General features: G+C 62.5%; 45 protein-coding genes and 2 pseudogenes. 21 read left to right on the forward strand and 26 right to left on the reverse strand.

What is annotated here, in order from left to right; all coding sequences use genetic code 11:
• Positions 1-118 (forward strand): annotated as a pseudogene (locus AC1DGP_RS30540) (IS630 family transposase); the annotation flags it as partial.
• A 782-nt stretch (positions 119-900) separates the two neighbouring features.
• Here AC1DGP_RS30540 and AC1DGP_RS30545 read toward each other — a convergent pair.
• Entirely contained in the window at positions 901-1,809 is a 909-nt protein-coding gene (locus AC1DGP_RS30545) for a LysR family transcriptional regulator (protein WP_441509163.1), read from the reverse strand.
• A 99-nt stretch (positions 1,810-1,908) separates the two neighbouring features.
• Between AC1DGP_RS30545 and AC1DGP_RS30550 the strand changes: the two genes are divergently transcribed.
• From AC1DGP_RS30550 to AC1DGP_RS30570, 5 genes are all read left to right on the forward strand, one after another.
• Positions 1,909-3,135, forward strand: a complete 1,227-nt coding sequence (locus AC1DGP_RS30550; protein WP_476832929.1) for an MFS transporter — start codon at positions 1,909-1,911, stop codon at positions 3,133-3,135.
• A gap of 296 nt (positions 3,136-3,431) precedes the next feature.
• Entirely contained in the window at positions 3,432-3,647 is a 216-nt protein-coding gene (locus AC1DGP_RS30555; protein WP_476769206.1) for a CBS domain-containing protein, read from the forward strand.
• A complete protein-coding gene (locus AC1DGP_RS30560) occupies positions 3,644-3,874 on the forward strand; it encodes a CBS domain-containing protein (protein WP_476832930.1) in 231 nt (76 codons plus the stop codon). The genes AC1DGP_RS30555 and AC1DGP_RS30560 overlap by 4 nt, the downstream gene beginning before the upstream one ends.
• Positions 3,875-4,331: 457 nt before the next feature.
• A complete protein-coding gene (locus tag AC1DGP_RS30565) occupies positions 4,332-4,676 on the forward strand; it encodes a hypothetical protein (RefSeq protein ID WP_476769208.1) in 345 nt (114 codons plus the stop codon).
• A gap of 499 nt (positions 4,677-5,175) precedes the next feature.
• Positions 5,176-5,364: a hypothetical protein gene (locus tag AC1DGP_RS30570; RefSeq protein WP_476769209.1), complete on the forward strand. Its 189-nt coding sequence runs from the start codon at positions 5,176-5,178 to the stop codon at positions 5,362-5,364.
• A 672-nt stretch (positions 5,365-6,036) separates the two neighbouring features.
• Here AC1DGP_RS30570 and AC1DGP_RS30575 read toward each other — a convergent pair.
• The 8 genes from AC1DGP_RS30575 to AC1DGP_RS30610 all read right to left on the reverse strand — a co-directional run bounded on the left by AC1DGP_RS30575 (position 6,037) and on the right by AC1DGP_RS30610 (position 16,625).
• On the reverse strand, positions 6,037-7,077 hold the full coding sequence (locus AC1DGP_RS30575) for a lactonase family protein (RefSeq protein WP_476832931.1): 1,041 nt from the start codon (positions 7,075-7,077) through the stop codon (positions 6,037-6,039).
• A 299-nt stretch (positions 7,078-7,376) separates the two neighbouring features.
• Positions 7,377-8,579 carry a mandelate racemase/muconate lactonizing enzyme family protein gene (locus AC1DGP_RS30580; RefSeq protein WP_476769211.1) on the reverse strand — a complete coding sequence of 401 codons (1,203 nt, stop codon included), beginning with the start codon at positions 8,577-8,579 and terminating at the stop codon, positions 7,377-7,379.
• Between the two features lie 4 nt (positions 8,580-8,583).
• A complete protein-coding gene (locus tag AC1DGP_RS30585; RefSeq protein WP_476832932.1) occupies positions 8,584-9,804 on the reverse strand; it encodes a mandelate racemase/muconate lactonizing enzyme family protein in 1,221 nt (406 codons plus the stop codon).
• A 20-nt stretch (positions 9,805-9,824) separates the two neighbouring features.
• Positions 9,825-11,552, reverse strand: coding sequence for an ABC transporter ATP-binding protein (locus AC1DGP_RS30590; RefSeq protein ID WP_476769213.1), 1,728 nt, complete (start codon positions 11,550-11,552; stop codon positions 9,825-9,827).
• Positions 11,549-12,676 (reverse strand): ABC transporter permease, encoded by a 1,128-nt coding sequence (locus AC1DGP_RS30595; protein WP_476832933.1) that lies wholly within the window; start codon positions 12,674-12,676, stop codon positions 11,549-11,551. Before AC1DGP_RS30595 ends, AC1DGP_RS30590 begins: the two co-directional genes overlap by 4 nt.
• Positions 12,677-12,679: 3 nt before the next feature.
• Complete coding sequence (locus AC1DGP_RS30600; protein WP_441492627.1) at positions 12,680-13,666, reverse strand: ABC transporter permease; 987 nt, start codon at positions 13,664-13,666, stop codon at positions 12,680-12,682.
• 61 nt (positions 13,667-13,727) lie between these two features.
• Positions 13,728-15,686: an ABC transporter substrate-binding protein gene (locus AC1DGP_RS30605; protein WP_476832934.1), complete on the reverse strand. Its 1,959-nt coding sequence runs from the start codon at positions 15,684-15,686 to the stop codon at positions 13,728-13,730.
• 84 nt (positions 15,687-15,770) lie between these two features.
• Positions 15,771-16,625: an aldose 1-epimerase gene (locus tag AC1DGP_RS30610; RefSeq protein WP_476770172.1), complete on the reverse strand. Its 855-nt coding sequence runs from the start codon at positions 16,623-16,625 to the stop codon at positions 15,771-15,773.
• A 322-nt stretch (positions 16,626-16,947) separates the two neighbouring features.
• Between AC1DGP_RS30610 and AC1DGP_RS30615 the strand changes: the two genes are divergently transcribed.
• The 3 genes from AC1DGP_RS30615 to AC1DGP_RS30625 are packed head-to-tail and all read left to right on the forward strand — an operon-like array spanning position 16,948 to position 20,894.
• A complete protein-coding gene (locus AC1DGP_RS30615; RefSeq protein ID WP_476770173.1) occupies positions 16,948-18,675 on the forward strand; it encodes an IclR family transcriptional regulator domain-containing protein in 1,728 nt (575 codons plus the stop codon).
• Between the two features lie 57 nt (positions 18,676-18,732).
• Positions 18,733-19,578: an NAD-dependent epimerase/dehydratase family protein gene (locus AC1DGP_RS30620; RefSeq protein WP_476832935.1), complete on the forward strand. Its 846-nt coding sequence runs from the start codon at positions 18,733-18,735 to the stop codon at positions 19,576-19,578.
• Between the two features lie 59 nt (positions 19,579-19,637).
• Positions 19,638-20,894, forward strand: a complete 1,257-nt coding sequence (locus tag AC1DGP_RS30625; RefSeq protein ID WP_476832936.1) for a glucarate dehydratase family protein — start codon at positions 19,638-19,640, stop codon at positions 20,892-20,894.
• Between the two features lie 83 nt (positions 20,895-20,977).
• On the opposite strand, the pseudogene AC1DGP_RS30630 reads toward AC1DGP_RS30625, so the two are convergent.
• The 5 genes and pseudogenes from AC1DGP_RS30630 to AC1DGP_RS30650 all read right to left on the reverse strand — a co-directional run.
• A pseudogene (locus AC1DGP_RS30630) lies at positions 20,978-21,166 on the reverse strand (cold-shock protein); the annotation flags it as partial.
• 125 nt (positions 21,167-21,291) lie between these two features.
• Positions 21,292-21,618, reverse strand: coding sequence for a hypothetical protein (locus AC1DGP_RS30635; RefSeq protein ID WP_476832937.1), 327 nt, complete (start codon positions 21,616-21,618; stop codon positions 21,292-21,294).
• Positions 21,619-21,734: 116 nt separating this feature from the next.
• On the reverse strand, positions 21,735-22,433 hold the full coding sequence (locus AC1DGP_RS30640) for a response regulator transcription factor (protein WP_476832938.1): 699 nt from the start codon (positions 22,431-22,433) through the stop codon (positions 21,735-21,737).
• Positions 22,434-22,569: 136 nt separating this feature from the next.
• Positions 22,570-23,022 carry a hypothetical protein gene (locus AC1DGP_RS30645; protein WP_476832939.1) on the reverse strand — a complete coding sequence of 151 codons (453 nt, stop codon included), beginning with the start codon at positions 23,020-23,022 and terminating at the stop codon, positions 22,570-22,572.
• A gap of 88 nt (positions 23,023-23,110) precedes the next feature.
• A complete protein-coding gene (locus AC1DGP_RS30650) occupies positions 23,111-23,443 on the reverse strand; it encodes a hypothetical protein (protein WP_476832950.1) in 333 nt (110 codons plus the stop codon).
• Between AC1DGP_RS30650 and AC1DGP_RS30655 the strand changes: the two genes are divergently transcribed.
• On the forward strand, positions 23,354-23,560 hold the full coding sequence (locus AC1DGP_RS30655; RefSeq protein ID WP_441480550.1) for a cold-shock protein: 207 nt from the start codon (positions 23,354-23,356) through the stop codon (positions 23,558-23,560). The genes AC1DGP_RS30650 and AC1DGP_RS30655 overlap by 90 nt on opposite strands.
• Before the next feature lie 812 nt (positions 23,561-24,372).
• Here AC1DGP_RS30655 and AC1DGP_RS30660 read toward each other — a convergent pair.
• The 7 genes from AC1DGP_RS30660 to AC1DGP_RS30690 all read right to left on the reverse strand — a co-directional run bounded on the left by AC1DGP_RS30660 (position 24,373) and on the right by AC1DGP_RS30690 (position 32,249).
• Positions 24,373-25,359, reverse strand: coding sequence for an ABC transporter ATP-binding protein (locus AC1DGP_RS30660; RefSeq protein ID WP_476832940.1), 987 nt, complete (start codon positions 25,357-25,359; stop codon positions 24,373-24,375).
• Positions 25,356-26,375, reverse strand: a complete 1,020-nt coding sequence (locus AC1DGP_RS30665) for an ABC transporter ATP-binding protein (protein WP_476832941.1) — start codon at positions 26,373-26,375, stop codon at positions 25,356-25,358. Before AC1DGP_RS30665 ends, AC1DGP_RS30660 begins: the two co-directional genes overlap by 4 nt.
• The gene (locus tag AC1DGP_RS30670) at positions 26,372-27,187 is read right to left on the reverse strand and encodes an ABC transporter permease (protein ID WP_441480553.1); all 816 of its coding nucleotides are present in this window, start codon (positions 27,185-27,187) and stop codon (positions 26,372-26,374) included. Before AC1DGP_RS30670 ends, AC1DGP_RS30665 begins: the two co-directional genes overlap by 4 nt.
• A 1-nt stretch (position 27,188) precedes the next feature.
• Complete coding sequence (locus tag AC1DGP_RS30675; protein ID WP_441492639.1) at positions 27,189-28,121, reverse strand: ABC transporter permease; 933 nt, start codon at positions 28,119-28,121, stop codon at positions 27,189-27,191.
• Positions 28,122-28,278: 157 nt separating this feature from the next.
• On the reverse strand, positions 28,279-29,892 hold the full coding sequence (locus tag AC1DGP_RS30680) for an ABC transporter substrate-binding protein (protein WP_476832942.1): 1,614 nt from the start codon (positions 29,890-29,892) through the stop codon (positions 28,279-28,281).
• Between the two features lie 40 nt (positions 29,893-29,932).
• Positions 29,933-31,144 carry an enolase C-terminal domain-like protein gene (locus tag AC1DGP_RS30685; protein ID WP_476832943.1) on the reverse strand — a complete coding sequence of 404 codons (1,212 nt, stop codon included), beginning with the start codon at positions 31,142-31,144 and terminating at the stop codon, positions 29,933-29,935.
• A 7-nt stretch (positions 31,145-31,151) separates the two neighbouring features.
• Positions 31,152-32,249 carry an enolase C-terminal domain-like protein gene (locus tag AC1DGP_RS30690; protein ID WP_441480557.1) on the reverse strand — a complete coding sequence of 366 codons (1,098 nt, stop codon included), beginning with the start codon at positions 32,247-32,249 and terminating at the stop codon, positions 31,152-31,154.
• Positions 32,250-32,592: 343 nt separating this feature from the next.
• Here AC1DGP_RS30690 and AC1DGP_RS30695 point away from each other — a divergent pair, with 343 nt between their 5' ends.
• The 7 genes from AC1DGP_RS30695 to AC1DGP_RS30725 all read left to right on the forward strand — a co-directional run bounded on the left by AC1DGP_RS30695 (position 32,593) and on the right by AC1DGP_RS30725 (position 40,256).
• Complete coding sequence (locus AC1DGP_RS30695) at positions 32,593-33,297, forward strand: GntR family transcriptional regulator (protein ID WP_441492642.1); 705 nt, start codon at positions 32,593-32,595, stop codon at positions 33,295-33,297.
• Between the two features lie 411 nt (positions 33,298-33,708).
• Positions 33,709-34,824 carry a mandelate racemase/muconate lactonizing enzyme family protein gene (locus tag AC1DGP_RS30700; RefSeq protein WP_441492643.1) on the forward strand — a complete coding sequence of 372 codons (1,116 nt, stop codon included), beginning with the start codon at positions 33,709-33,711 and terminating at the stop codon, positions 34,822-34,824.
• Between the two features lie 33 nt (positions 34,825-34,857).
• On the forward strand, positions 34,858-36,456 hold the full coding sequence (locus tag AC1DGP_RS30705) for an ABC transporter substrate-binding protein (protein ID WP_476832944.1): 1,599 nt from the start codon (positions 34,858-34,860) through the stop codon (positions 36,454-36,456).
• 11 nt (positions 36,457-36,467) lie between these two features.
• On the forward strand, positions 36,468-37,403 hold the full coding sequence (locus AC1DGP_RS30710; protein ID WP_476832945.1) for an ABC transporter permease: 936 nt from the start codon (positions 36,468-36,470) through the stop codon (positions 37,401-37,403).
• On the forward strand, positions 37,403-38,284 hold the full coding sequence (locus tag AC1DGP_RS30715) for an ABC transporter permease (protein ID WP_476832946.1): 882 nt from the start codon (positions 37,403-37,405) through the stop codon (positions 38,282-38,284). The genes AC1DGP_RS30710 and AC1DGP_RS30715 overlap by 1 nt, the downstream gene beginning before the upstream one ends.
• The gene (locus tag AC1DGP_RS30720; protein WP_476832947.1) at positions 38,281-39,267 is read left to right on the forward strand and encodes an ABC transporter ATP-binding protein; all 987 of its coding nucleotides are present in this window, start codon (positions 38,281-38,283) and stop codon (positions 39,265-39,267) included. Before AC1DGP_RS30715 ends, AC1DGP_RS30720 begins: the two co-directional genes overlap by 4 nt.
• Positions 39,264-40,256 (forward strand): ABC transporter ATP-binding protein, encoded by a 993-nt coding sequence (locus AC1DGP_RS30725; RefSeq protein ID WP_476832948.1) that lies wholly within the window; start codon positions 39,264-39,266, stop codon positions 40,254-40,256. Before AC1DGP_RS30720 ends, AC1DGP_RS30725 begins: the two co-directional genes overlap by 4 nt.
• Before the next feature lie 379 nt (positions 40,257-40,635).
• On the opposite strand, the gene AC1DGP_RS30730 is transcribed toward AC1DGP_RS30725, so the two are convergent.
• Positions 40,636-41,865 (reverse strand): carboxymuconolactone decarboxylase family protein, encoded by a 1,230-nt coding sequence (locus AC1DGP_RS30730; RefSeq protein ID WP_441508542.1) that lies wholly within the window; start codon positions 41,863-41,865, stop codon positions 40,636-40,638.
• A gap of 137 nt (positions 41,866-42,002) precedes the next feature.
• Between AC1DGP_RS30730 and AC1DGP_RS30735 the strand changes: the two genes are divergently transcribed.
• The 3 genes from AC1DGP_RS30735 to AC1DGP_RS30745 all read left to right on the forward strand — a co-directional run bounded on the left by AC1DGP_RS30735 (position 42,003) and on the right by AC1DGP_RS30745 (position 44,428).
• Positions 42,003-42,917, forward strand: coding sequence for a LysR family transcriptional regulator (locus AC1DGP_RS30735; protein WP_441480566.1), 915 nt, complete (start codon positions 42,003-42,005; stop codon positions 42,915-42,917).
• 801 nt (positions 42,918-43,718) lie between these two features.
• Entirely contained in the window at positions 43,719-44,042 is a 324-nt protein-coding gene (locus AC1DGP_RS30740; protein WP_441508547.1) for a calcium-binding protein, read from the forward strand.
• A gap of 50 nt (positions 44,043-44,092) precedes the next feature.
• Positions 44,093-44,428 carry a hypothetical protein gene (locus AC1DGP_RS30745; RefSeq protein WP_476832949.1) on the forward strand — a complete coding sequence of 112 codons (336 nt, stop codon included), beginning with the start codon at positions 44,093-44,095 and terminating at the stop codon, positions 44,426-44,428.
• Between the two features lie 237 nt (positions 44,429-44,665).
• Here AC1DGP_RS30745 and AC1DGP_RS30750 read toward each other — a convergent pair whose 3' ends face one another.
• The 4 genes from AC1DGP_RS30750 to AC1DGP_RS30765 all read right to left on the reverse strand — a co-directional run bounded on the left by AC1DGP_RS30750 (position 44,666) and on the right by AC1DGP_RS30765 (position 48,905).
• Positions 44,666-44,917 (reverse strand): hypothetical protein, encoded by a 252-nt coding sequence (locus tag AC1DGP_RS30750; RefSeq protein WP_441508543.1) that lies wholly within the window; start codon positions 44,915-44,917, stop codon positions 44,666-44,668.
• Between the two features lie 34 nt (positions 44,918-44,951).
• A complete protein-coding gene (locus AC1DGP_RS30755) occupies positions 44,952-45,518 on the reverse strand; it encodes a DinB/UmuC family translesion DNA polymerase (RefSeq protein ID WP_476826645.1) in 567 nt (188 codons plus the stop codon).
• A gap of 865 nt (positions 45,519-46,383) precedes the next feature.
• Positions 46,384-48,300, reverse strand: coding sequence for a diguanylate cyclase (locus AC1DGP_RS30760; RefSeq protein ID WP_476770669.1), 1,917 nt, complete (start codon positions 48,298-48,300; stop codon positions 46,384-46,386).
• 365 nt (positions 48,301-48,665) lie between these two features.
• Positions 48,666-48,905: a hypothetical protein gene (locus AC1DGP_RS30765; protein ID WP_476826644.1), complete on the reverse strand. Its 240-nt coding sequence runs from the start codon at positions 48,903-48,905 to the stop codon at positions 48,666-48,668.
• Positions 48,906-49,076: 171 nt separating this feature from the next.
• Between AC1DGP_RS30765 and AC1DGP_RS30770 the strand changes: the two genes are divergently transcribed.
• Positions 49,077-49,265 (forward strand): SDR family NAD(P)-dependent oxidoreductase, encoded by a 189-nt coding sequence (locus tag AC1DGP_RS30770; protein WP_441508546.1) that lies wholly within the window; start codon positions 49,077-49,079, stop codon positions 49,263-49,265.
• Positions 49,266-49,380 lie beyond the last annotated feature (115 nt).

Here is a 49,380-nt window from a genome sequence, read left to right on the forward strand (position 1 = left end):
AAAAGCAGCCGAGCGAACCGTCGAAGGCCTCTGGCGAACCATCGGAACAATCCTCGACGCCTTCACTCCCGACGAATGCAAAAACTACTTCAGGGCTGCCGGATATGAGCCGGAATAACGTGAAAATGCTCTAGACTGGAACACCGCCTTGCTGGTMAATGGCTCGACCAGTTCGCCCGTGAAACCGTTCATTTGAGGCAAGGTGGAGAGCCTTTCCGACATCGCTCGCCTCCCAAGAATTTTTGGCGGGGGAGCGAGGCTAGGTGAACTACTGATGCCGCGGCGTGATCGGAACCGATGATACGGGCACCAATTGTTTGGGTGACAATCGGTCGAAGGTTCAGTGTCCATCCTGGATCGCTATCGGGGACCATGATCCGTCCGCTCTGAGATCCCCGAGTCGAGGGTTCGCGCGTTTGAGACGAAGATCGTCAACTCATCTTACGAATATCTGGCGGCTTTGGCCGAAGGAACAGCCGCCTATCGTTGCCTAGGACGTCCACCAGCGCGAGCCGACAACTGGCACTAATTATGTCAAATACGGCTCCTCCGTCTAAACGCGTGCTCGGTGCTGCGGTGCCGCTGATCGTAAAGCCGGCGTTGAAGCGGGCTCTTGTCCCCCGCGTGTGCGAAGACAGCCACGACAAACAGGGCCGTAAGCCCGATAAGGGCATAAAGCATGGCGATGACGCTCGTTTCCCCAGACCCAAAGCAACATAAGCCGCGGAGCAATGATCTCGCGAATCAAACCCACTGCCAAGCGGAAATGACCGCATCGATAGAGCCGCGATGGAAAATAAACTGAAGTTTGGAGCCGGCAAGTATACTTATACGGCTTCGATCACAAGGCGCCAATCGGGGACTGATAAGGCCTCGTGAAGCACTGCTCTGAGCACCGTGTTACGATAACAGCGGCATCGGAAGCTGAAGCCCTTCGATCAAGGCATTGCGGAACACTTCAATCGGCCGCGCGAGCCTGCCTGCCGGGGGGCGGTGCAGCAACCAAGCGCGCACTTGCGGCTTGAAGTTTGGGCAGTCGATGACCTCAACTCCCTCGCGCCAGCGGCCGTCGGCGAAGGCGGCCGGGGTGACTATGCCGATGCCGTGGCCGCGCGCCACCAGCGACATTCTGAGATCGACACTGAGAGCCTCCACCCCAACTTGGAAAGGCAGCCGCGCCGCCTCGAAGCTCTGGCGGATATAGGCACGAAAGCCACAGCCATTTTCGTTCATCACCCAGGGAAATTGCGACAGCGTGGCAAGGTCGGCTTCCCGCGGTACACCAAGGTCGGATGACGCAACCAGCAGCACTGTTTGCGCGCCGAGATCGTCGCAGATCAGTTCCTGCGGCGGCGCCAAACCCTCCGCGAGACACACCGCCACTGCGTCGAGCTCGCTGCGCGCCACCTGCTCGACCAGCCTTGGCGACCAGCCGGAGGTGATGCGTAAAGTCAGTTGCGGGAACGCGGCGCGCAGGCCATCGAGCGGCATCGCCAGCGCGGCATCGGAGAGATAGGGCATAATGCCCAGCCGGAACTCGCCCCTGACCTCGCCCTCTGGCGACACGCCGGCCTTCAAATCCTCAAGCGAACGTAGCACGCGCCGGCCATGTTCATAGGCTTCACGGCCGGAGGCTGTCGGCTTCAGCGGCTTCGACTGGCGGTCGAGCAACGCCGTTGCCAGCGCGTCCTCAAGGTTCTGGATGCGGCGGGTTACACCCGGCTGGGTAAGATTAAGTCTCGCTGACGCACCGACGATCGAACCGGTTTCCACCACGGCGATAAAGGCTTCGAGGTCATGAATGTTCATAATAGACCCGCATAATCATTATCGAATTTATTGAATTGTAGCATGGTGACGGTTTCGCATAAAAGCAAAAAACGATATGCGGAATGTTGAGGATCGACCATGCAAGGAACGAAAGACGGACAAATGACGCATTTGCCGGCCGCCACAATTACCGGCCCGCAGACTGTGCTATTTGCCACCGCTGTCGGCATCATCATCACCAATCTGTTCGCGCCGCAGACATTAGTTGGCCTAATCGGGTCATCGTTCGGCGCCGATGCCGCAGGCTTCGGCCTCGTCGCCATGGCCACCCTGCTTGGCTATGCCGCCGGCCTATTCTTCCTCGTGCCGCTCGCCGATCTCGCCGAGAATCGCGCCCTAATCCTGCGTATGTTGATCGCGGCAGCAATGGCCGCTGGTATTGCCACACTCGCGCCTACGGCAAGCGCGCTGCTGATAGTGCTGTTCGTCCTGGGCGCCGCCTGTTCCGCGATTCAGATCCTTGTGCCGATCGCCGCATCCATGGCCCCACCTGGACAGGATGGTCGCGTTATCGGCGACGTCATGAGCGGGTTGATGGTCGGCATCCTGCTGGCGCGTCCGCTGGCCAGCCTGGTCGCCGATGCTTGGGGCTGGCGAGCCTTCTATGGCCTCAGCGCGGCTTCTCTGATTCTGCTCGCCTGCGTCCTCGCTTTCAGCTTGCCGCGACGGCTCCCGGTAGCGAGAACATCCTATGGCGCGCTGATCGCCTCGCTGCTCGGCCTTTTGCGCGACGAACCGATGCTTCGACGGCGCGCCCTGACAGCGGCGCTGGTAATGGCGGCGTTCAGCTTGTTCTGGACGGCGGTGGCATTGCGCCTTGCACAGTCGCCCTTCGACCTCGGCCAGCGCGGCATTGCGCTGTTTGCGTTGGCGGGCGCCGGAGGTGCTGCAGTCACGCCGCTGTTCGGCCGCGCTGGAGATCGTGGTTTGACGCGCTCCGCCACTATCGCCTGCCACCTCGTGCTGATCGGCGCGATGGCGCTGTCGGCGTGGGCAGGCTCCGCCGCAGCCGCGACCGCAACCGGATGGGTTCCGTTGGGGCTAATGGTCGTCAGCGCCGTGCTGCTCGACATCGGCGTAATCGGCGACCAAACGCTCGGCCGCCGCGCCATCAACCTACTACAGCCCAAGGCGCGCGGACGCTTAAATGGGCTGTTCGTGGGCATTTTCTTCATCGGTGGCGCCACCGGATCGATGCTGGCCGGCATCGCTTGGGCCTGGAATGGCTGGCCAGCTGTCTGCTCCGCCGGCGCTGCATTCGGCCTCGCAGCTCTGCTGGTCGACTGGATCGGCGGCCCGGAGTAAGGACTGGTCCGCTGGCCCTGCTGTCGGCCCTGGCTGCGCCGAATTGCCTGGTCACCGCACACTATGCTGGCTCGCCCCCTGATGATCCGTTATCATCCACGAGCATGCCACTCCCTGGGGGCAGGCCTTCGCCAGAGTCCTTTCCCGGACCACGCTGCTTTCGGCGCCCAAGGCAGTTTTCTGAATAGCGCGCTCGGCTGGCGCAGCGCATTCCGGCGCAGCGTGGAGACCACCAGGCAATCCCTTCAGAGAGCGACATGCCTCAGACTCGAAGCCGCGCAGAGCAGGAGGTTATCATGCTCGTTCGTGACGCTATGACCGCACATGCAGAATGGATCTCTCCGGACATCTCGCTGACCGAGGTCGCGCGCAAGATGCGCGACGCGAAAATCGGGTGCCTTCCGGTGGGAGAAAATGATCGCCTTATCGGAATGATCACGGACAGAGACCTTCCTGCCGTGGCTGCGCCGAAGGGGCCGATCCCAACACTACAAAGGCGAGAAAGGTCATGACGGCGGGCATCACCTGGTGCTTCGAGGACGATGACGTCAGGGATGCGACGCGCCGCATGGCGGAGGAGCAAATCCATCATGTTCCGGTGATGAACAGAGAGAAACGGATGATCGGTATCCTCTCCCTGTCGGATTTGGCGCTGAGAGCGCCGATGGACCTGTTCGCTGAGGTATCGCAGCTTGTTGCACGCGACGCATCGCGTCACGCCTCGGCGCCTTCCCACTAGCTTCCATGGGGCCTGATCGCGACGACAGTCAGGGTGAGCAGCGCGAGATCGCGCAAGCGGGCTTTCTCGCGCGAAGGCGAATTGGCGCCTGCGCTCATCCTGATGATGGGGGGCGGCATCCGACTCTGCCGATCGTCGACACAGCCCGGAACGGCCTGTCGGCGCGCTCACGATGCTGCTTCTGTTAATGCTCGTGACGCCCGATATGTGCGAGGAGTTGTTTACTGCGCCGATAAACAGCATGCGCGGAAGCGGCACTTGAGGCTGGCTTCACTGCACGGGACGGCGACCACAAGTTGGATGACGACGAGGAAGACGACGACGACTATTGTCGTTGACTAGCGTCGCGCCTTGAACCGCCAATCGCCATGGGTCGCTGGGCGATGGCATGACCAGTGGGGCAATTCCGAAGGAATCCGGCATTGTCATCTACCTCTCGACTTGAGGACATCCGACCATGGCCCATTGGAACGGGAATATGCCGGAGACTCCGAAGAAGGTGGCCTGGTACGAGACCAGCGTCGATGGCGTCAGCCTTTGGCACACCGACCCGAATGATCAGCCGGACAAGGCTTGGTTTGTAATCAGGCCGAGCCGGTTTTCCGCGGGGAGCTTTATCGGCACCGATCAGGAAAACCGTCGGGCGGTCTGCGCCGAGGACAGCGTCGAGGAGGCCAAGGCCGCCGCGCTGCTCTGGCTTGAGCGGCTATTGAACAAAGACGACATCCCGGACGAGGACGAGGAAGACCCGGCCGAGCGCTACGCCCACCGTCACGAACACGGGCACGACGCCGACGACTGAGCGCCCGTGCCATCTACAGAACCCGTGCTTGCACTGGTAGGCGAGCGGCTGGCGCAGTCTAGGTCAATCACCATGCAGCATCGCGGCGTCGCTGGTCGCGGCCCACTGCACGTACGCCGCCCCGGGGGCCTGCCGTCCGCGTTATCTGCGCACTATAGGTCGAGATCCTGGCGATCCGCAGCATAGCGGCTATGGTTTTCCTATGCTTCGACCGCTTGCTCAGCTGCTTCCGCGGCGAGACCTTGCTTACGCAAATCACGGGCGCCGGTAGCTGGCATCATTCGCACGATGATCGCATAGGTTGCTCGCTGCCCGGATGCAGGACGTTCAGTTCCGTTGGCAGAAATCAGCAAATATTTGGCGCGATATCGCATTCTATATCAGATTGTATCCGCTAATTCGGGCAAGTTGACCGAATGACTTGTTGAGTATAGCCCGAAACGTTTTTGCTGCATCACCTCTGGTAATCGGCGCTAGATACGCACTGAGGAATGAGCCAATGCCTGATAATGTGTCCAAGCAGAATCTTGATAACCAGATTGCGGTCGTCCGAAGAAATATAGCCGATCTGATGGAACGAGCCACCGCAACCACTGGATCTGCTGCGGAAGAAGCAATCGCGAACAGGATCAACCATCAACAAGAGCTGCTGAACCAGCTGCTGAAACAGCGCGAGGCGATGGAATAAGGCGTTCCTTGCGCTGGGGCGAATAGGCCGCCGAAGCCGAAAAATACCGTCTGACCGAAGTCTTCAGGAGAAATCGGCGCTTGCACGGAGGCGGACGAAGAGTTCGTCGGCGCGGGAGAACATTGCCTTTGGCAGGCCCGAGGCATCGGGCCCAGAGATCGAACAAGCGGCTCGCGAAGCGGTCGCCGACGAATTCATCGCCAGACTCGAGTAGGGGCTCGAGGCACAGCTAGGCGAGCGCGGCGTTATGCTGTCCGGCGGCCAGCCGTTCGGGCCAGGAATAAAGCCTTTCAGGCTCAGTTACGTCGGATGATGGCTTGGTTCGTATGACGACGAGTTGCCGGCCGATCGCGTAAATCGCGCTGCCCGAAAGCCACCGCAATCCATGGTGATCGTGAAGTCTGATTCGCAAGTTGGTCTGGGTTTCAGATCGCGAGTTCGTGCAGGAGGGGCAGCTTTGCAAGGTGAGAAAGGTTTCGAGATCACGAATGACGAGGATCGCAGCCTTGCAGTAAAGCGGGCCGCGGCGCTGCTTCGCTATGAGCCGGGCGGCGACGGAGAGCGAGAGCTCCTTGTCCTTACGGACGCAATCGCAGAGTATGACATGAGGGATTTTGAGAAGGCCCCGCGCTCGCGTCCTAGCGATGACCCCGCCTTTTCTCCTGGCTGACCTCAACCCAACTCGACCATCTCTACCCAATCCGGGCTGTTCCCCACCATGGCTCGGTCGGTAACACTGAGCCCGCCGCTCTCGTCGATCACATAAACTGTAGCGTGGTGGGTCGACTGTCCTAATGCCACCAGGTAGCGCCCGGTGGGGTCGATGCCGAAGCCGCGCGGCTGCGTCTCGGTAGGGATGTGCTGCAACAATCGCAATTTGCCATCTACCTCGACCGCGAAGCTCGCCAATATCGAGCTGTTCCGCTCAGAGGCATAGAGAAAGCGGCCGTCCGGCGTAATCTGGATATCAGCGCCCCAGGGCTTTGCTCTGAAGCCGACAGGCAGGATGTTGACGACCTGCTTGGTGTTGAGTGCGCCGTGTTCCGGATCGTAGTCGAAGACCGTGACCGAAGCATCGAGCTCGCCAAGTAGGTACACGGTCTTGCCGGCGGGACCGAAGATGAAATGGCGCGGCCCGGTGCCTTTCGGTAGGGCGGTCGCCCGTGGTTGCGCCAGCGTCCCGGCAACCTGGTCGAAATCGAAGCTGTAGACCACGTCGCCGCCCAGACTTGTCGCCAAAACATGCCGGTCGGATCGGTCGCCCATGATGCCATGGGCGTTCGGCGCAGTTGGAATACGCTGCGCTACCGGCTGCGCGACGCCGTCGGTCGCGATCGGACTTACCGTGACGACATGTCCGTCATAGGAAGCGCCGAACAGGAAGCGTCCGCTGAGATCGGTGCGAATATAGGCGACGCTCTCCGCCATCGCGGCAAAGCCAAGTTCAGACAGCGCACCGGTGGCCCGGTCGATTCGGAAGGTTGCGACGCCGCGTGGCGCCCCACGCATGGCGGCGTAGAGGAACTCTCGACCCGGCGACAGTGCTAACGGCAGCGAGCGGCCGGGTTCGGTCACGCCTGGGAAGGGCATGCGCTGGATCGGGCTCAGCGTACCGCTTTTGCCAGAGAGCCGCAGCACACTGATATCACCGCCCAATCCATTGCCAATATAAACGGCGAGATCGGCCTGTTCTCTGGCATGATGAGGCGACATGCACGGCTCCTATTGCTTCCCGGAGGCCCGACCAAATCAGGACTTACTTGATGATTATGGGGCTGCTCTAACCCTCAGGGCATCCCAGCCCGAGGCAGATCCGACCTTGATCAACTTAGAGCAGGGGACGTCTAGCTGCGAGGCCTCGCAGGAGCGGCCAGCGCCTGCGCCACGGCCGCGAATGGCGCCGTGCTCGGCAAAGACCATCCTCTTATAGGCATGGACATCGCCGAGCCCGACTAGATGCCGGCGGGGGACGGCGTATTCGCCGAGATAGCTGCCGGAATCCGACATTGCCATTAGGCATAAGCCGTCGAGCCATCCGGGCGGCACGGGACCTTCCGCTCCCAATGAACGTAGTCCTCCTTGGCCAGGACATTCATGTCCATCTCGACCCCCCAGCCCGGGCGATCGGGCCGCAATTGCAGATAGCCATCCCTTGGCAGATAGGGGTCCTTGACGTACCAGGCCCCCTGCGAGCGATCGGGCTGGGCAATGGCGTCGCCGCTGCCGTCGCCAAAGGCATAGTTGGGGCCGTGCGGCAGCCGGTATTCCAGAATCCGGAAATTGGGCTGCGCAGCCGAGAAATGCAGGTTCACGGCGGTGGCCAGCGGCCCCATCGGGTTGTGGGGCGCGATGGTCACGTAGTGTGCCTCGGCAATCGCGGCGATCTTGCGCATCTCCAGCAGACCGCCAACGACGCAAATATCGGGTTGGATGATGTCGCAGCCCTTGACCGAGAGCAGCCGCAGGAACTCGAAACGGCTGTACAAAGACTCGCCCGTCGCCAGCGTGCAGGCGAGGCCGCGCTTCAGCTCGCCCCAGGCTTCGAAGTTTTCGGGCCGGAGCGGTTCCTCAAAGAAGAGCGGATCGTAGGGGGCAAGCGCGTTACCGAGCTGCATCGCCTGCCCGACTTCGAAGATCTTGGCATGAGCGTCAAAGGCGATCTCATAGTCCGAACGCACGGTCTCGCGCAGATTGCGAAAATACTCGGCGCTGGTTCGCACGACCTCGCCCCAGCGATGCGCGTGCATGTCGATCCGATAGGGACTGAGCTTGAACGCCGTCAGCCCCCACTGCTCGTTCAGCGCGTTGAGTTCGTCGCGCGCAATGGCCGGGTCTGGGGCGGTGTAGACACCGGCATAGACACGCACCTTGTCGCGCACATTGCCGCCAAGCAGCATGTAGACCGGCACGCCAAGAGCCTTGGCCGAGATGTCCCAAAGGCAATGGTCGATGGCCGATATCGCCGCCAGCCCGAGTGCGCCTGGCGGAAAGCGGCTCTGCTGGAGCAGGTAGAGGATCAGGTACTCGATCCGTCGCGGGTCTTGCCCGCGGATAAACTCGAACAGGTAGTCGAGCAGAGGCAATAGCGCCCGGTCAGGCCCGTGATTGTAGCACTCGCCCCAGCCGGTCAATCCGTCATCGGTGTCGATGGCGACAACTACACGGGGACGATCCTTGTCGCGCGACATATAAGCCCGCAAGCGCTCGATCTTCATAGGCTCAGTCCTTGAAATAGACGCCGCGCTTCCAGCGCGACTGCACGTAGACATGCTCGCGGAAAGTTCCCTCGGCATAGGAGCCGGCCCCCTCCGTCACGGGGATCGAGACATTCATGTCGCTGGGCCATTGCGCGACGAAATCCTCGTCGATCTCGACACCGAGACCGGGGCGGTCGGGGACGTCGAGATAGCCGTCGCGCGAGACTGGGTGCGGGATCACCGTCTTGGCGCGGCCGTCCCAGTCATCCTCGATGCGCTCGAGGATGAGGCCATTTGGGCAGCTTGCGAGGAGATGCAGGGCAGCATATTCCGCGACCGGCCCGAGCGAGCCGGAATGTGGCGCAAGCATGATGTGATGCGCCTCTGCCATTGCCGCGATCTTCTTCATCTGGGTTATCCCGCCGGCTCGGCCGGTGTCCGGCTGGACCACGTCGATCAGGTCGCGCTCGATCAGCTCGCGTTCACCGAAGATGGTCGCCATCCGCTCACCGGCCGCCAGCGTCACCGAGGAATGGTTGCGTATGCGGGCGTAGCCGTCGAGATTATCGGGCGCGATCGGGTCCTCGACCCACATCATCTTGTAGGGCTCAAGCGCCCGGCACACCTGCGTCGCATCGGCCGGTGTCAGCCATGGTGGGCCATGCAGGTCGATGGCGATGTCCATCTCCGCGCCGACCGCCTCACGCAGCGCCGCGACCTTCCTGACGGGATCGGAGACGCCGCCGCATTTCAACGCGGTAACGCCGCGCTGCTTCAGCGACAATGCCGCCTCCGGAGTGTTGGCATGGCCGTAGATACGGATCCTGTCGCGTAGTTTGCCGCCGAGTAGGTTCCAGACCGGCGTATCCAGCGCCTTGCCCTTGATGTCCCACAACGCCATGTCGATACCGGTCATGGCGCCTGCGCCGACCACGCCGGTCATGCCGTGGCCCATGATCGCGATCTGCATCTTCTGCCAGAGCCGCTCGATATGGGTCGGATCCTCGCCGACGAGCAGCGCTTTCAGGTCCTCGACCGCCGTCCTGATGACGCGCGGCCAGCCGGAGCATTCGCCGATGCCGGTGATGCCTTCGTCGGTGACGACCTTGACGAAGAGCCAGTTGCGGCTGCCGGTGAGGTTCTTCGAGAATTGCTGGGATCCGAACGAGCCGTCCGCGGCCCAGTTCTTCAGGCTGGGGGCGCCCGCATGCATCAGGAAGGTCTTGATGTCGACGATCTTCATGGGGCTGATCCGTAGGCTCGTTAACCGGAGTAGCGGTGGCGGCGGTGGATGCTGCGCGCCCGAGGGTCGGGTCGCGGAATGGCGGAGAGCAAGGCCTGGGTATAGGCGTGCGTGGGCGTATTGCAGACTTGCTCGGCCCCACCGGTCTCGACCACCTTGCCGCGGTACATCACAGCCACCCGGTCGCACATGTAGCGGATGACGCCGATGTCGTGGCTGATGAAGACGTAGGATAAGCCGAGCTTGTCCTGCAGGTTCATCATCAGGTCGAGCATTTGCGAGCGCAGCGAGACGTCGAGCGCCGAGGTCGCCTCATCGGCGACGATGACGCGTGGGTTAAGGGAGATGGCACGCGCGATGCCGATGCGCTGGCGCTGGCCGCCGGAGAAGGCATGCGGATAGCGCTCCCGCCAGGAGGGCTCCAGGCCGACCTGGCGCAACAGTTCAGCAACCCGGTCGTCGAGCTCTTTGCCGGAGGCGATCTTGTTGACGAGCAGGGGCTCGCCGATGATCTGGGCCACCGTCATGCGCGGGTTGAGCGAACCCACCGGATCCTGGAAGATCATGCGGATCTCGCGCCGGCAGGCCCTCAGCGTCTCCTTGTCAGCCTTGAGCAGGTCGACGACCTCGCCATCGGCGCGTCGATAGTCGATCGCTCCGGCGTTGGGTTCGTAGACCCGCAGCAGGCAGCGCCCCATCGTGGTTTTGCCCGAACCGGACTCGCCGACAATGCCGAGCGTCTCCCCCGGTCTGACCTCCAGCGAGACGTCGTCGACGGCCCTGAGCGGAGCCTTGGGCGAGCCAAAATGCATTTCCAGATTGCGGACCTGCAGGACGGGCGGAGCCTCTTGCGCGATCGGCGCGCGCCTCAGCCTGATCTCGGCCTTCTGCTCGAGCTTTAGCACGGAGCTGATCAGCATGCGGGTGTAGTCGTCCTGCGGCGCGTGGAATATGGCGTCGACCGGGCCGCTCTCCATCACCTTGCCGTGGTGCATCACCAGCACCTCATCGGCAACCTCGGCGACCACGCCCATATCGTGCGTAATGAACATCACGGCCATGCCGTGCTGCCGCTGCAGCCTCCTGATCAGATCAAGGATCTCGGCCTGCGTTGTGACGTCCAGCGCGGTCGTCGGCTCGTCGGCGATGAGCAGGGAGGGATTGCAGGCGAGCGCCATCGCGATCATTACGCGCTGGCGCATGCCGCCTGAAAACTCGAACGTATAGCGGTCGACGGCGGCTTCGGGTTTGGGAATCTCGACCTGCGCCAGGAGCTCGACGCAGCGCGCGCGAGCCTCCTTCTTGCCCATGTTCAGGTGGAGCTGCAGCACCTCCATGATCTGGTCGCCTACGGTATGGACCGGCGACAGCGACGACATCGGCTCCTGGAAGATCATCGCGATCTCGCGGCCGCGGACCGCGCGGATCTCACGCCCGCGCGGGTTGAGCTTCGCGAGATCGACGGAGGTTCCATCGGGCCGGCGCAAGACCATCGCGCCCGAGACGATACGCCCAGGTGCATCGACGATTTGCAGGATCGAGCGCGCGGTCACGCTCTTGCCCGAGCCGCTCTCGCCGACGATGCAGAGCGTCCTGCCACGCTGGAGCGTGAACGAGACTCCGTCGACAGCTTTGACGACGCCGTTGCGCACCGGGAAGTGCGTCACGAGATCCCTGACTTCGAGGATCGTCGGCGCCGGCGCGGCGGGGCGCAGCTCCTGGCCGATGGCGAGATCGATGACGCTCATTTGTTGTACGGATCGGCGGCATCGCGCAATCCGTCTCCAAGGAAGTTGAGGGCGATCACGGCGATCACCACGGCGACGCCGGGCGCGAACAGCCAGGGCGCGGTCGCGATCGAGCGGATGTTCTGTGCCTCGCGCAGCAATACGCCCCAGGAGATGGTCGGCGGCTGCAGCCCCAGGCCGAGAAAGCTGAGCGCGGTCTCTGCGAGGATCATGGCCGGGATCGCCAGCGAGATCGACGCGATGATGTGGCTGGCGAAGCTCGGCAGCATGTGGCGGAAGATGACCCGTCCTTCAGAGGCACCGTCGAGCCGCGCCGCGGTGACGAATTCTTCGGTACGCAGGCTCAGGAAGCGGCCCCGCACGACCCTGGCGAGCTGGGCCCAGCCGGTCAGCGACAGGATCAGCGTGATCATGAAATAGTTGAGGGTCGCGGGCCAATCCTGCGGCAGGGCTGCCGACAGCGCGAGCCAGATCGGGATGCTAGGTAGCGACAGCACGAACTCGATGACGCGCTGTACCGCAAAGTCGATGCGACCGCCGTAATATCCGGAGATGCCGCCGAGCAGGATGCCGATAGTCAGCGAAAGCAGGACGCCGACCAGGCCGACCGACAGGGAAATCTGGGCGCCCTGGATGATACGGCTGTAAACGCAGCGGCCGAGCCGATCCGTCCCGAGCAGAAAGATCGGCTGGGCCTTGTTTTCCGAGGCGATCAGGTGGGTCGTAGTGCTGAACAGCCCGAACAGCCTGTACTCGAAACCTTGGCCGAAGAACGTAACATAGGTTTTGCGGGCCTTGTCTTCGCTATAGACCGCTGAGAGCGTCTGCGGATCGCGCTTAAACACCGAAGGATGGATAAAGGGCCGGAAAGACCAGCTCCCATCCGCCCCCCTGTCGATGAAATGGATAGCCTGCGGTGGATGGAATGCCGCCCGTGCGTTCTGCTGCGACGGATCATTGATGGCGAAGAAACCCGGGGCAATGGCGATGATGTAAAGAAACACCGTGACGATCAGCCCCGCCATGGCAAGATGGTGGCGCTTGAACGCCCACCAGACGAGCTGCCATTGCGAGGCAACGGCCAGCCGGGTGCTGTCGACGGATGAAAGGGCGGTGTCGGTCATTACCTATTCCAGCCTGATGCGGGGGTCGACGAGGGCGAGCAGGATATCGCTGATGAGAGAGCCGATGAGCGTGAGCGTGCAGATCAGCAGCACGAACGCGCCGGCCAGATACATGTCCTGGCTCATCAGCGACTGGAGCAGGAGAGGCCCCGCCGTCGGCAGGCTCAGCACGATGGCGACGATGATCGAACCGGAGACGAGGTTCGGCAACAGCCAGGAAATCGTCGAGATGAACGGATTGAGGGCCAGGCGAACCGGGTACTTCACCAGCAGATGGAATTCCGAGAGGCCCTTGGCGCGCGCCGTCGTGACATAGGGCTTGTGCAGCTCGTCCAGCATGTTGGCGCGCATGACGCGGATCAGGCTGGCGGTGCCGGAGACAGCGAGAATGATGACGGGAATCCAGAGATGGTGCAGCAGGTCGATGACCTTGCCGATGCTCCAGGGGGCCGTGAGATACTGCTCGGAGAAGAGCCCGCCGACCTCCTGCCCGAATTCGACGGCTGCGACATACATCAGCACGAGCGCGAGCAGGAAGCTCGGAATGGCGAGGCCGAGGAAGCTGAAGAAGGTGACGATATAGTCGCCGATCGAATACTTCTTGACGGCCGAGAACACGCCGATCGGCAGTGCGATGCCCCAGGTCGCGAGTAGCGTCGAGAAAGTCAGCACCAGGGTCAGCGCCATCCGCTCCCAGATCAGGTCACTGACCGGCTGTTGCCATTCGAAGCTGAGGCCAAAATCACCTCTGAGCACGATGCCGCTGATCCATTTGAAATATTGGACGATCATCGGCTGATCGAGCCCGAAGCGGATTCTCAGATCGGCCGCCGTGTTCTGATCGACCACTTCGTTCGAGGCTGCGAGCGTCGCGATATAGGTCGTGACGAAGTCGCCCGGAGGAAGCTGGATCAGCACGAAGGACAGAAAACTGACGACGATCAGCGAGGGCACCATCCAGAGGAGGCGCTTGGCGATGAAGCGGAGCATGGCACTGCCTGTTGGGTGAGACGGCCCGGCCACGCTCGCGGCGCGGCCGGGCTGTCGTCGCTCACGTCGCGAAGAAGAACTGCTGAGGCAGGGCCGGGCCGGGATTGGGCCAGGTCCAGGCGTTGGGATATTTCGCCGGCACGTTCTGTAGGTTGTTCTTGCAGATGCCGAAGGCGTTCACCGCGAGGCAGATGCCGATGGTCTCAAAGGCGTCGGCGGTGATGTCGAAGACCTGCTTCATCAGCGCGGTGCGCTTCTCCAGGTCGGCCGTGGCGCGCGCCTGGTCGAACAGCTTCATGCGCTGCTTCTGGCCCTCCGGCGGTTCCTGGCCGTCCTTGCCGCCCGAGACGTACCATTGCGCCCACGGAATCGCGTAGCGCGAGCCCTGAGTGTGCTGGGCGAAGTAGTCACGCGGGTCGAGCATCGGGTCGAGTCCGCCGGGGCCCGGCCAGACGGCGGCATCATGGTCGTTGTTGTCGCCGCGCGTGTAGTAAAGGGCGCGCTCGATCGTGTTGACCTTGATGTCGACGCCGATTTCGGCCCAGTGGCGCTTCACCAGTTCGAGCGCATCGACCTCATCGGGATACAGCGTTGGAATCACGTCGATGGCGAAGAAGACCCTCTGCCCGTCCGGTCGCAGCCTGATGCCGTTGGCATCCTTCTTGGCGTAGCCGAGCTTGTCGAGAATGGCGTTGGCCTGGGCTGGGTCGTGGCTGGTGAACTGCTCGGACAAGCCGGCGTGATACCAGGGATGGCCGGGGCGGGGCCCAGTCTGATGCGGCTGCGACTGGCCGAGATAGACGAGGTCGATGATCTCCTTGCGGTCCATGCCCAACGAGAGCGCCTTGCGGAACTCCTTGTTGGCGAATATCTCGCGCATCTTGGCGTCCTTGTGCGTCATGTTCAGATAGATCTGAACCTGCTGCGACGAGGAGCTGATCAACTCGATCAGGCGGTAGCCGCCCTTCTGCATGTTCTGCGACAGGGTCGGCTTGTTCTGGAGCGTGTCGAGATGGCGCTCCTGGATGTCGAGGCGCCCGGAAATCGCATCCAGCATCAGCGACTCGACGTCCTGCGAGATGCTGAAGCTGAGCCTGTCGATATAGGGCAGCTGGTTACCGGCAGTGTCGACCTGCCAGAAATAGGGATTGCGTTCCATCACGACGCGCGTGGCGCCGCCGGTATAGGGCTCCTTGATGACCCAGGGGTCGAGCGTCGGCTTGTCGGCATTGCCCCAGCGCGATGGAATCTCGATATCGCCGCACTTGTTGCGGAACAGCGTTCCCCAGTCGGACAGGTTCGCCGCCTTGACCAACTCCGCCACGCCGGAATTGTATTTCGGGTGGAACTGGCTGCAGTAATGCTTGGCGAACAGCGTCGGGTGTTGTCCTAGCGGGGTCGCCATCATCTCGAGAAACAGCGCGTAGGGGCTGGCGAAGGTGAACTTGACCGTCGTCTCGTCGACCTTGGTCGCCGTGCCCGGCTTGTTGTCGATGACGATCGGCGAGGGGGCGGACTTATAGAGTTCGGTGTTCTTGGCGCAGTCCTCGATCGAGAAGACGATGTCATCTGCGGTGAAGGGCTTGCCGTCAGACCATTTCATGCCCTTGCGCAGGTAGAAGGTGAACTCGGTCGAGTCCGCGTTGACCTCCCATTTGTCGGCGACGTTCGGCAGGACCTCGGTGAAAGCAAGGTTCCAGCGCACCAAGCCCTGGTTGCCGACCATGCGCAGAATTCCGTTATGGTCGGAGGAGCCGCGCAGGCCGCGCCGGAGCGAGCCGCCGTAGCGGCCGACCTTGTCGACCTTGATTACCAGCGGGTTGGCAGAGACGCGCTCGGCCAGCGGCGGCAGCTTGCCCTCCGAGGCCAGCTTTGCGAGGGCCGGCGCCTCCTTGGCGGTTTGGGCGAAGGCGGCGTGGGGCAGCGTCGAGAGCGCGGTGGCGCCGGCAAGCCCTTTMAGCATATCGCGGCGGTCCAGTCCGCGGCGCCGGTGTGGTCCTCTTTGCGTATCCCTGCTCATGCCATCCTCCCGGATTGAGATGTTGCCGGCCTGTTGGCCGTGTAGCTGAGGGTCGAGGCGTGGTGGCGCGGCCACCTGTTCACGTCATGCCAGTCCGATCCGCACTTTCGCCGAGATGGTTGCGCCGGGGTCGAGCACGCGCATCCCAGTTCCAGAATGTCCCGCTGCCGCGAGATTGAAGGCATCAGCGACATGGCTGACCGGCTCCAGGCAGAGATAGCTGCCGCCGGCCGGGACATGGAAGACGAGGTGGTCGAGAGGAGCGCTGGCCTGGATGAGGATCCGTGTGCCGTCCCGGCGATGTATTGAGGCGCCCCCGTCCCAGCCAGAATAATAGGCCGTGGTTGCCTCGCCGCCATGAGGCGAATCGTAGTGCCGGTCGCGGCCAGTGAGCGAGTGGAGCTGCTGGCCGCAGCCATCGGCGTCCTGATCCCAAAGGGCTTCGCAGTTGAACGTGATGCGGTCGCCCTGGGACACGGCGAAATAGGGGTGAATGCCCAAGCCGACCGGCATCGGCGAGACCGCATGGCTCTCGACGTAGATCTCGTGGGTCAGGCCCGAGGGATCGAGCGCCATGCGCTGGACGGCCTCGAACGCCCAGGGCCATCCCGCCAGATCATCTTGAGGCTCGAAGCGATAGTGCAGCTCGATCTCCGCGCTCGCGTGCCGCATCACGGTCCAGGGCCGCGTCTGGCTGAAGCCGTGCAGTGCGTGCGGAGCCGCGGCCGGGTGCGGCACGAGCGCGACCCGGGTTTCGCCGAAGCGGAAGGCGGCATCGCGGACGCGATTGGAAAAGGGCACGAGCGGGTAGCTGCCCGCCTTCGGCCAATATGCGCGATCGAATCCGGCAGCGGGCATTGGCACCAGAACGTCGCTGCGCAGGCCGTTGGGTCCCTCGCGCCAGAGGGACGCTATGCGCCCACCGTCCAACGGCCGCACCGCCGCTCTCATCGGTCCCGCCGCGAGAGGGTAGACAGACGGCGAGGTCTCCGCAGAACGGAACTGTGCCGCCGTTGCGTCCGCCATTGTCACGTTTCGTCCCCAATACCTGTCGGGATGTCCCCGATCTTAAAGGGAAGGCTAGGATTGGTGCGACGCACTGTCAACGAGCATTCTTACTATGTATAAAAGTATCGACCATTTCGCAGCTGCAGCATGGAAATTTCTTACATCGTGATACTGAGCCATTGCAGGCGCTTGTACGTCTGCGTAAGCTGAGGCCCGCCGCATCAGCCCGGTTCGACAGGCCCGCCCCCGTTTCATGCGCAATCATGCCACCAGCCTCGAGCAGGATATCGTGCCGGACGAAGAGGGGCGGCGCGGCGAATCTCTCATCGAGGTGCGAGGCACCAGGCTCGTCGGCAAGGCGCTGAACCTGCTCGACCTGATCGCCTCTGCGCCTGGCGAGCACCGCGCGCAGACCCTGGCCGATGAGTTGGGCCTTCCGCGCAGCACTGTCTATCGCATCATCAATACGCTGCAGCAGCGTGGGCTGGTGCGCGTCGACGCCAGCGGGCAGGGATATTTCCCGGGCTTCAAGTTTCTCGAATACGCTCAGGCTGTCTGGCCGATCCCGGATCTGCCGATGCTCGCCATGACGGAACTCCGCTGGCTTCACGAGCTCAGCGGTGAAACCGTCTATTTCGCCGCGCCCGGCGGCGCAGACATGATCATCATCCAGAAGATCCTAAGCCTTTATCCGATCAGCACGGGCGCGCCATTGGGGAGCCTGCGGCCGCTTTACTGCTCGGGAATGGGCAAGGCGCACCTGGCGGCGCTGGCGCCGGACGAGCGGGAGGCCCTGATTGGCCGCATGAGCTTCGAGCGCGTCACGGATCGGACGATCACGGACCCTGCCCAGCTTCGCTCGCAGCTCGATGTGTTCCAACTGCGCGGCTATGCCATCGACGACGAAGAGTTCATGGAGGGTATTCGCTGCGTCAGCGCCTCCGTGCCCGGCGAGAGCGGCGTGCCGCTCGGTGCATTCACCGTGTCGGGCCCCTGTTATCGGATGACGCTGGAGCGGGTTAATCAGCTCGGACCTGAGGTCGCGGCCGCGGCCAGGCGCCTTGGCGAGGTCGTGAAGCGGCACGGAGGTATGCGCCCACGAGCCCGGCCCGATATTGCGCAGGTGCCACTGGCCTACAATGGGCGCTCATTCCTGGGAAAGTCGCCGAGTTGGGACGGGGCGACGAACTCGCTGCTTTGGTTGGACGCACTGGCGCCCGCCATCATGCGCTCTCGCGTCGAGGAACCTGCGGCGCCACCCCGGTCCGAGGTGATGGCCCAATTCACCTCGCCGGTGCTGGCCCTGAGCTCGATCGGCGAGGGGCGTTGGTTCGTGGCGACGGAAAAGGGCGCGATGACCGTCGACCGGGCCGCGCGCCTGACCGATCTGAGCCCGGCGCTTTCGCTGGAATTGCTTCCCCGCATCACCTGCGCTTGCCACGGGCCGGACGGACAAATCTGGCTCGGGGTTGGGGAAACGCCGAGTCCGCAAAGCCGCCCCGGGCTCTATCGCCTGATTGACGGGACCCCCGTACTTGAAGTGGAACTGCCGGCCACACCCACAGACATGCTGATCGACGCGCCTGGGCGCCATCTCTACGTCGCGCTCAGGGAGGCCGGCGATATCATCCGCTTCCCGATCAGGACGGGCAACAGACTCGGGAGCCTGGGGCTGGTCGCACGCGTCGATGCCCTGCACGGGCGCCCCATGGCCCTGACCCTGGAAGAGCCGGATTACCTGTGGGTCGCGCTGTGGGACGGCTGGAGCCTGGCACGCCTGCAGCGCGACGGTTCCGACATGCGGCTTTTATCCTTGCCTGTGCCGCGTCCGACCGGGCTGACCTTCGGTGGGAGGCGCGGGGACTTGCTTTACGTTACAAGCGGCCGGATCGGATTGACACCGCAGCAGATTGCCGAGGCTCCGGCATCCGGGAGCGTCTTTGCCCTCGACGGGCGGCTTCGAGCCGCCTTGCTGCGCTGAGCCGGAGAAGCATCGGAGCACCCACCTCGTTTCAAAAAAAGAGCCGGGAGAAGACGCATGGAACTGCAAGAGCCGACCGTCGTTCGTAACCTGCTGATCACGGGCGGCGCCGGCAATATTGGGCGAAAACTGCGCCAGGAACTCGGCAGCCGCTTCGCCCGCATCCGCATCCTAGACACTGTCGCCCCGGCGAGCCTCGCGACCAACGAGGAGGCCGTGCAGGTCGATATCGCCGACATCGGCGCCGTCGAGCGGGCGATGATGGGCATGGACGGGGTGATCCACATGGCGGGCGTCGTGCGCGAAGCGCCGTTCGAGTCCATTCTGCAGACAAATGTCGTCGGCACCTGGAACGTCTATGAAGCGGCACGACGTCAAGGCGTAGGCCGCGTCATATTTGGCTCGAGCAACCACGCCGTCGGCTTCTATCCCAGGCATCAGCGCATCGACGAGACGGTCCTGCCGCGACCAGACGGACGCTACGGGCTCAGCAAGTGCTGGGGGGAGGCAGTGGGCGCGCTCTATGCCGACAAGTACGGTATCCGCAGCATGCATGTGCGGATCGGCAATGCCGCCGACATTCCCGCCAGCGCCCGTACGCTCAAGATCTGGATCAGTGGGCGCGATCTTGCCCAGCTCTGCCTGATCGGGCTGGAGCATCCCGACATCCACAACACTATTGTCTACGGTGTCTCCGACAATGCCGGCGGATGGTACGACAATGCGGTCGCATATGGGCTGGGCTACCGGCCCAAGGACCGTGCCGACGACTATGCCGAGGAGGCCATGGCTGGGGAAGCCGAGCTGACCCATGAGCCGCCTGCGCTGTATTTTCAAGGTGGCGGCTTCTGCTCGCTTGAATATGCCGGTGCACCGGTTCCTCCACCCGCAGCGGGTGTCTGAGACGCCGCGCCCGTTTGACCGCGATCATTCCAACTCCCCCCGTGCAGCCGAGGCCCCCGATGCGCATCACCGATGTCCGTGTCACTCCGATCGCCTTCCGCGACCCGCCGCTCCTCAACGTCAACGGCGTGCACGAACCCTGGGCCCTGCGCAGCATCATCGAGGTCGAAACCGCGGAGGGCCATGTCGGGCTCGGGGAGAGCTATGGCGATCTGGAGACGCTGGCCAATCTCGACAAGGCGAAGGCGGGGCTAATCGGTCTCGACCCGTTCGACCTGAATGGCTTGACGCAGGTCGTCTATGCTGCGGTGGGCGATAATCCCGACCCCGGCCAAACCTTTGCACCCGCAGGCGACAAGGCCCGCGCCTCGGCGCTCTCCGCCTTCGAGGTCGCCTTCCTCGATCTGCAGGGCCAACTCACCGGCCGGCCGCTCTACGACCTGCTCGGCGGCAAGCTGCGTGACCGCGTGCCCTACAGCGCCTATCTGTTCTACAAGTTCGAACGGCACAAGGATGATCCCGGCTATCCTGCCGATGATTGGGGCGAGGCGCTCAGCCATGAACAAATGGTCGAGCAGGCGCGCCGGATGGTGGCGGAATTCGGCTTCGGCTCAATCAAGCTCAAGGCCGGCGTGTTCGAACCCGATTTCGAGATCGAGACGCTCCGGCACCTGCGCAAGGCGTTTCCGGACCACCCGCTGCGGATCGACCCCAATGGCGGCTGGTCGGTCGAGACGACGCGGCGGGTGATGCCGCAGTTGGTCGGGCTGCTCGAATATCTCGAAGACCCGACAAGGACGCTCACCGAGATGGGGCAGGTCGCGACATTCGCGCCGATGCCGCTCGCCACCAACATGGTCACGATCGCCTTCGGGCATATTCCCGAAACGATACGCCTGAATGCCGTTCAGGTCGTTCTGTCCGACCACCATTATTGGGGTGGCCTGCGCGCCACCCAGCATCTGGCCCATCTCGGCCGTGTCTTCGGCTTCGGGATCTCGATGCACTCGAATTCTCATATGGGCATCAGCCTGGCAGCGATGACTCATGTCGGCGCTACGATCCCCAACCTCGCCTATGCTTGCGACACACACTACCCGTGGCAGGTCGAGGAGGTGATTGAGGGCGGCAAGCTCCAGATCGAGAACGGCTCGCTTGCGCCGCCGGATGGACCCGGGCTCGGCGTGCGGCTGGACCGTACGGCGTTGAAGCGCCTACACCAGCAGTATCTCGATTGCGGCATTCGAGTGCGCGACGACACCAAGGAGATGCGCAAATACCAGCTGGACTTCAATTCGGCGCGCCCGCGTTTTTGAAGTGGCTCTCGGGTTCCCACGGGCGCTGAAGCCCGCAAGAGGCTTTGAATTACTGCGAGGCTTGGAGTGATCAGAGGAGTTGGAGAACCTGCGGCTGTTTTACCGCGCTCGGTCTTCAAATCGAACGCTACCTTCTGCCCTTCTGTCAGAGTCATCATGCCAGCCTCTTTCACGGCCGCGATATGTACAATCACGTCCTTGCCGCCATCCGAAGGCTGAATGAACCCGAAACCCTTCTCAGTATTGAACCATTTCACGCTTCCGGTCGCCATAGTCGCATCCCGCGAAGACTGCATCTTTTGAGCCGCCGGATGCGCGTATCCGAAGACCCGCCGGGAAGGAATTGCCCGAAAACACAAGGTTGTCGAGGCCAAACATGAAGCATGACGGCTGGCGATTACCGTCGGTCCAACAACTCAACTGTGAGTTGCTGTCGAATGACGATGTAACGCCAATATAAATCTCCGCCAATCGCGTATCGATAACACGCTGCCTCGCCGCGACTTTTCGCAAAGGCAATTGACATGCCGGAGCCCGAGAAAGTGTTGAGGCCGAGCTTGTCGTGCTGCGTGGCGTCGCGCACGGCATCGGCGATCTTCTGCGCCCCGCGATACGAACGGTGTAGGCAGCGCCGCAACCAACCGCTGGCCTGCCACTGACTCAGATTCAGTTTCGCCAATCTGCAACCGATCACTGGCAGAGAACTCGGCAAGGTGGTTGGCATGGAGATGAGCCGCGACACCGATGCGAGCGCTGAAGCGCGCCCGGCGTCAGCTCAGCCGGGCCGAGCTGCCCGCGCGATCGAGACAAGCTATCCGCGAAGACAGCAGAGAATCGGCCTTAGGAAACCATTTGGAGGGATGGCTCGGCATTGTTCAACATGTAGCCGCGTCCCCAAACCGTCTCGATGTAGTTCGCTCCGCCCGATGCATCTGCGATTTTCCGTCTCACCTTGCAGATGAAGACGTCCACGATCTTGAGCTCGGGCTCGTCCATCCCACCGTAAAGGTGATTGAGGATCATTTCCTTTGACAGGGTGAACCCACGGCGGCTCGCCAAGAACGCAACCATCTCATATTCCTTGCCAGTCAAACGAACGGGCTTCCCGGCGACGTCAACCGTTTTTGAATCCAGATCGATGCAGAGGTCTCCGACCCGGACCGTGCGGTTTTCGGTCCCGTTGCAGCGACGCTCCAAAGTCCGCAGGCGTGCAAGAAATTCGTCTCGGTGGAATGGCTTTGTCAGGTAGTCATCCGCCCCTGCAATCAGCGAACGGACCTTCTGTTGAACCTCATTGATACCCGAGAGGATCATCAGAGGAGTGTTGATGGATGATGCTCGGAGTTTCGTGAGCACCTGAATTCCTGGCATGTCTGGTAAACCGAGATCCAGAATTATCAGGTCAAACGGCGCCGCCTGAGCGAGGGCGAAGCCATCGGCTCCATAGGCTGTCTTGGTGACTTCGATGTTCTCCAGCTTGAGAAACATCTCGATGCTCTGCGCGATCGATGCGTCGTCCTCAATTAATAAAACGCGCATGGTAAACTCCGATTCGCAGCGGATAATTTGGCGAGGATGGCCGAAGTTTGGTTAATAATTCAAGATTTTTTCGAGGGTAGTTTCAAAATCCGTGGCGTATTCGCAAAAATCTGCAGGTATTCGCGGAGGGCTTGGATCAGTTGGCGCGCTGAGGGCGCGCTTTGAAATCGGCGATTAGCTCCGCCAGCTCCGTCAAGCGACGCAGTTCCAGGCCGTTATCTGAAGCCTCGGCGCGGATTGCAAAGATCGCTTCGCCAGTAGCCCGAACCAACGGAGCGAATTCGGGCATCATAAAACTTATTAGCATCGTCTTGAGCGTCTCTTCTGCGTCGCCGTAGCGACTGAGATACAGCTGAACACCCTCAGTGGTCTCTTCTATTGAGGCGCCGAGCAGTTGCCCATAGGCATCCGCAGCCGCCCAAATAGCAGCGTGGAATGCCGATTTGTTCTCGACCATGCGGTCAGCGCCGCCACCAAGTTTGGCGCTAATCGAAGCTGCCGTGGTGATCATGTCGAGGAAGTCTTCCAGGCGAGTAGCGACTATGCCTGGCTTCGAAGTTCGCAGCTTTCGGGAGAACATGTTGAACACAGGTACTTCTGTCGCAGACGGCTACGAAACGCATAGATTCTGTAGCTTCGCTAACACACCGCCGCGAATTGCCGCTTGTTCTTTGCAGTCATTGATTTGTTATTGCGAGCCAATTGCTACAAAAAGGCGATAATGGCACACCAAAACCCGCTGAGCGAAGCAGTAATTCAGAGGGCAAACCCAAGGTTAAAGCAACCTCAGAGGTGTCGGCTAAATCCGCTCCCAACGCCCAGATAAACGTCAGAAAAAGTGATTGATGCTGACGCTTTGCAAAAGGTGAGGGGTGCTTTACGCTTTGTGGGGTTGTCACAATAAAGCGATAGGAACAAAAATGGCGAATGGAACGGTCAAGTGGTACAACGAAACCAAAGGTTATGGATTCATCGCTCCAGACACAGGTGGTAAAGACGTCTTCGTCCATGCGACTGCCTTGGAGCGCGCTGGTCTTCGGGGTTTAGCTGAAGGTCAGAAGGTCACCTATGATTTGGAGGCCGACCGTCGCAGTGGCAAAGAGTCTGCGGCTAACCTTAAAGTTTGAAAATTAAAAGCCGCCCGATGTTTTCCGCCGAGCGGCTTTTGATTGATGGCACATTCCGATTTCGACTGCTGTCAGGCAGCCCGTGAGCGCTTCCGCCTTTGCTGACCAAGCCCCATCTTCTTGGCAAGTTGCGATCGAGCCTTGGCGTACCTGCGAAGCATCTGGACCGGCGACAGGGATAACCGTAGACAACGGTAATCCCTGCAAGCCCAATTCGGGCAATGAAAGTATCGAGCGACATCTAAAGCAATGAAGCCGCCCAAGAAGCCTTTCATCGTTGAATTTAAACAAACACGCCGCGTCCAAAGAAAGCCGCACCCATCTATTTGGGGTACCCTAGATCTGAAGGTCTCCGCGAACGAACAAGAGCCCGGATCGCAGCAGATCGATCCGCAGCGATTACCCAAGCCGGCCACCCCGGACTCGCTTGAACCTGCGAAGGCTCAGCGGATCCTGCCCGCGCTCGCAAAAGCTCCCGCCCCGGAACTGATGGAAATGCCGTCGATCGAGAGATCGACACCGAAGCGTGACGATCCAGAAGATTTCGTTCAGGCACCTGCGGCATCGAACGCGCTCACCGCGGACCCGGGGGGAGTATCGTCCGAAGTTCCAAAGGTGCGCCGGCGCTACGGGAATAGCGGGGCTCTGCCTGCGGGGGAGCGTTGGAAGCGGCGGCTACCGCCTATCTTGCGACAGACTAAGTCTGTCACTTGAATGGATCTTGGTCAGCGTCACGAGCAACTCCGGGGCATCCCAGGCAGTTCACAGCCAACGTCGCCGTTTTCTTACAGGCAAATTCCAACTCAACGATCTTATCGTGGGCGTCCGCCACCGCCGCCGAGCGGCCAAGGAGACGCGCAGTGGCAGGCCACCAGATGCCCTTCGCCGACCGGTCGCGCCTCTGGCACCTCCGTCCTGCAGCGGGGTTCGGCAATCGGGCAGCGCGGATGGAAGCGACATCCCTTGGGGATCGCGGCGGGACTCGGTGGATCGCCCGGCAGCAGGATCCGGTCCCGGACTTTTGCCGGGTGCGAAATCGGCACGGCCGAGAGGAGGGCGTGGCTATAGGGGTGCTGGGGGGCCGAGAAGAAGGTGCTCTTCGGCGCGATCTCGACGATCTGCCCTAGATACATCACGGCTACGCGGCTCGCCATGTGCTTTACGCTCGCCATGTCATGCGAGATGAAGAGATAGGCGGTGCCTTGCTCGTCCTGGAGATCCTGCAGCAGGTTGATGACCTGCGAACGCACGGAGACGTCGAGAGCGGAGACCGGTTCATCGGCGACGATGAGCTTCGGCCRCATCGCGAAGGCGCGGATGATGCCCAGGCGCTGGCGTTGCCCGCCGGAAAACTGGCGGGGCCATTGGCCGATATGGCGGGCACTGAGGCCGACGGCTTCAAGCAATCGCACCGCAGCGCTGGTTCGCTCGCCCCGCTGCGAAACGAGGCCATGCACTGCCAGCGGCTCCGTCACGATCGATCCCGCCCGCATGCGCGGGTCCAGTGACGAGAACGGATCCTGGAAGATGAATTGCAAATCGCGGCGGATGGCCTTCATGCGGGGCTGCGACAAGCCGGCGATGTCCTGCCCCTCGAACAGGATGCGCCCGCCGGTAGGATCGGTCAGGCGTAGGACAAGCCGCGCCAGCGTGGATTTTCCGCAGCCGGATTCGCCCACAAGGGCCAGCGTCTCGCCGGGATGGAGATCAAGGGACACCCCGTCGACGGCCCGAATGCCCCCAGGAGCCCGGCCGAAGGTCTTCTGCAAGTCCTCGAGCCGCAGGAGAGGTTCGCTCATGGTGCCGCGCCCGCGCTCATCGCTGCCGCTTGTGGCGTCTCCTGCGGCTGGTTCTGCCGCGCCCAGCACGCGGCGAGGTGACCATCCTCGATTTGCTCCAGCGGCGGCACCAATCTGGCACAGGGGGCGAAACATTCGGGACAGCGCGGGTGAAAGGCGCAACCCAACGGCATCTCGGTCAGATGTGGCACAGCTCCGCCAACCGTAGGCAGCCGCCGCATGGACTGCGTCTCCAGCGAAGGCGTCGCGGCCAGCAGACCGATGGAGTAGGGGTGCCTGGGGGCATCGAACAGGCGAAGGGCCGTCGCCTCCTCGACGACCCGGCCGCCATACATGACGGCGACCCGGTCGGTCAGTTCGGCCACCACGCCGAAATCATGGGTGATGATGACCACGGCAAGATTCAGTTCCTGGCGCAGCCGTCGCAGCAGGTCGAGCACTTGCGCCTGGATGGTGACGTCCAGCGCGGTCGTCGGCTCGTCGGCGATCAGGACCTGCGGATCGCAGGAGAGTGCCATCGCGATCATGACGCGCTGGCGCATGCCACCGGACAATTCGTGCGGATAGGCGGCGGCGCGCTTGTCGGGCGCAGGAATGCCGACGAGGCTCAGAAGCTCGATGCTGCGGGCGCGTGCAACTGCGCGGGAGAGACCGAGATGCCGCCGCAGCGGCCCGCCGATCTGCTCGCCCACGGTCATGATCGGGTTGAGCGCCGTCATCGGCTCCTGGAAGATCATGCCGATGCGGCGACCGCGGATCGCATCGAGTGACTGGCGCGGCAGGGTCAGGAGATCCTGCCCATCGAACATGACGCGGCCGGCCGTGACGGTGGCGGCTTCCGGCAGCAGGCCAAGCGCTGCCAGCGCGGTCAGGCTTTTGCCGGAGCCGGATTCACCGACGAGGCCGAGGCACTCGCCAGCGTGCAGATCGAGATCGACGCCGCGGAGCGCCTGAACCGGGCCGTTTTTCGCGCCGAAGGAGACCTGGAGGTCGCGGATGGAGAGCAGCGGCGTCATCGCCCGGTCACCCGGTCGGGATCGAGGCGGTCGCGCAAGCGGTCTCCGAGGATGTTGAAGGCCAGGACCGTCAGCGTGATCGCGAGCCCCGCAAATATGGCCGGTAGTGGCGAGCCGAAGATGTCGGCAACACCCTCGCGCACCATGTTCCCCCATGACGGGGCCGGAGCCTGGGCACCGAGCCCGATAAAGCTGAGCGATGCCTCGAGGCGGATCGCCGAGCCGATCCAGATCGTCAGCATGACGATGAGGGGGCCAGCGATGTTGGGCAGGACATGCATTCCAATGGTGCCGAACTTGCCGCGCCCCATGGCGATCGATGCGTCGACATAGGCCTCCCGCTTGACCGACAGAGCCGAGGCCCGCGAGAGGCGGATGAATGACGGTACGAGTGCTGCCGCGATGGCGATCGACAGGTTCTGCACGCCGGGGCCGAGCAAGGCGACGATCAGCACGCCGAGCAGAAGCGGATCGAACGACATCATCATGTCGGTGAGGCGGGTGACGATCGCCTCGGCCCAGCCGCCGAAGAAGGCCGACGCCGTGCCCAGGCTGATGCCGACAAGGGCGGCGAGCATCGGCGCGGCCACCCCGATCGTAATCGACAGGCGCGCTCCCTCGATCAGGCGAGAGAAGATATCGCGGCCATATTCGTCGGCACCCAACCAATGCACGGCGGAGAGACCCTGATCGGCCGCGGCGAAGTCCTGCAGCAGCGGGTCATGCGTCTGGAGCCAGGGGGCGAACACGACGACGACCAGGAGCAGGAGCAGGATGGCGGCGGCGATGGCCAGGAAGACGCGATCGAGCATGTCAGGCTCCCTTCACGCGGGGGTCGATGACCACGTAGAGCAGGTCGGTTGCAAGGTTCACCAGCACGACGAGGACCGAGAGAAGCACGAGGCCTCCCTGGATCAGGCTGTAGTCGCGGGCGGTCACCGCGCCGACGAGCAGTTGCCCGACGCCCGGCCGGTTGAAGACGAGTTCGATCGCAATGGTGCCGCCGAGCGTGGCGACGATCATGAGTGAGAGCTGCGTCGTGATCGGGATCAGCGCGTTGCGCACGATGTGCTTCCAGACCACGACCCGCTCCGGCGTGCCGAGCGCGCGAGCCGTGCGGACATAGTCGCGGCCCGAGACGTCGAGGACGGCCGTGCGGGTGAGGCGCATCAGGCCGCAGCCCTTCAGCAGTCCGAGCGTCATCGCGGGAAGGACGAGGTAGCGCAGGTCGAAGGGCGTGTCGCCACCGCCGAGCAGCGGAAACCAGCCGAGCTTCAGCCCGAACACGATGAGCAGGATGAGGCCGAGATAGAAATCCGGAAGGGCCGAGCCGAACAGCGAGACGAGCCGGCTCGAATGATCGACGCCGCCACTCGGGCGCATCGCCGAGGCGACGCCCACGGGCACGCCGATCAGGATGCCGACCACGGTCGAGGCGAGCGTCAGCATGATCGTATAGGGCAGGTGCCGCAGCATCGTCGCGGTGACGTCGACCCCGTTGACGAGCGAGCGGCCGAGATCGAGATGCAGGAGCCCCCAGAGGAAGCGGCCATATTGGACGAGGAGCGGCTGGTCGAGCCCGAGTGTCCTGCGGACATTCTCGATCGTCTGGGCATTGGCGCGGTCGCCGAGCATGGCGATGACGGGATCGCCCGGCAGGAGCCGCATGGCGAAGAAGACGAAGGAGAAGACCAGGAAGGCGGTCAGAATTGCATCGGCCAGTCGCTTGAGAACGAACCGCCCCATCGTCTCGCAAACCTTTCAGGGCATGGCCGGTGGCATGAAGCCACCGGCGCCTGGCGCTCGATCATCTGACCGAATGTCGTATCCGCCCAGTGATCCAACCTCTTGTGTTTGCATCGGCTGTCCCGAAAAACCGCTCTCCAGGTTTCAGGCCGATGCCCTAGCGGGCTACGCGCCGCGCCGTGGCGTATTCGTATTGGCCAAAGCCGCTGAGCGGCTTGTAGCCGAGGTCGACATGGCCCTGGATCGCGCTGACCAGGGGTTGGGTCTGCAGCGGCAGCACCGGCATGTCGCGCAGGATCTGGAGTTGGGCCTCCTTGAGCAGCGCCAGCTGCCGGTCGACATCGGTCGACCCGACGGCCTCGTCGACGAGCTTGTCGACGCTGCCGCCGATCTCGCCGTAATGCGAGAAATTGCGCAACGATGCCGGCTTGCCGACCGCCGCGGCCGAATGCAGGAACTCGTTGATCACGGCGGGCGCCGTCGGCGCGATCGCCGTCGACAGCATGTCGATCGTGCCTTCGTCCTTTCGGATGGCGGCGTGATAGCTCGCATGGTCCATGATCTTGAGCTTCACGTCGATGCCGACCTTGCGCAGCATGTCCTGCACCATCAGCATGTTCTGCTTGTAGTCGGAGCGCTCGCTCGACAAGGCCTCGATGCTGAAGCCGTTGGGGTGGCCGGCCTCCGCCAGCAGGGCCTTGGCCTTGATCGGATCGTAATCGTAGCGAAGCTCGGCGGGGATATCGGCTGTCTTCAGGGCGCCGTAGAACTCTTCCGGGACGATCGTGGGCAGCGGGCCGTGGACCACGCCGAACACAGATTTCCAGACCTTGCGATCGACTGCATAGGCGATGGCCTGGCGCACGCGCACGTCGTCGAGCGGCTTGATCTTCATGTTGAAGTGGAGGAATTGCAGGCTCCCGGGCTGCATGATGCTGATCTGGGCATCGCTCCGGGCCTTCTGGATCTGATCAACCCAACGCGGTTCGCGCGGGCCGCTGGTCTGGTCGATCTCCTTGCCGATGAAAGCGATTGTCGCGGCATTGTCGGCCGGGATGTAGCGGAAGCGCAGGGTCGCGGTCGGCGGTGCGCCGCGGAAATGATCCTTGTTCGACTTGAGGACGATCGATTCCTGCGGCCGGTACTCGGCGAATTCGAACGGCCCGCTGCCGATCGGCGCGCGGCCGAATTCGGCTCCAAGCTTTTCGACGGCTTTGCGCGGCACGATGTAGCGGCCGAAACCGGGCGTCAGGGCCGAGGCGTGAAAGAACGCGTTCGGTGCCTTGAGGACGAAACGGACCGTCAGCGGATCGACGACCTCGATTGTGTCAATGTCCTTGAAGCTGGCGCCGTGCACGCCGCCGAGCTTGGGGTCGAGTTGGCGTTCATAGGAGAACTTCACGTCATCGGCAGAGACCTCGCCATAGCCCTGGTGCCATTTCACGCCGGGCTTGAGATAGAAGGTCCAGACCTTCTTGTCGGGCGACACCTCCCATCGTTCCGCGAGCTCCGGCTGAAGCGCCGCCAGCTCGATGTCCATGGTGCCGCGCTTGGTATTGACCAGCGAGTTGAAGACCTGGAGCACGATCGTCTCGTCGTCGCCCGTCTTGGTCAGGGCGGGGTCGATCGAACCGAGGTCACGCGCCTGGAGCCGCAGCGTTAGCGTGTCGCTCGCGCCCTGCGCGAAGGACACGCTGCTGGACGATATTGCGCCGAGGCCGGCCATGCTCAGGGCGCTCGCGACGACTGAGCGTCGTGTGATGCGTGTCATGATTTCCTCCTGTGGGAATGGCGCGCTCTTTCGGCCGCGCTCATTCGAAGACGCTGTGGCTGACCTTGTGCTTCTCGATGAAATCCCAGTCATAGGTGACGCCGAGGCCTGGACCGTCGGGCACGACGAAGCAGCCGTCTGAGGCGACCGCGTCGAGCTTGTCGGAATATCCGTCGGTATAGAACGTGCCGACAGCCTGGCCGCGCGACGGCCCGACCATGGCCAATTCATAGAAGTTCGTGTTTCGGATGGCGGCCATGGCGTGGCGATGTGCCGGACCATTGCCGTGGAGCTCGACATCGAGGCCCAGCGCCTCGGCGAAATGGGCGATCTTCATCGTGCCGGTGATGCCGATATCGAGATCGGGATCGGCCCGCACGAAGTMGGTGCCGTCGGCGAGAGTGAGTGTCGCCATGGCTTCCAGCCCGCGCACGTGCTCGCCAAGCAGGATCGGCGTCTTGATCAGTTCGCGCAGGCGACGATGGGCGTGGGCAGCAAGCCCGCCGTCACTATAGGGATCCTCGTACCAGAAGAAGCCGGCCTCATCGCAGGCACGGCCACAGGCGAGGGCGTCGGCGAAGGTCTTCAGGTGACAGGCTGAATCGTGCATCAGCTTCATGCGCCCGCCGACGCGCCGACCGAGAAGCCGGATCGCGGCGGCATCACGCCGCCAACCGCCATCGGTCCAGCCGTGCATCTTGAAGGCGCGATACCCCAGGCCGTGGCATTCCTCGGCGAATTCGGCGAAGGCCTCGGGCGTGGCCAGACCACCGCCATCGCCACCAAACCAGGTCGATGCGTAAGCCGGCAGGCGCTTGCCGCGATGGCCGCCGAGCAGATCGCTGACCGAATGGCCGGTGCGCTTGCCGGCGAGGTCCCAGAGGGCGTTGTCGATCTGGCAGCCGCCGATCCGGTCTTCCTTGCGCAACCAGCGGCGAATGTCTTCGTAGATCGTCTCACGGGCATAGCAGTCCCGCCCGATGATCCATTTGGCGATGAAATGGGTCTGCGGGGCGGTGTCCGTACGCCCGCCGACATATTCGCCGCGCGCGCCGTCCTGGGTTTCGATGCGGACCGCGATGCGTTTGCGTGTCGTTCGCACGCCTGGCATGTCGATGCCGCTCGGGCTGACATCGAAGGCGACGTTCTCCATGTCCTGCGCGAACAGAATGACGTCGATCCGGCGGATCCGCGTGGCCGCCGAACCGAGGACGTCGCGGGCGGCGCTTGCCGTGTCTTCTACGCTCAGCATGGCGCCCTCACTCGATCACGACATGCGATTTGGCATTGCGGGTGATGTAGTCCCAGTCGTAGCTCACCCCCAGACCGGGCCCTCCGGGCACCGGAAAGCATCCATCAGCACCGACGCTGTCGAGATCGTCGGAATAGCCGCAGGTGTAGACCGGCGCATTGAAATTGCCTCGGGACGGCCCGACCATCGACAGTTCGTAGAAATTGGTGTTGCGGATCGCCGCCATGCAGTGCCGGTGGGCGGGTCCTGGCGCATGCAACTCGACATCGAGGCCGAGCGCCTCGGCAAAATGCGCGATCTTCATCGTTCCGGTGATACCGATGTCGAAATCGGGGTCGGCGCGCACGAAATCGGTGCCGTCGGCGATTGTCAGCGTCGCCATGGATTCCAACCCCCGCACATGCTCTCCGAGCAGGAGAGGCGTCTTCAGCATCTCGCGCAGCCGCCGGTGGGCGTGGGCGGCAAGACCACCGTCGCTATAGGGATCCTCGTACCAGAAGAAATTGGCGTCATCGCAGGCCCGGCCGACTTCGAGCGCGTCGGCAAAGCTGCGCAGATGGCAGGCAGCGTCATGCATCAGCGCCATCCTGTCGCCGATGCGCTGGCCAAGCAGACGCACGGCCGCGGCATCGCGCGTCGGGCTGCCGTCGGTCCAGCCATGCATTTTGAATCCGCGGTAGCCGAGCTCGTAACATTCCTCGGCGAAGTCGGCGAAGGCTTCGGGCGTCGTGAGGCCGCCACCCTCGCCGCCGAACCAGGTCGAGGCGTAGGCGGGGAGGCGGGTCTTGCCGCCGCCGAGCATTTGGCTGACCGACAGGCCCAGTCGATGGCCCGCCAGATCCCACATCGCGATGTCGATCACGCCAGCGCCCATGCGGTCTTCCTTGCGGAGCTGGCGGCGGACACGCTCATAGGCCCGTTCGCGGGCGAAGACGTCGAGGCCGAGCACAGCGCGGGCGCAGGCCGCGGCCTGGGCCAGCGAGTTCGCCTGGCCGCCGACATAGGCGCCCCGCGCGCCGTCCCGCGTTTCCATTCGCACTGCGAGGCGAGTGCGCGCGGACTTCGCGCCGGTCACGTCGATGCCGCCGGGTCCGACTCCGACCATCGGATAACTGAATATCCAAATTTCGACACGGACGATTTCGCTCGCGCGAGGACCTGGTTCGGCTCCGTCTTGCGTCTTGTCCAGTAGCCGCACGTCCATGGTGCTCGCTTCCAATCCCTTGGCACGGCCGGTTGTGACCCAGGGTCCGGGTCGCGAGGCCCAGGCTGGCTGGACATCTTCGGCTTCGTCGGATTATATAATATCTATAACTTCGCAGAAGGCGGTGAATGTCAAGACGTCCGAATGAGGCTGATTGCGTCGCACGGGTTGCATCAACCCGCATTGCGTTTCACGAACGGGCGGCGATCAGGCGGGCGGTGGAATCGACGATGAGAGCGCCGAGATGACGGACGCACCGGCCCCCGCCAGCCGAATCGTGCCCTTCATGCAGGCGACGACGTATCAGCGGCTGCGCGAGGCCATCCGCGCCGACATCGTTGCCGGGACCTTCGCGCCGTCTGAACATTTGAAAATGGCGGCGCTGGTGCAGCGCTACGGGACGAGCCCCGCGCCGATCCGCGAGGCGCTTGGGCAGCTCGAAGGCGAGGGCTGGATTGAAATTCTACCGAACCGGGGCGCGCGGGTTCGTTCGATCGAACGGGCCTTCATCCGCGAATTATTCGAGATCCGCCTTGCTCTTGAACCGCCTCTGGCCGGCTACAGCGCGGCGGTTGCAACCGTTAGCGACATCAACGCACTCTGGGCTATCCATAAGGATTATGCCGCCGCGATCGGCCAGGGCAATTCGGCGGCGATCTCTTCGACCAATGGCGCTTTCCACACCAGCATCCTGTCGATCCGCCCGAACCGATCCGCGCTGGTTCTGCTCGATCAGCACAATGCATTCGTTGGAGCGACGCGACGCCGCTTCGGCTTCCCCGACCACCGCCTTGCCGCAATGGTGCCCGAGCACGAGGCGATCATCGAGGCCTGCGCGCGCAACGATGCGACTGCCGTGCGTCGGCTGATGCGTGCGCATATTCAACGCTCGATCGACGAGTTGATCCCGCGGCTGCCGGGCAACGACCCGGATCATCTCGAGAGTTGAACAGTTCTGACAGGTGCGAGCGGTGGCTTTTACTATCAACCGACCGTGCTGAGTGGGGTTCCGGTGGATGCAGCCATTTGAAACGACGGTTCTTCGGTCGCACTGCGCCGATCTCTACGTTCCAGCCAAGTAGGAGGCGACCCGCCTGGCCAACGACACCGAGAACGGGCCGATTTTAATGTCTGAACACGCGACCTCTCCAACGGGTTGCGGGGCGCGGGCAAACTGGAAAGCGTCATGGGCGGCACCGATCGACGGCCTAGGGTGGATCTATCGGCTCCGTTCGACGCTACCAAGCAGAGTGGGTTCGCGCAACGCCATCCTCGTATTCAGTGAGACTAAATAGGTCGCAGTGAGCTGATGAGCGCCCTGCGATAATCAGGTGGGTCTAACGTACCAAGGGGGGGCATAATGAAGATTGCCAAGGTAGAGACGTTCCAGGTTGATTGGGGTGCGTCTGCAAAAGGGGCGCGAAGCGCGTTCGTCCGGATCGAGACTGAGGATGGTCAATACGGCCTGGGTGAAGCCTCGCCCATGCAAGGCGGCCTGGCTTCGCTAGTCATCATCGCCAACGACATGGCGCCGGCCCTGATCGGGAAGGATGCTCTCGATCATGCCGTCCTGCTGGACACTTTGTTCCACAAGTGCATCAAACTTGGGCCGGAAGGGGCCACAACGGCCGCGCTCGCAGCGCTCGACATCGCGCTCTGGGATCTCAAAGGAAAGCTGCTCGGCCAGCCTGTCTACAAGCTACTCGGCGGGGCCTGGCGCACGGCTCTACCCTGCTATGCCTCCGTTGGGGGCAATGCCTGGCGCACGGTTGATCAGGTTGTCGAAGTCGTCATGCGGCGGGTGGAGAAGGAGCGGCCCGCGGCGGTGAAGATCCGCTGGGACGGCGACCGGACCAGGCAGGACGTCGATATTCCCGGCGACATTGCCAAGGCCAAGGCTGTCCGCAAGGCGCTGGGCGATCAGTTCGTGCTCGGGTTCGACGCTAATAACGGCTATTCGGTCGGCGGCGCGATGCGGGTCGGCCGGGCGCTCGAAGACCTTGGCTACACGTGGTTCGAAGAGCCCGTGCAGCACTACCATGTCGCTGCCATGGGCGAGGTCGCCCAGCGCCTCGACATCACCGTTTCCGCCGGCGAGCAGACCTATACGCTTCAGGGGCTCAAGGACCTGATCAATGCCGGCGTGCGCATGGTGCAGCCTGACATCGTCAAGATGGGAGGCATCACCGGGCTGATGCAATGCGCCGCCGTCGCCTATGCTCACGGCGTCGAGCTCGTCCCGCACCAGACCCAGCCTTCCGTCGGCCACCTCGCCAATATTCATGTGCTGTCGACCATCATGCATCTCAGCAAACCGGTCGAATTGGCGGATAACTGGGAGCGGGCCGGATCGCTCTTCAAGAAGAACCCGTCCGAGCCCATCGATGGCCGCTTCGAATTGCCGACGGCCCCGGGGCTCGGAATGGAATTCGACGAGGCCGAGATGAAAAAGCGGAGCATTCCCATCAGCGCCTGACGTCAGAACAAGACAAAAAGGGAGGAAAAAATAATGAAACTAACCAGAAGAACGTTTCTCGGTCACGCCTCGACGATTGCAGCGGCTGCGGCGCTGGGGGCTCCCATCGCTCATGCAAAGGACGAGGCGATCTCGATCGCCCTGGCGGCGCGTTCGCCCACGAGCATCAATCCGCAGCAGCCCGGGATGACCGGGGGCGACAACTGGGCGATTCACCAGGTGTTCGATACCCTCGTGAAATCAGACGAAGGGACGTTTGCAATCCGGCCCGAGGACTTCCGCCCCAGTCTCGCCGAGAGCTGGGAAAGCTCGGAGGATGCCAAGACGTGGACATACAAGCTGCGCCGAGGGGTGAAGTTCCACAAGGGCTACGGTGAAATGACGGCTGACGATGTCGTCTTCACCTTCGCCCGGCATCTTGATCCGAAGATCGTGACCAACCAGAAGCCGCTCTACTCCAATGTCGAGGCGGTCAAGGCGCTCGATCCCCACACCGTCCAGTTTACCCTCAAACGGCCCGATCCGCTGTTCAACGGCAGCGTCGTGACCACCCTCGCGGCCTCGATCCTCTGCCGGAAGGCCTTCGAGGAGAAGGGCAAGGACTTCGCCATGAGTCCGGTCGGGACGGGCCCATACCAGGTGGAAAGCGTCAGCCCCAGCGACGGGATCCAACTGGCTGCCTTCCCAGATCACTTCGCTGGACCGGCGGTTACCAAGACGATCCATGTCCGCTTCATTGCCGACACGACGGCGCGAACCCTCGCCTTCGCCTCAGGCCAGGTCGACATGATCGAAGGCGTCCGCTCTCCCGGCTGGCTCCCATCGATGCGCCAGCGCTCGGCCAGCACGATCTTCGACGCCACGGCGCCCGGCAGCTTCAACCTGCTCCACCTGAACCTGACGCGGCCGCCGCTGAACGATATCCGCGTGCGGCAGGCGATCCGCTACGCCATCAACAGCGACCAGATCGCAACGGCATTTGCCGGTCTTGCGGTCCCGATGGTCGGGGTCATCGCTCCGCAATTCGCCGGAGCGGTCAAGAAAGCGGATTTGCCGCCCGAGCTGCAATACAACTACGATCCCAAGAAAGCCAAGGCGCTGCTGGCAGAGGCGGGGCACCCGAACGGCGTGACCATTCCCTGCTTCACCAGCCAGCGTGAGGATTATGCGGCGATCATGCTGATGCTCCAGGAGCAGCTGCGCGCCGTCGGCATCAACCTCGATCTCAAGATCATCGACCATGCGACCATGCATTCCGAGAACCGCAAGGACCGGAATTCGATCGCCCTGTACTCGTCCAGCTACCCGCCGGTGCCGACGCAGCCCTTCCTGCAGCTGCTGTCGGCCGAAGCGGACGTCAAGGCCGATGGCACCGGAGCGGAAAACTACAGCCACTACGGCGTCGCCATTCCCGGCATCGACGCACTCATCGAAAAGGCTCAGGACGAGCCCGATTTCAACAAGCGCATCGCGCTCATCCAGGACATCGAGAAGCAGGTCCTGCGTGATCTGCCGCTCCTTGGGATTATCACGCTCTCCTATGTCATCGCGCGCAATCCGCGTGTGAACATCGGATTCCCGGTCAAGTCTGGCTACGCCTATTGGCGTTTGAACAAGGCCACGCGCGTCTAAAGGGGCAGACCATGCTGCGCGTCATCGGAGCGAGACTGCTCGATGCCGTGCCGACGGTCCTGCTGGTGCTGACGCTCGTGTTCATCGCGCTGCGCCTGCTCCCTGGGGACCCGGCACTCGTCGCCCTCGGCGACTATGCGACCGCGGAACAGCTTGCGCTGTTTCGCGAGCAAATGGGGCTGAATGCGCCCCTCTGGCAGCAATATTTCACCTTCATCTGGGACATGCTGACGCTCGATTTCGGGCAGTCCCTGATCGATCGAACGCCGGTCCTCCGGCTGCTGGCCGATAATCTGCCCTACACGATCGAGCTGACGCTTGTCGCGACGGGGATGGGGCTGCTCGTCGGGATTCCGCTCGGGGTGGTCGCGGCCGTCAACCGCAACAAGCTCCCAGACGCCGGCGTTCGCGTGTTCTCCCTCATCGGCTACGCGATCCCCGACTTCTATCTCGGGGCGCTCCTGCTGATCGTGTTTGCCCTGACCCTCGGCTGGTTCCCGATCAATGGCGGGGGCACCGGATTTTTCGACCGCATGTACCACGTGTTCCTGCCGGCGGTGACACTCGCCATGGTCAAGACGGCCTTCCTCGGCCGGTTGACACGGACCTCCCTGCTCGAGGTCCTTGGCAAGGACTATATCCGCACGGCACGGGCGAAAGGCGCACGGGAGAACCGCGTCATCTATCGGCACGGGCTGCGCAACGCCTTGCTGCCGATCACGACCGGGCTGGGGCTCAGTCTTCTGGCAACGCTGTCTGGGTCGGTCGCGATCGAGCTGGTCTTCAACCGGCCAGGCATCGGGGAAGTCCTGATCAGCGCAATCGCCAAGCGGGACTATCCAGTCATCCAGGCGGGCGTCGTGGTGTTCGCCTTCTTTGTTGTTCTGATCAACCTGCTGGTCGACCTCGCCTACATCGTGGTCGATCCCAGAATTCGGGTGAAGTGATGACGCTTGCCACGGAACAAACCCATGTTCTCGCGCCGGAAGAGCCACGCTTCGGATTGCTGCGCCGCATCATCCTGGGCCAGCCCTCCACGATCCTGGCGACGATCATCATCGCGGTCTTCCTTGCCATCGCCGTTCTTGCGCCCGCGATTGCACCTTATGACCCGCTGGCGCAGAGCTATCTCGCGATCAACGCATACCCGTCGGCCGAACACTGGCTCGGCACGGACCAGTTCGGACGAGACGTGCTGTCGCGCCTGATCTTCGGATCACGCAATTCGCTGATCTTCGGTCTGATCTCTCCGACGCTGGCGGCGATCTTCGGCACGGCGCTTGGCGTTGCGGCCGGGTATTTCGGCGGAATCATCGATCGTCTGGTGACGAGGATCATCGACCTCCTGCTGGCTTTCCCGGAGCTGCTGCTCGCCATCATGATCGCAGCCGTGCTCGGCGGCGGCTTCTGGAACGTCGTGGCGGTGATAACCATCGCGTTCGTTCCGGGCTTTGCCCGCGTGGCGCGGGCCTCGACGCTCGCGGTCAAGCAGGAACCCTATGTGGAAGCCGCCATCGCCGCGGGTGTCACCACGCCCATGATCATCGTCCGGCATGTGCTCCCGAATATCTCGGCGCCCATCGTGGTGCTGATGACGCTGTGGGTCGCATCGGCCATTCGGCTCGAGGCCTCCCTCAGCTTCCTCGGGATCGGCACCCAGCCACCCAATCCGAGCTGGGGCAACATCATCCGCGACGGCCTGGGCAACATCTTTGGCTCCCCCTGGCCGATCATCGGAGCGGGCTTTGCCATCACGATGGTCGTCCTGGCCTTCAACCTGATCGGAGATGGGGTCCGCGACGTGCTCGATCCGGAGACCGCTCAATGACGCCACCTCTTCTGAAAGTGGAGAATCTGGCGGTCGAATTCGGGCCGAAGACCAATCCCATCCGTGCCGTCAATGGCGTGAGTTTCGAGATCGAGGCCGGCGGCGCCGTTGGCATCGTMGGCGAGTCCGGGTCGGGGAAGTCGATCACGTCGCTGTCGATCCTGCGGCTGATCCCCGAGCCGCCGGGCCGGATCGTGCAGGGCCGGGTCGAGCTGAACGGGATCAATCTTCTCGAACTGCCCCGAGCGAAAATGCCCGATATCCGCGGGCGCGACATCGCGATGATCTTTCAGGAGCCGATGAGTTCGCTCAACCCCCTGATGAGGATTGGCGATCAGATCGGCGAAGCCATCATGCTCCATTCCGCGCTCGATCGCGAAGCGCGGCGGCGCCGGGTGATCGAGGTGCTGAACCTTGTGGGGATTCCCGATGCCGCGGGCCGGGTCGACGCCTATCCTCACCAGTTCTCGGGTGGGATGCGCCAACGCGTGATGATCGCGATGGCGCTCGCCTGCAGCCCCAAGTTGTTGATCGCCGACGAGCCGACAACCGCTCTCGACGTCACGATCCAGGCCCAGGTGCTCGAACTGATGAAGCGGGTTCGGTCCGCGACGAACACGGCAATCCTCCTGATCTCGCACGATCTGGGCGTCATTGCCGATGTCTGCGAACGGGTGATCGTCATGTACGCCGGTCGTGTCGTGGAAGACGGCGACGTGCGATCGATTTTCCGAAGGCCAAGTCATCCCTATACGCGCGGTCTGCTTGAATCGATCCCCCACCTCAGGGACCAGCGCCGACGCCTGTTCCAGATTCCCGGCTCGGTGCCATTGCCCGGCACCGTCAAACAGGGCTGCCCGTTCTATTCCCGATGTTCGCTGCGGGTTGACGAATGCGCCAGGGAAATGCCGCCGATGTTCCGCTTCGGCGAGAGCCATACAGCGGCCTGCTGGGTCACAGCAAAGGCGGAGGCCGTCCAATGATCGAGCCGCTTATCCGGACCGAGAATCTCAGCAAGACCTTTGGCGAGGCCGGCGGCCTTTTCCGCAGATCGAAGGGCAGCAGCGTCCGCGCCGTGGACGGCGTGTCCTTTTCGATCAATCGCGGCGAGACTGTCGCGGTCGTCGGGGAGTCCGGCTGTGGCAAGTCCACCATGGGACGGCTGCTGCTGCGCTTGATCGATGCGACCGAGGGCAGCGTCTTCTTCGAGGGAACGGACATCAACACGCTCTCGCGAGGCGAGATGCGGCAGATGCGCCGAAAGGCACAGATGGTGTTTCAGGATCCCTACGGGTCCCTGAGCCCGCGCAGGAGCATTGCCGACATCGTCGCCGAACCGCTCGAGGCTTTCGGCCTTGTCCGCAACCGACGTGAGAAACGGGAGCGGGTTGCGGAACTTCTGAACCAGGTCGGGCTATCCCCCAGCTTCATGGACCGGAACCCGCGCCAGTTCTCGGGCGGCCAGCGTCAGCGGATCGGCATTGCCCGGGCCATTTCGGTGGATCCGAGTTTCGTCGTGGCCGATGAGCCCGTCTCCGCCCTTGACGTCTCGGTGCAGGCCCAGATCGTCAACCTGCTGCAGGACCTGCAGGAGCAGAAGTGCTTCACATATCTCTTCATTGCCCATGACCTCGCCGTGGTCCGGCACATCGCTGACCGCGTCATGGTGATGTATCTCGGACGCGTCGTTGAGATCGGGCACAAGGAGCAGATCTATTCGGCCCCGCAACACCCCTACACCCAGGCCCTCCTGTCGGCGGCCCCTGAGCCGGACCCGGATTTCAAGGCCAGGCGCATCATTCTCGAAGGGGACGTCCCCAGCCCGACACGCGTTCCTACGGGGTGCAGTTTTCACACCCGCTGCCCGCTGGTGCAGGACATTTGCAAGGCAGAACGCCCAGCATTGCGCGAAGTGATGCCTGGGCAAAGCGCAGCTTGCCACTTTGCGAGTCCGAATCCCATACCGGCCTGAACAGCGCACGGCTGCTCGATCGCGTTTCCACGGCGACTTCGGAGCGACAATCCATGCCGCTCTCCCAAGACAATCCTGAAGCCTCGCCGTCCCTTATTACGGAGGGCATTTCTCCGTCAGCCGGACGATTTCCGGCTCGAGCTCGTGGGCGGGCGCCATCGCTCCGAGTCAGTCAGCTGCGGAAGGTTCTCGTCGCATTTGCGGCCGGCGCTGGCCGGCTAATCGACGGTGGAAGGTGATCTGCTTCCGGCTGAGCGGCGTGCGACGAGATGGCGCCGACAATTGTGGCGAGGTGCGATCCGGGCGATGGCCGGGCGGCCTGGCCGATAGTCAGCACGATCCCTGAGCAAGTTGCCGTATGCGGCGGCAACCAAGCACTTCATTCGGGGCGCTTGGCGAATTCCTCGCCGGCAATCCGCACCGCCTGTTGCACGACGGGATAGCCGCTGTAGGGCACGAGGTTGAGGAGGGTTTCGAGCACCTCCTTTCGGCTCGCGCCGGCATTGAGTGCCGCGTTGATGTGGACACGCAGCGGGGCTTCCGTAGTCGTGGTCGCGACCGCCGCCAAGGCCGCGCAGGCCGTCAGCTCGCGGATTATAGGATCGATGCCTGGTCGTGAGAAAACGTCGCCGTACGAGTGCTCGACGATCATCCGACCGATATCCGGTGCAATGTCGTCGAAGCTGCGGATGACCGTTTCACCGGATGCTCCGGAGGTCTGTGCAAGTGTCGCGAGCCCGCGCTTCCGACGCAACTCCCGGCTCTCGGACAGTTGTGCCGCCGCGGATGGCGCCGTGATCGCTGTAGCGCCGCGGTCTGCCGAGAAGGCCCGTTGGGCGAGACCGAAGGCGTTGAGTGCGGCGGGAAATCCGGCATAGACGCTAAGCTGCATTAGCGCCTCGGCAATCTCTGCAGGCGACAGGCCCTGCTTGAGGGCGACTTTGAGATGGAAATCGAGAGCGTCGTCGCGGTTGCCGGTCGCCGCCAGCATCGAAATGATGGCGAGGTGCTTGGCCTTCGGTTCCAACCCCTCGCGCGCCAGCGACTCGCCGAAGGCGAATTCAATCGTCCAGCGTGCAAGGTCCGGCGAGATCGCTTCAAGAGGCCGCAGATGGCCTTCGCCGTTGACCGCTAGGAGGGCTTCCAGTCCGCGCCGGTATCGCTGCGTTCCGTCGTCGCTTGCCGGTGGCGGGGCCTCGAAGGTGATGCCTCGCTCCTGGAAGATCTCGCGCGCCAGGGCGATCGAAACGACGGCGGAGGGGAAGCCGAGAACCGCCACGGATACGAACAGCAACTCGACCAAATCCTGCGGTCTCCCGCCGGCGTTGAGGAAGCCTGTCATATGAAACTTGAGCTGCGGTTTGACGCTGCCCAGCGCCATCAAACAAGAGACGGTGCAAATCTGCCGTAGCGGCAAACTCAGTCCCGGGCGGGAGAGAATATCGCCATAAGAATATTCGACCGTAAAACGCGCCAAGTCCGGCGACGCCTCTGCAAGGCGTTTGATCGGCAAGTCAAAACCCTCGCCGCCGATCCGCTGGAGAACCTTCATGCCGCGTTCGAAACGCTCGCCGTTTGCGTCTTGAGCCATGGTCTGCTGGGCTCCCATCAAGCCGCTTCATGAAGAGGGTTTCGGGGGGCATGACTTCGGCCATGCGGCGCGATAGAGCCGCCGCCCCGTGCCCCTATCAGAGATTCATCGCTGAACGATTGCGATAAATCCAATTCATTAATAATATCATCGTCATGAATGCGGTTCATCTTGCCAATATCGATCTGAATCTGCTGGTGGTGTTCGATGCCGTGTTTGCAGAAGGTCATGCCACGCGCGCAGCCGAACGGATCGGGCTGACCCAGCCGGCCGTGAGCCACGCGCTCAACCGGCTGCGTGCTTTGTTCGGCGATCCACTCTTCGTCCGCTCGCCGCGTGGCATGGTGCCGACTTCGCTGGCCCAAGACATCGCGCCGAACGTGCGATCTATCCTCGAGCAGGTGCAAGGCGTACTGCGTGGCGGGCGTGCTTTCGACCCGACCGCGAGCACACGGCAGTTCGTCCTCGGTCTCTCGGACTATGCCGCCTTCGTGCTTCTGCCTCGCCTGACCGCACGCCTCGACCAAGAGGCGCCGGGCCTGTCTCTCGTCGCCCGCAATACGAGCCGGAGCGTCGGCCTGCCGATGCTGGAGGATGGAACGGTCGAACTGATCGCGGGCAACTTTCCGGAGCCGCCGACACACATGCGGGAGGAACTGCTCTACGAAGAAGACTTCATCTGCGCCGGCCGCGGCGACCACCCCAATCTCGGCGAACCGCTCGATCTCGACCGATATTTGGCCCTTCGCCACATTCAGGTCTCGATGAGGGGCAATCCGAGCGGCTATGTCGACGCCGTGCTGGCGGAAAGAGGGCTCAAGCGAAATGTGGCCGTAACCGTCGGACACTTCCTGATGGCCCCAATGCTGGTGGACGCCTCCGATCTCGTGGCGACGGAACCACGCCGCCTCTTTACGCCGCTTGCCGGCCGCCTACCCCTCAGGCTCTTCCCGCCGCCGATCGACATTCCCCAGTTCCGGGTGGTGCAGACATGGCACTCAAGGCACGATGCTGATCCGGGCCATCAGTGGCTGCGGCGCATTCTCCGGGAAGTCGGTCAACAGGCATAAGTCACTAATCTACGGGCGACCCCCTGAACGGTCCCGCTCACTCGGCGCTTCATCGTCGGCCCATACTACTAGGTAGTTCGATGGCGTCGGACATTTTCGCGGCAGACGGCCAAAGGCGTCGCACGTTAAATTCGATTCCTGAGCGCGAAGCCGAGCTGAACCGGGCCAATCACTCTGCGGCAATTTGGAGGGCTAGCGTAGACATGGTGCCCATCATCGTGGAGCGTAGCCCGCCAGCCGCGCCGATTCCCACTCGAGCGGTTCGGCCCCGAGTTGATCTTCATTGAAAACGTGCCTGGCATAGCGGTCGGCAAGAGCGACGAGAGCGCTCCGCTCGATCGCCTTATCGAATGGCTCGGCCGCAACGGCTACCTGCCCGATATCTTCACACTTCGTTGAGTGTGGTCTCCTGTCCCTTGTGGAAGTATGCTCTTGGGGAGGCGTGGGCGAGTTCTCATTCACGAGGCATATCAGGTTTCCATGTCAGGCCATGCGATCCACATCAAGATCGACGGAAGAACCTACTCGGGGACCTTCAAAGTTGACCGAAAGATGCTGATCGTCACAACAACCTACGGCAGCAAATCCGCCGAAACGAACCCGCGGGTGGCACATGAGACCCTTGCTCACCAACTCCTTCAGGAACTTGTCCAGCAGGAAAAGTCGCGCAAGGGCTCGACGCTCTGACGAAAGGCGTGCGCTCGGCATTGTCACGGGAATGATGTGATCTGAGCCTGCCACGGTAGGGTAGGAGCATACAGCACCGATTTCGTCATCGCGGGCACGAATGGCGATGATGTCATCACCGGCACGCCGGGCGACGACCGGATCTTCGCGGCCGGCGGCAATGACCAAGTCACTGCGCTTGCTGGCGATGACGAGGTCCATGGCGGCGCCGGCGACGATATCCTCGATGGCGGTCCGGGCGGCTTCGACAATCTGTTTGGCGACGCGGGCAATGACCGACTGACGCTGGCGACGAGCGACGGCGGCGGCACGGCGTTTGGCGGCGAGGGCGACGATGTCATGTTCGGCAGCGACACCTCCTTCAACAACTTCGACAACACGCTGCGGGCGAGGCCGGCAACGACGAGCTGCATGCCGGCGCGGTCGGCACATCCCTGAACGGGGAAGGCGGCTCGGATTGGCTGATCAGCGGTGCGGCCGACGACCAGATGGAGGCCGGACGCGACGAGTTCGGTTTCGAGCTGGACAATGCGCAGGATCTGTTCGTCTACAGCGGAACCGGGCGCTGGAGCGAGGAAGGCAGCTTCTTCGGCGACACGGTGTCCGGCTTCCAGGATGGTTCGGACCTGTTCGACCTGCGCGGCAGCGGCCTGCAATTCTCCGACCTGTCGATCGTCAACGAGGAATTCGAAACGACGATCACCTCGGTGCGCGGGAATATCTCGGTCTTCGTGAATGCCGGGCAGGAGGTTTTCCTCGACCAAGATGATTTCCTGTTCGACCCGGCGCCCGCGCCGTTCTCGACCGATCCGCTGTTTATCTAACGGGCTCGGAGGCTAACGATTTCACCCGGAACAGGAGCCCAAGCGGTCCATCCTGTTCCGGACTTGGGCCACCCTCCGCCGAACTTTGCCCCAGACACCGGATGAGAGCCTCGATTGGGTCGGACATCACTACCGAGCCAGAAATGGGCGCTGGTAGGATGGCAGCCTTCCTCGCCCTGTCGACGAGATTGCGCAGCTTACCATGAGAAGCGTCGCCGCGGCCATCGAGCTGATGCTTTAGCGCCAGCTCGAACGCACCAAACGCCTGCGCTTCGCGTCATAGTCGAAAAAGGCGTAGATGATGGTGTTTCGCGCGCGATCGAAACCCGCCACCACATCAGCCGGTGCGGTCCATTTGAGGCCGAAGGCAGCCAATACGTCATGATGGTCCGCGAGGGTCATCCGGCGGGTTACACCGTTCTGGACAACACAGAGATCGGCAAAGCGCGGGTCAGGCTGCAAAATACTCTCGACTGTCTTGAAGGCCATGTGACTGATCCGGTTCAGAGGGACGACATGCCGTCTAGATCATGAGACTGAGCTGGTCCGGGTCCTCGTGCTGTTCGCCTTCAAAGGACGACAACGTGACGCCTATCAACCGGATGCCTTTTTGGGTCGGGAATAGTGGATCGAGGAGGCCGCACGCGATGCTCTCCACCTCCGATGCTGATCCCGGCGGCAGGCCGACTGTGCGGCTGCGCGTGATCTGCTGAAAACCGGCGTACTTCACCTTCAAGGTCACGGTTCGCCCGTGCAGCCCCTTCGCTACGCAATGGCGCCAGACCTTTGCGACCAACGGTGTGACCTCGGAGTGCGCCGCCTCGAGGTCGAAGATATCGACCGCGAAGGTATCCTCGGCGCCGACCGATTTCCGCTGCCGGTCGGGCTGGACCGGGCGCTCATCGATCCCGCGCGAGATCCTGTAATACCAGGCGCCGGACTTCCCGAAATGCTCCTGCAGGAAGGCGAGTGGCTTCGCCCTGAGGTCGGCGCCTGTCAAAATGTCGAGCCGCTCCATCTTGGCTGCGGTGGCCGGTCCGACCCCGTGCAATTTCTTGACCGCGAGCGCCTCGACGAATGGCGGTCCCATGCGTGGCGTGATGATGGCCTGGCCGTTGGGCTTGTTCAGATGGCAGTGCTGGGAGTTGCCGAACGATGCCTTCCGCCCGTCACCGAATTTTTCGGAGGCATCAAAAAGCCTGTTCAATTCAGTTGCTTAGGTGGCCTCGGGTGGTCTTGCCTACCCATGCCGAATATTGGCTGTGGGGGGTACGGCGAGATAGAGGATGCGGCCGCGCAGCCAACGCGGCTGAGTTCGGACAGGATCCGTGACCGCCCCTCGCTTCACGAAGTGGCGCTGGCGTTTGTCGGCTAGGCGTGGTCGGGCGGGCCGCTGCTCAGGTTCCGTTTGGCCCGCCACCTCTGGCTTCCCATGTCAGAATGGCGAGAGCCAAATTCTCGAGTTCGACCTCAGCCATCGGATGACGAGCAGCAGCATGGAGGTCGCAAGCTCGGGCACAGGCGCGAATATAGTCCGCCTCCGAACTCAACATTACGGAGCGGCGACTTGGGTAGGCTGGGGCCCGGTTTCGCCTGCGGTCTGGTCGTTCTTGACGCATGCCAGGCTCCCCTGCGTTGTGCCTCCGCGGGTCTGCGCGATGGAATGCGCAGTGAGAATCGCCAAAGAAAGCCGACGACGAAAACCTGTGATGGAGCCGCTCCGAGGAGCAATCCCACCATTTCGGATCCGCTAAAAGCGGAGAACATAATGCTGCTCGCTGTTCACATCTTGGAATAGCGGCAAACGTCTCGGATCGCGCCCCCTCCTTAGTATAGGTCGCAGTAGTCTCACCGAACGGTATCGGCCAAGACGGAGCGGCACGGCTGGCCATAGGCATGGGCTCGGCGGAGCGCGCTTAATCGCTGGCGTCCGACAACCGGTGCTTCAAAATGCGTTATGCAGTTTTGGCCCCGGGCCAGCGGATCACTTTTCCTGCCATCATCAGGCGATCGCGACCGCCATTCTTAGCCGCGTATAGTGCTCGATCGGCTGCTTCCACCAATGAAGCATGGTTGGTCGTGGTCGCGGCATTGGGCCAGATCGTAGCGCCGCCAATACTTGCCGTTGTGCGCCATGCGGCGACACTACCGTCTTCAATCTGGATTTCGTGGAGCGCCTCTAGAACCCTGGTCCCGACCTGCTCGCACCCGTCGGAATCCGTATTCGGGAGAAGAAGAGCGAACTCTTCTCCGCCATAACGGGCGGCAAGATCGGCCGACCTCAGAGCCTGGTTAGCCAGTACGCTAGCGATCGTCCGCAGGCAGCTATCTCCCGCTTGATGTCCGAACTGGTCGTTGAACATCTTGAAGTGGTCGATATCGATCATCAGCAGGGAAATAGGAGTGCCTTCCCTGCGCGCTCTCGCCCATTCCTGCTCTAGACGTTCGTCGAAGCAGCGACGGTTGCCAAGGCCTGTGAGCCCGTCGGAGGCGGCCAGAACGGCGAGCTTCGCCTCAAGGTCTTTGTGTTGCGTCATATCGCGGGAGAGAGCAACGAAACCATTGATAAGACCAGTGTCCGAATTCCTGGTTGGGCGCATTGTCGTCTCGACCCAGATCTCGGACTTCTCGCGATGGCGAATGCGATAGAGCATTCGCGCTTCGTCCATCTCACCTCGCTTCAGCGCTTCAATCGTTTGCTCGACTCGTGGTCGGTCCTCGTGATTGACGCCCGCCAAAGCCGAGGTTCCGACAAGTTGCGCGGGGGCCCAACCCAAAACGCGCGCTGAGGCTGGAGACGCATAAAGAATGCGTTCGTCGAAATCGATACGGGTCACCAGGTCGCTGGACTCTTCAGCCAGGAGCCGAAAGTCAGCCTCCTTTGCCGCGATTGCAGCGGCAAGACGCTGACGTGCGACGAGCTGCCGGACGAGATGGATACCGACAAGAGCAATGAACAGGGCGAGCCCAACGACGAAGGCTACACGTGTGATCACACCCTGGCGCCAGCGCGCAAGCACGTCGTGCTCCGCTTGTGTCGCGAGCAAGACGAACGGGAAGCGATCACTCACTTTGTAGAAGCTCAACCGCTGCAATCCGTCCAAGGGTGAGCGGAAGTAGTATGTTCCCGATGAAGCGCGAGGGATCTGTTCGCGAATAAGACGGGTCGTCGACAGATCCCTGCCTACAAAACTGCCGTCACCGACGCTTCGGGCAAGCAGAATTCCGTCCTTGTTGAGCAACGTGACGGTGCCGCGTGGCCCAATATCAAATCTCCTATAAAATTCTGCGAAATAGGCGACGTCGATTGTCGCAGCAACCACGCCGGCAAACCTGCCATCCCTGTGATTGAAGCGGCGCGATATCGTGATGATCCATTGACCGCCCGATCGGCTTTGCACAGGGGGGCCTAAGAAAGTTTGGCGGTCGTCGATATCGCGATGATGTTGAAAATAGGCGCGGTCACTATTGTTCAGCCCGGCGAGGTTTACGCTTTCCGTCGTCGCGACCCACTCGCCGATCTCGTCATAAACAAAGAGGCCGCGGATACGGCCTAGCGTGGTTCGACGATCGTTTAGGAAGCTCTGAAGGCCCGCTAGGGCCTCGGACTCAATGCCAGTTGATTCCAGGCGATTGGCAAGTCCAAGGAGCGTCGCGTCGGCGAGCTCCACCGAATCTTCGGCGTGCTGCGTAAGCGAGCGGGCGAGATTGGCCATGTCTATCTCGGCATTCTCCAGCACCGCTTCGCGCGCTGACCATTCTCGCCAGCCGCTAAGGATGAGAATCGCAAGACAGGCAATTGTCACGAACACGCCGGCCCAGAACGGGAGGCGAGAACGGTTCGCAATTTGCGTGTCGACGCCGGCCCTCATTGTGACGGGCCTCCTCTTAGTTGGCACCCGCTCGCTCGCGATGAAGCATCGGCGACGCGCTCGGCTGTAGTCTGAGTGTACATCATCGACATAATGAACCCCAGCTCACGCTTTCAACGATCGCCATCGCACTTGTTTCAACCCCAGCAGCCGCAGAACGATCAAGGCAAGGCCAACACGTGCAATGAGTTACCGCCGCTCAGGACCGGTCGCACTGACGCCTTCGAGCCCGAAGCGGCGAGGACACGGAACGTTCGCTCGGCCGCCAGCCAACGCGATTGGCGAGGGCTGAAAGCCCCGGGAACGCATTATGTCATTAAGACCATGAGGCGTGGCGGAGCCTCATCCAATCCATAATTCACGAATTATCTCTGCATCGGCGTGCCGACCTTGCCGATCAACTGATTGGGTGTCGCGAAGGCGTGCTCCGTCTGGCGCAGCGCATAGCCGGGCATCGGACTGAGGATCACGTCGGACCCACCGCGTGCTCCTGCAGTCGGATGCAGCAGCGCGACACGCTGCCCCTTCGTGACCGCGTCACCCAGCGCGACGAGATGTTCGACGAGGCCCGCTCGCGACGCCTCCGGCCCGGCCGTGAAATGCACGCCGGGGCTCCAACATAGCTGGAACCGCCACAAAGCGGCCGGCAGTGAAGCGCTTGATTGCCTAAGTTGATAGTAAGTGTAATAGCCCTGCGGCCTCTTATTGAGTAGGGCTCGCGTTTCGGCTCCGGGTTGTGGGCCTTTCCATCACTCCAATAGTCCCCCGGTCAAATCATGACGAGCCAGCAACGCGTTCTCATCACGGGTTCAGCAGCCGGAATAGGGCGCGCGATCGCCGATCGCTGCCGGCAAGACGGGTACGAGGTGGTCGGGATCGATCGGGATGAATCCGACATTCGTGCGGATTTGTCTGATCCACAGGCGACTGCCCTAGATGCCGTAATGGGCCGGCGCTTCGAATAGCCATTTTGGGTGGCTGTCCCTCAGAATGATGGTGTTGAAAACGAGGTCCGAGCGATCGGCCTCAAGCATCATGAGAGGAACAGCCGTGGAGCATTATGCTGGAATCGATGTCTCT

The sequence above is a fragment of the Allobosea sp. 05T433 genome, from assembly GCF_056396065.1.

Bases quoted from the DNA above. Each gene is read 5' to 3' on its own strand.
- AC1DGP_RS30545 (WP_441509163.1), bottom strand. From the start codon at position 1,809: ATGAACATTCATGACCTCGAAGCCTTTATCGCCGTGGTGGAAACCGGT.
- AC1DGP_RS30550 (WP_476832929.1), top strand. From the start codon at position 1,909: ATGCAAGGAACGAAAGACGGACAAATGACGCATTTGCCGGCCGCCACA.
- AC1DGP_RS30555 (WP_476769206.1), top strand. From the start codon at position 3,432: ATGCTCGTTCGTGACGCTATGACCGCACATGCAGAATGGATCTCTCCG.
- AC1DGP_RS30560 (WP_476832930.1), top strand. From the start codon at position 3,644: ATGACGGCGGGCATCACCTGGTGCTTCGAGGACGATGACGTCAGGGAT.
- AC1DGP_RS30565 (WP_476769208.1), top strand. From the start codon at position 4,332: ATGGCCCATTGGAACGGGAATATGCCGGAGACTCCGAAGAAGGTGGCC.
- AC1DGP_RS30570 (WP_476769209.1), top strand. From the start codon at position 5,176: ATGCCTGATAATGTGTCCAAGCAGAATCTTGATAACCAGATTGCGGTC.
- AC1DGP_RS30575 (WP_476832931.1), bottom strand. From the start codon at position 7,077: ATGTCGCCTCATCATGCCAGAGAACAGGCCGATCTCGCCGTTTATATT.
- AC1DGP_RS30580 (WP_476769211.1), bottom strand. From the start codon at position 8,579: ATGAAGATCGAGCGCTTGCGGGCTTATATGTCGCGCGACAAGGATCGT.
- AC1DGP_RS30585 (WP_476832932.1), bottom strand. From the start codon at position 9,804: ATGAAGATCGTCGACATCAAGACCTTCCTGATGCATGCGGGCGCCCCC.
- AC1DGP_RS30590 (WP_476769213.1), bottom strand. From the start codon at position 11,552: ATGAGCGTCATCGATCTCGCCATCGGCCAGGAGCTGCGCCCCGCCGCG.
- AC1DGP_RS30595 (WP_476832933.1), bottom strand. From the start codon at position 12,676: ATGACCGACACCGCCCTTTCATCCGTCGACAGCACCCGGCTGGCCGTT.
- AC1DGP_RS30600 (WP_441492627.1), bottom strand. From the start codon at position 13,666: ATGCTCCGCTTCATCGCCAAGCGCCTCCTCTGGATGGTGCCCTCGCTG.
- AC1DGP_RS30615 (WP_476770173.1), top strand. From the start codon at position 16,948: ATGCGCAATCATGCCACCAGCCTCGAGCAGGATATCGTGCCGGACGAA.
- AC1DGP_RS30620 (WP_476832935.1), top strand. From the start codon at position 18,733: ATGGAACTGCAAGAGCCGACCGTCGTTCGTAACCTGCTGATCACGGGC.
- AC1DGP_RS30625 (WP_476832936.1), top strand. From the start codon at position 19,638: ATGCGCATCACCGATGTCCGTGTCACTCCGATCGCCTTCCGCGACCCG.
- AC1DGP_RS30635 (WP_476832937.1), bottom strand. From the start codon at position 21,618: ATGCCAACCACCTTGCCGAGTTCTCTGCCAGTGATCGGTTGCAGATTG.
- AC1DGP_RS30640 (WP_476832938.1), bottom strand. From the start codon at position 22,433: ATGCGCGTTTTATTAATTGAGGACGACGCATCGATCGCGCAGAGCATC.
- AC1DGP_RS30655 (WP_441480550.1), top strand. From the start codon at position 23,354: ATGGCGAATGGAACGGTCAAGTGGTACAACGAAACCAAAGGTTATGGA.
- AC1DGP_RS30650 (WP_476832950.1), bottom strand. From the start codon at position 23,443: ATGGACGAAGACGTCTTTACCACCTGTGTCTGGAGCGATGAATCCATA.
- AC1DGP_RS30665 (WP_476832941.1), bottom strand. From the start codon at position 26,375: ATGACGCCGCTGCTCTCCATCCGCGACCTCCAGGTCTCCTTCGGCGCG.
- AC1DGP_RS30670 (WP_441480553.1), bottom strand. From the start codon at position 27,187: ATGCTCGATCGCGTCTTCCTGGCCATCGCCGCCGCCATCCTGCTCCTG.
- AC1DGP_RS30675 (WP_441492639.1), bottom strand. From the start codon at position 28,121: ATGGGGCGGTTCGTTCTCAAGCGACTGGCCGATGCAATTCTGACCGCC.
- AC1DGP_RS30680 (WP_476832942.1), bottom strand. From the start codon at position 29,892: ATGACACGCATCACACGACGCTCAGTCGTCGCGAGCGCCCTGAGCATG.
- AC1DGP_RS30690 (WP_441480557.1), bottom strand. From the start codon at position 32,249: ATGGTCGGAGTCGGACCCGGCGGCATCGACGTGACCGGCGCGAAGTCC.
- AC1DGP_RS30695 (WP_441492642.1), top strand. From the start codon at position 32,593: ATGACGGACGCACCGGCCCCCGCCAGCCGAATCGTGCCCTTCATGCAG.
- AC1DGP_RS30700 (WP_441492643.1), top strand. From the start codon at position 33,709: ATGAAGATTGCCAAGGTAGAGACGTTCCAGGTTGATTGGGGTGCGTCT.
- AC1DGP_RS30705 (WP_476832944.1), top strand. From the start codon at position 34,858: ATGAAACTAACCAGAAGAACGTTTCTCGGTCACGCCTCGACGATTGCA.
- AC1DGP_RS30710 (WP_476832945.1), top strand. From the start codon at position 36,468: ATGCTGCGCGTCATCGGAGCGAGACTGCTCGATGCCGTGCCGACGGTC.
- AC1DGP_RS30715 (WP_476832946.1), top strand. From the start codon at position 37,403: ATGACGCTTGCCACGGAACAAACCCATGTTCTCGCGCCGGAAGAGCCA.
- AC1DGP_RS30725 (WP_476832948.1), top strand. From the start codon at position 39,264: ATGATCGAGCCGCTTATCCGGACCGAGAATCTCAGCAAGACCTTTGGC.
- AC1DGP_RS30730 (WP_441508542.1), bottom strand. From the start codon at position 41,865: ATGGGAGCCCAGCAGACCATGGCTCAAGACGCAAACGGCGAGCGTTTC.
- AC1DGP_RS30735 (WP_441480566.1), top strand. From the start codon at position 42,003: ATGAATGCGGTTCATCTTGCCAATATCGATCTGAATCTGCTGGTGGTG.
- AC1DGP_RS30745 (WP_476832949.1), top strand. From the start codon at position 44,093: ATGGAGGCCGGACGCGACGAGTTCGGTTTCGAGCTGGACAATGCGCAG.
- AC1DGP_RS30750 (WP_441508543.1), bottom strand. From the start codon at position 44,917: ATGGCCTTCAAGACAGTCGAGAGTATTTTGCAGCCTGACCCGCGCTTT.
- AC1DGP_RS30755 (WP_476826645.1), bottom strand. From the start codon at position 45,518: ATGGGACCGCCATTCGTCGAGGCGCTCGCGGTCAAGAAATTGCACGGG.
- AC1DGP_RS30760 (WP_476770669.1), bottom strand. From the start codon at position 48,300: ATGAGGGCCGGCGTCGACACGCAAATTGCGAACCGTTCTCGCCTCCCG.
- AC1DGP_RS30770 (WP_441508546.1), top strand. From the start codon at position 49,077: ATGACGAGCCAGCAACGCGTTCTCATCACGGGTTCAGCAGCCGGAATA.